We start from the raw sequence: 57,149 nt of genomic DNA, 5'->3' as shown, positions 1-57,149 counted from the left end.
GGCGGGGCGGGTGCTTCACCAGCAGGCCGGCGAGATCTTCGCCCTGGCCCGGGAGGCGGAGGAGGGGATCCGCGCCCTGACCGAGGAGGACAGCGGCCGCCTGCGCTTCACCTGCCCGGTCAGCACGGGGGACCGCATGGTGAGCGAGCTGCTCGCCCGTTTTGCCGAGCTGTGCCCCGGCGTCCAGGTCGAGCTCAACTTCACCAATGCCATGATCGACATGAGCCAGGGGGAGAATGACATCGCCCTGCGGGCCATGGAGCTGATCCCCGACAACCTGGTGGCCCTGCCCCTCGGCAGGCTCAAGGATGTGGTGGTGGCAAGCCCCGCCCTGCTGGCCCGGGAGGGGATCCCTGCCACTCCCTATGAGCTGGGGGGGCGCTCCTGCCTGCTGCAGGGCCACAACCCGGACTGGGAGCAGTGGCACTTTCGCCAGGGGGAGGAGGAGGCGCACATCCTGGTGCAGGGGCGAGTGCGGGCCAACCACTACAGCACCCTGCTGCAACTGGCCCGGGCGGGCATGGGCTTTGCCAAGTGTCCACTGATGCTGGTGGAGGCCAGCCTGGCCCGAGGGGAGCTGGTGGCCGTGCTGACGGAGTGGCAGACCGGCCTGCACCCGATCCATGTGCTGCACGCCCAGCAGCGCCGGGTGCCGCGCAAGATCCGGCTGTTCAAGCAGGTGCTGGCCCAGTGGTTTGCCGAGCGGCCCCATTATCTGCTGGGGTGAGCCTGCATCCCGTTATTTTTCTGTCATCTGGGGCTGCTACCCTGCGCCCTTCATCGCGAAAGGAGAGTCAGGGAATGAAGCGTCATCAGGGTTGGGCAGGGGTTGCGCTGCTGTGCTGCGGCGGTGTGCAGGCCGAGGTCAGGGTCGAGGTGCCCCGGGATTTCCAGATCCTGGCGGTGAGCGCAGGCAAGGTGCAGGACGAGCAGCATGCCGTGCTGGCCGACGGAGAGCAGCAACTGCTGGTGCGCTACGAGGGGGTGATCCCGAGTCGCAACAGCAGCGACAACGATCGCCAGGTTCGCTCCGAGCCCCAGGTGCTTCGCTATGAGGCACGCGGGCAGTCGGTGCGCCTGCAGGCTCCCGTGCCTGCGGACGAGGCCGGGATGGAACGCTACGCCAGGGCCCCTGTCCTGGGCCTGGTGGCGGGGGGGCAGCCCCTCGAGGTGCGCCAGGATACGCTGGTGGTGCAGGGGATGCAGATCGGCATGGACTGGCATGCCAGGCTGATGGAGTACAACCGTGGCGAGGGGCCTGCCGTGCTCGCCGGTGCGGCGGATGTGGCTGCGGCCGCCGTAGCGACGCCCCGGGCCTCCTCCGTGCCTGCCAGCGCCCTGGAAGGGCAGTTGCAACAGCTTTTCCTGCAGGCGGACCCCGCGCTTCGCAAGCGCTTCATCGGTTGGGCCGTGCCGCGCCTTTAAGTTTGCTCCCCGTTGCAGTAACGTGGGCACATCTTTGATTCCCGATGTGCCCATGTTGATCAGCGAGGCCCCCATGTTTGAATTGCACCCCCGCCTTCAGGCGGATACCCGGATACTCGGGGATCTGCCCCTGTGCCGCGTCCTGCTGGCCAAAGACAGCCAGTATCCCTGGCTGATTCTGGTGCCCCGGGTCGCCAACCTTCGGGAGATCCATCATCTGGCCCCCGAGCAGCAACAGCAGTTGATGCAGGAGTCCTGCGCCGTCGCCACCCTGATGGAGCGGGCACTCGGCCCGGACAAGATCAACGTGGCGGCCCTCGGCAATCTGGTGCCTCAGCTGCACCTGCACCACGTGGCCCGCTTCAGCTCGGATGCGGCCTGGCCCGGTCCCATCTGGGGTGCCTGTCCCGCCATTCCCTATGAGGAGCAGGCCTTGCAAGGGGCGGCTGCCAGTTGGCAAACCCGTCTGGCTACCCTGGATGGATTTCAGCCATTTCTGACTGATAATCCAGTCAAGTGAGAGGTGGCTCGCGCTTTGGGCACCGGGATCACGCAATCTGTTAGCGTATCGCGTCGGTGCATGGTGACATGGGCGACACGAGTGACAGCCCCATTATTTCGATCAGCAGGAAGGTTCCATGATAGTGACAAGATCCGAGGATGATGCCGTATTGACCACAGAGGACGTACTGCTGAGCCTGTGCAATTCGGTGACGAGCGTATTGAGTGCGGCGACCCAGACCCAGGTGCGCTTCTCCGGCATGGTGCAGCGGATCAGCAAGACCTGCCTCAAGCCTGACATCGGCTGTTTCGTGCTGTTTGACGGCGGCTTCTCCGGGCTGGTGGTGATCAACTTCTCCGCCGCCGCGGCCATGGAGCTCTACCAGAGCTACATGCTGAGCATGGGGCTCTCCAAGGAGGATCTCGCCATCTCCCACACCTCGGACGAGGTGAGCAACGTCATGGGCGAGCTGATGAACCAGATCGTCGGCAGCTTCACCACCAAGGTGGGGCGCGAGCTGCAGACCCACATCACCCAGAACCAGCCCAAGATGCTGGCGCTCAACAAGCAGGTGATGCTGAGCGTCGACACCAACCTCGACAATCCCGAGACCCGCCGGGTGACCTTCTTCACCGCCAGCAACAACATCTTCTATCTGGAGCTGGCCATGGACAAGACGGAGTTTATCCGGATCCATGATGGCGGCGTGCAGGAGGAGGTGGATCCCGACGAGCTGATCGCTCAGGCCAAGCAGTCAGCCAAACCGGCACCGGCGGCCGCGCCGGCGAGCAACGAGCACGACGATCTGCTGGATTCCCTCGGCATCTGATGGTCGAGGGTTGTGCAAATGAAGAGGCCACCCCGGGGGTGGCCTCCTTGCTTGGGGCGGGTCAGAAGTTGTAAAGCAGCCCGGTACTGAAGCGAAGCGCCTCGGCATCGTAGAAGTCGATGTCGGAGTCGGCGCTGGAGTAGGCCGCGGTGAAGGTGGCGGCAAGGGGTTTGATGCCGAACAGGTTGTGCCAGAAGAAGGTGCCATTGAGGGCGAACTCGCTGGCATCGGCGCGCTGGCCGAACAGGGGATTCGCCTCGTCATACTTGCGCTTGCCGGCGTAGAGGTTGCTCACGATGGACCACTGGGAGGCACGCTTGGCATAGGTCAGCTGCAGACCGGTGTTCTTGAAGCTCTCCGCACTCCCGTCCAGGCGGGCCTCCTTGTAGAGGAAGGCGGGCTCCAGCAACTGGTCGCCGCCGAAGTGGTACTGGTAGGAGAGTGCCAGGTCGTGGATCTTGCCATTGCGGCTCAGCATGGAGGCGTAGTGGGTGCCGTGGGTCAGGTCATATTGCTGGCCACTGCGCTCCTCGTCGAGCTCCACTTCCCGGCTGGTCAGGGTGGCGTAGACGTTGCTGCCCCAGATCCTGTCCCAGGCAAAGCGCACCCCTTTCGAGGTGAGATCGGTGGCGCTGCGGTCCACGCCGGTGGCGAAGGGATCGCTCCACACTTCCACCGGCATGAGGTTGAACACCAGGGAGGTGGCGACGATACCCTTGTCACCCATCTCCTGGCGCAGACCGAGTTGCTGGGTAAAGTCGAAGCGCACCGCGTCCTGGATGAGGTTGCCGAGGAAGACCTGGGTGCGGGTATCGGCGAAGGTGTAGCGGATATCGGCATTGAGCAGCGGGCTCAGACCGCTTTCGCGGCCGGGGGAGCCCAGATCATCGATACGGCTGTTGCTGTCGTCACCGGCATAGAAGTTGGACTTGTGGCTGCCGGCATTGACTCCGCCCAGCAGAAAACCGGACCAGCCGGTCTGGCGGGGGATCTCCCCCAGATCGGCGTGGGCGGTGGTGGCGACCAGCAGGCCAAGGCTCAACAGAACATGATTTCGCATCGGGTATGCTCCTGACATAACGAATGAGAAGGGTGACAGTGCGCCCCGGTATCCCGGTGGAACCGGTGCTGACTGAGGCATGGCAGGCATGCTACCCCAGCCGGAGTGTGACGTTAATCAATAATTGAATACGCGACGGACAAGAGTTCATGGCGCCGTACTGGTATCCTGTTTGCGCAAGAAAAGGGGAGAAAACAACGAGATGAAGCAGATCAAATCCTGGGCGCAATATTACGTCGACCTGATGACCAAGCTGGGACTGGTGCGCTTCAGCATGTTCCTGGCCACCGCCATCATAGTGCTGGCCGTGTCGATCCAGATGGGGGTGACTCTGTTTTTGCGCGGCACCGTGGACATCGTCGACCTGGTGCGCTCTGTCTTCTTCGGCCTGCTGGTGACCCCCTGGGCCGTCTATTTTCTCTCCATCGTGGTGGATCAGCTGGAGGACTCCCGCCAACGGCTGACCCGGATGGTGCGCAAGTTGCAAGACATGCGCGAGCGGGATCTCGAGCTCAACAGCCAGTTGCAGGAGAACATCAGCCGGCTCAACGCCCAGATCGCCGAGACCAACCGGGCCGAGACCCTGCGCCAGCAAGCCATCGAGGATCTCGAGAACGAAGTGTTCCAGCGGGAGAAGGCCCAGCTGCATCTGGGGGAGCGTACCGCCCTCTTGCGCTCCTTCATCGACTGCTCCCCCGATCTGGTCTATTACCGCAACGAGGATGAGCAGTTCTCCGGTTGCAACCGCGCCATGGAGGAGCTCACCGGCAAGGTGGAAGCGGAACTCATCGGTCTGACCCCGTTCGATGTCTACAAGCACGACATCGCCAGCAAGGTGGTGGAGACCGACAAGCAGGTCTTCGCCCAGAACGAGCCGCTCACCTATGAGCAGTGGCTGGAGTATCCCGATGGCCGCAAGGCCTACTTCGAGCTGCGCAAGGTGCCTTTCTTCGACCGCTTCGGCAAGCGGCTCGGCCTGCTCGGCTTTGGTCGCGACATCACCGAGCGCAAGCAGTACCAGGACAAGCTGGAGAAGGCGAGTCGGGACAAGACCACCTTCATCTCCACCATCAGCCACGAGCTGCGCACCCCGCTCAATGGCATCGTGGGCCTGAGCCGGATGCTGATGGATACGCCCCTCGATGCCAGACAGCAGCAGCAGCTCAAGACCATCCACCTGAGCGCGGTGACGCTCGGCAACATCTTCAACGACATCATCGATCTGGACAAGCTCGACCGTCGTCGGCTGGAGATTGCGCCGGCTCCGCTGGATTTGCCCGCCTTCCTCGACGAGCTGGAGACGCTGTCGCGCATCCAGGCGGAGCAGAAGGGGCTCTACCTGCACTTCGACCGGGACGGCGACATGCCCCAGTTCGTGATGGCGGACGGCACCCGGCTGCGTCAGGTGCTGTGGAACCTGGTGGGCAATGCGGTCAAGTTCACCGATGAAGGGGGCGTCACCATACGCTGTCTCGCCCACGCCGCTGATGAACCGGGCAAGCTGGCGCTGCACTTCGAGGTGGAAGACACCGGGGTGGGCATTCCCCGTGCCCAGCAGGAGAAGATCTTCGCCATGTACTATCAGGTGCAGGGCAAGAAGCACGCCACCGGCACCGGCATCGGTCTTGCGGTCTCCCGCCAGCTGGTGCAGGCCATGGGCGGTCAACTCTATGTGGACAGCGACCCGGGCGAAGGCGCCTGCTTCACCGCCGAGCTGGAGGTGGACTGCGTCGAGCCCAAGGCCGCGGCCCCGGAGCCCGAGATGCCCTCCCTCGACATCCTGCTGGTGGAGGATGTGGAGCTCAACGTGACTGTGGCCTGCGCCCTGCTGAACAAGCTCGGCCATCAGGTCAAGGTGGCGCGGGATGGTGCAGAGGCGCTGGCCATGGCCAACCCGGATGATTTCGACTTGATCCTGCTCGACATCCAGCTGCCGGACATGACGGGGTTCGATGTGGCGGAGCAACTGCTCGCGCGCTACGGCGACAGCCTGCCCCCCATGGTGGCGCTCACCGCCAATGCCACCGGCGATCGCCAGTACTACCGGGATCACGGCATGCAGGATGTGATCAACAAGCCGCTGGGCTCCAAGGCGGTGCGGGAGGTGATAGGCCACCTGTTTGCGGATCTTGCCGGGGACGAGGCGGACGAGCAGGACGATGTCCACCATCAGGATGCCCTGCTGGATCTGCCTTTCCTCACCGATTACGCCAGCACGGTCGGCAAGCCGGTGCTGCTCTCCAGCGTCGAGCTGTTCGAGAAGATGATGCCGGACTACATGGCGGTGCTCGACTCCAACATGATTGCCAGGGATCAGGCCGGTGTGGTGGAGGAGGCCCACAAGATCAAGGGGGCGGCGGGCTCCATCGGCCTGCGCCGGTTGCAGCAGACGGCCCAGCTTATCCAGAGCCCGGATCACCCCGCCTGGTGGGAGAACGTGGAAGACTGGATTGAAACCCTGCGCCGGGAATACCCGGGTGACATCGCCCGCCTGCGGCGCTGGCTGCTCTCGTAGACACGACGCCTCAGGCAAGGAGCCACGACATGTATGACCGTTTGATCCCCCCCGAGCGCATTCACCCCTGGGGAGACGAAGACCTGCTGGAGGCGACGGAGCAGGACCGCACCCGCATCGTGCAGGCGGCGCCGGTGCGTCGGTTGCAGCAGAAGACCCAGGTCTTCCCGCTCGATGTGAAAGCCTCGGTGCGCAGCCGTCTCACCCATTCGCTGGAGGTGCAGGAGACCGGTCGCCAGATCAGTCGCCGCATCCTGGCGGCGCTGCCGGCCGGAGTGGTGTGCGAGGGGGCCTTCATCAATCTGGTGGAGATGTCCTGCCTGTTGCACGATGTCGGCAACCCGCCGTTTGGCCATTTCGGCGAGCAGGTGATGAGTCAGTGGCTTGCCCAGGAGCTGGACGGCCTCTTCGCCCGTGCCCACGACCAGTTGCCGAGCCCCCAGTGGGCAACCCTTCGCCAGGATCTGCTGGTGTTTGACGGCAATGCCCAGAGCCTGCGACTGGTGCACAGCCTCCATGAGCTGAACCTCACCCTGGGGCAGTTGGCGGCGCTGTGCAAATACCCGCAGCAGCCCCTGCCGGGATTGCACCATCCCCAGGGCTATGGTCAGCACCACGGCTGGACCAGCAAGCGCGGCATCTTCTTCAGCGAACAACCCCTCTATCGTGCCCTCGGCCAGAGCCTGGGGCTGGCCGAGGGGTGCCGTCATCCGCTGGTCTACATCATGGAGGCGGCGGACGACATCTCTTACTGCATCGCCGATCTCGAGGATGCGGTGGACAGGCGCATCCTCACCCAGAGCGAGCTGCTGGCAGCCCTGCGCGAGGCGGACGAGGGCGGTTACATGGCCGACCTGCTCGATGAGGCGCTTGCCTCCGGTCGGGGGTTCTTCCCCCATTTTCGCCAGCATCTGACCCGGGATCTGGTGGCGCTGGCCGCCCATACCTATGTGGCCGAGCACGATCAGATCCTGAGCGGGGCCTATCCCCAGGCGCTACTGCACGGCCAGGCTCCGGCAGCCCGGGTACTCGATACCCTCAAGCGGGTGGCTCGCGAGCTGGTGTTCATGCGCCCGGAGGTGGAGGCGCTGGAGCTGGAAGGCTATGCCGCCCTGCGCGGAGTGCTCTCCACCTACGCCTGCCTGCTGGCCCTGCCCGCCAGCCAGTTCGAGCGGCTGCTCGCAGGCAACGGCGGGAGCGAGCTCTTCTTTGCCCGGCGGCTGTTCCACCGCCTCTCTGCCCGCCACCTCAAGGCGTACCGGCTGGCGGTGGCGAGCCGGGATCCCCGTTTCGAAAAGGAGAGCGAGCAGGAGTGGTACTACCGGGTGCGGCTGCTGCTCGATTATGTGAGCGGCATGACGGATACCTATGCGCTGGAGGAGTTCCGGCTGTTGTCAGGGATTTGACTGAACCTCTTTTTGGCCGCATTCCACCCATATGGGTGGGAGAGATATTGCGTAAAATTCGGTGTTTTTTTACACTGCGGCAACTTGTTCAACTTTCACACGGTAAGGAGACGACCATGCAACATTCCATGTTCAACGTTGCGTTCGATCGCTGCTCTGGCAGCGCGAAGACTCGTGCTCTTTATTTGCCGCGTGGAGGGGACAGGTAACACCTGCTTTTTTCATCACCCGCGGTTGTCCCGCAGGGTGATCACCTCTCTCCGGGGGAACCGCACGTTCAACTGGAGAATATTATGTCTATCGAACTCGCCCTGCTGCGCCACGTAGAGACCCTGGTTCAAAAAAGGATCACCCGGCTGGAGCGTCGCGTCAGCTACCTGCACCTTTCGCCAGCCCTGCTCAAAGACATCGGGCTGGAAGGGCAAAATGTGCAGATCGCCCACATCCGTGAGCGGGAGTTTCAAACCGGTTTCCGGCTCGGGAACCGAATAACCTGATGGGAGGGGGCATGGCCCCCGACCTGGTGGATGGCAGGCCTGGGCCTGCCATTTTTCTTTCCTGATGAGCATTGTCTCAATTTAGTTGTCGCACATTGCGCCAAACACTCTATGATCCCCCTCCGTTTCGTATGGGAGTTGATAATGTTCCGCCGCTGCTGTCGTCTCATCCTGCTATGTGGTCTGGCTTTCTGGAGCCTGATGGTTGCGGCTGCGCCGGCGCAACTGGACCAGAGCAACTTCACCCTGGACGAACTGCACTGGCTTGCCACCCATGATGAACTGGTCGTCGGCATGCCTTCGGCGGCCTGGCCACCCTATGTCTATACCGATGGGCGCGGCAACTTCACCGGCCCCCTGGATGAGTTCGCCTCCCAGATTGCAGCCAGGCTGGGGGTGAGCCTTCGCTACCGTGCCTATGCCAACAATGCGGCGGTCCAGCAGGCCTTGCTGGATGGCAAGGTCGACATGTTGATCGGGGTGGCTCCGAGCCCGACCCGCACCCTGCAGATGCAATTTACCTCCGAGCTGATGGCACTGCCCCGGGCCGTGCTGCTGACGGGGGGGAGGGAGAGCCTCTCCCTGGAGGAGGCCTATGGGGTGCGCTGGGTCTGCGTCTTCGGTGTCAGCGCCTGCGATGAGCTGCTGCGCCTTGGGATCTCGAACCTGATCACGGCCGACAGCCGTGACGAGGCGATCTTCATGCTCAAGGAGGGCAAGGCGGATGCCTACCTGGCCGAGCTGCCCATGCTGAACAGGCTGCAAGCCATGGCGGGCATGGCGCTGGCCAGGATCGACTGGATGAGGGATACCTCCCTCGCCATGGCCGTGGCGCCCAGGAATGATGTCTTGCAGGGATTGCTGGAGCGGGCCCTCGAGGATATCTCTCCCCTCGAGCGTCGCGCCATTCTGGAGGCGGGGGATATCCTCGACTATGCCCTGGTGAAAAGGAGCAGGGAGATCGTCTTCAATCCGCAGGAGCAGGCGTGGTTGCAAGCACATCCGGTCATCCGCTACGGGGTTGCCCCGGATTGGCCCGGGATGAGCGAGGTGGACGACAGGGGGCGGCTCAAGGGGCTCATTGCCGATCTGCTGACACTGATGAGCCAGCGTGCCGGGCTCCAGTTCACCCTGGTGCCGACCCGGAGCTGGGCCCAGAGCATGGCGCTCTTCCAGGATCGCAAGCTGGATCTCATCCCGGCCATGACTCCCACCGCGGAGCGTCAGCAGTTTGCCCGGTTTACCCCCAACTACGCGTCGATCAACCGGGTGGTCGTGGCGAGGCAGGGGATGGCCGAGCTCACCGCCGCCAGGGCCCTGAAAGGGCACAGGGTGGGCATGGTGGGGGGCTCGGTGGAGCAGGTCTTGCTGAACGAGGTAGGGGCCATCGCCGTGCCGGTGGCCAGCGATGCCGAATTGCTGCCCCTGCTGGACCAGCAGAAGGTCGACTATGTGCTGATGAGCACCACCACCCTGGAGCAGTCGCTGCAAAAGGGATTCAGCGACCGCTACCAGGTGGTCTTCTCCGGCAGCGACCTGCGGGTACCCATCGCCATGGCGACCCAGTTGCAGGACCCCATGCTGCAGCAGATCCTCACCAAGGTGCTGATCGCCATTCCCCCCGACGAGCTCTCCGCCCTGGAGAAAAAGTGGCTCTCCCTGACCATACAGACGGGACTGGATCCGAAGACGGTGCTGCTCTGGTCCTCCCTCGGTGGCGGCATCTTCCTGCTCTGCCTCTTGCTGTTCATGGGCTGGAACCGGACGTTGCGCCGCCAGATCAGCCAGCGGCGGGAGGCCGAGCGGCGGCTCGAGGAGCAGCTGGTGTTTGTCCAGATGATGCTGGATGCCCTGCCCAACCAGGTGGTGCTGACCAACGAGCGCTATGAAGTGGCAATGACGAACCGGGCGTATCGGCAGATGTTCCTCGGCGGGGAGAACCTGACGGGCTCCTATGAGCGGTTGCTCCAGGATCGATTGCCCGAGTCGATCCGTGCCAGGGTGATGGAGGAGGATGCCAGCGTCTGGGAGAGCGGAGAGGAGCTTCATGGACGGGGCGAGATCCGGTTTGATGACGATCGCCTGCACCAGATGATCTACACCAAGCGGCTCTTTGCGGGGCCCGATGACAAGCGGCTCGGGATCCTGACCGTGCTGACCGACGTGACCGAGCTGGAGCAGGCGCGGTTTGCGGCCCAGGAGGCGCAGACCCGGCTGACCCAGATCACCGACAGCATGCCGGGTCTGGTCTATCAGTATCACTGGCTTGGGCCGGGCAAGGGGCACTTCCTCTACACCTCGCAAGGGGTCAGGGAGATGGTGGGGGTGGAAGAGGACCTGGTCGGCATGGCGGTCACCGGTGCCTCCATCCTGGGGCTGACAGGCAAGGCGCACCAGGACTTCGTGGCCACGGTGGATCGTCATGCCCTGAGCATGCAGCCGCTGGATCTCGAGGTGGAGATCCGGCGCCAGGGGGAGGCGGGCTATTTGCAGATCCGTGGTCATTTCGTTCACCAGGAGGGGCTTGAAGGGGTCATATTGAACGGCGTGGTGCAGGACATCACCAAGCTCAAGCGCCAGGAGCTGGAGCTGCGCCAGGCCAGGCGGGTGGCGGAGGAGGCGACCCAGGCGCGCAGCCGCTTCCTCGCCACCATGAGTCATGAGCTTCGCACTCCCATCTCCGGCATGCACGGCATGCTGGAGCTGCTGCAAATGAGCCCGCTGGATGACGATCAGCGCTACATGTTGCGCAATATCTCGACCTCCACCAACCACCTGCTCTATCTGGTGAACGACATCCTGGACTTCTCCAAGATGGAAGCCGGGCAGTTGCAACTGCACCCCCATCACTGCCGCCTGACCTCGGTGATTTGCGATGTCATCCGGGGACATGCGGCCCTGGCCTATGGCAAAGGGCTCAACGTGACGCTGCGGTGGGGAAAGACGGTGCCGGATCTGGCCTGCATCGACGGGATAAGGGTGGGGCAGGTGATCTCCAATTTGTTGAACAACGCGGTGAAGTTCACCGAGGCGGGGGCGATCGCCATCCAGGTGGATTATGAAGACGACCGGCTGGCCTTCCGGGTCCGGGATACCGGGATCGGCATCGCCCTGGAGCAGCAGCGCACCCTCTTCATCCCGTTCAAGCAGGTGGAGTCCGACACCAACCGCCGATTTGGCGGCACCGGGCTTGGGCTTGCCATCTGTCATCAACTCACCCAGAAAATGGGGGGGAGCCTGACCCTGGAGAGTACCCCCGGAATGGGCACCTGCGTGACTTTCATGCTGACCCTGGCCGAGTGCCAGTGGGAAGCGCCCCCCCTGACCGGCCAGGTATGGTGGTGGTTTGGGGAGGATGAGGGGCTGGAATCGGTGATGGCCAGGCTGGGCGCCAGACTGGTACGCATGGAGGCACACCATTGGCAGCAGCCCCTCGAGGGGCATCTGCTGGCGCAGGAGAATCACCTGGAGCAGGCCCTTGGCAGTGACTGGCTGGCCTGTTTGCAGCGTTCGAACCTCAAGGGCATAGTACTCTCTCCCCATGAGGCCCTGCGGGGGCGCATGGGTGGCGACGCCTGGTGGCGACTGGGACAATCGCCTCTCTACCCGGATCTGTTGCTGGAAACCTGCCAGTCACTGTTCAACCAGCAGGCGAGCCAGTCGAAGGGGATGGAGGGGGAGAAGCTCAAGGGGCGGGTGCTGGTGGCCGATGATCACCCCGTCAACCGGGCATTGCTGACGAGACAGCTCGCTATCCTGGGGCTCGAGTCCGAGGTGGTGGAAGATGGCGAGGAGGCGCTGCGCGCCTGGCAGGGGCAGGACTTCGCCCTGCTGCTGACCGACTGCCACATGCCGGTGATGGATGGCTATGCCCTCACGCGAGCCTTGCGGGATGCCGGGGACAGTGCTCCCATTATCGGGGTGACGGCCGATACCTCTGAGGAGGCGAGCCAACAGATGCGTGATGCCGGCATGAACGACATGCTGTTCAAGCCCTACAGCCTGGATGCCCTGAGCCAGACCCTGGGACGCTGGTTGCCGACTCAGGAAGAACAGCTCGCCTCGGAGGCGCCCCGGCAAGCCAGGGTTCAGCTGCCAGGCATAAGCTGGTTGACCCTGTTCGGGGATGAGGCGGTGGCACGCAGCATGGCCAGCGAATACCTGGAAGCCAACGAGCAGGATGGCGAGGACATGAGGCTGGCGCTGGCCAGCCAGGATACCCAGGCGCTGGTGGAGACGGCACATCGCATCAAGGGGGCCGCGCGCATGGTAGGACAGCAGGCATTGGCAGAGGAGGCGGCCCGGCTGGAGGCGGCGGCCAGATTGAAACAACTGGACAAGCTCGATGACCTGGCCAGGGCGGTACAGGCATTGATGGACTCTATCAGAGGTGAAACGGGGTTATGGCTCGATGAATAGCGCACGGCATGAGTTGGCGATCATGGTGGTGGAGGATCACAACTTCCAGCGCAAGGCCCTGATGCACCAGATCCGCGGACTGGGCTACGGCAACCTGCTGGAGGCGCAGGACGGGGAGGAGGCGCTTGCACAGTGCCAGCACCACAGGGTCGACATCCTGTTCTGTGATCTGCGCATGCCGGGCATGGATGGCATGGCGCTGCTGCGCCGCCTCTCCCTTGGCGGGTTCCGCGGCGGCATTGTGCTGTGCAGCGCCCTGGAGGATGACGTGGTCGATGCCGTGCTGCGCATGAGCCGGGCCTATGGCCTGCAGGTGCTGGGGCGCATCGAGAAACCCGCGTCTCCCCAGCAGATCGCGCAGCTCATCGGTGCCTGGCGGCCCCAGCAGGTACGCAGCCAGGAGGAGGATGGTTATCACCTGACCCTGGATGAGCTGCGCCGGGCGCTGGATCAGGACCAGTTGCTGCCCTGGTATCAACCCAAGGTGGGTTTTCACAACGGGGAGTGGCTCGGCATGGAGGCGCTTGCCCGCTGGCAGCACCCAGAATATGGCCTCATCTCGCCGGCCCGTTTCATCCCGCTGGCGGAGCACAACGGGCTCATCGACCCGCTCACCGAGGTGATCATCGGCAAGGCGCTGCGGGACGGCCACCTGTGGGAGAAGACAGGGCTCTCCCTGAACCTGTCGATGAACCTGTCCACCACTTCCCTCATTGAGGGGGATCTGTGCAACACCCTGCTCAGCCACTGCCAGCGCTGGAGCATCAACCCCGAGCTCATCACCCTCGAAGTAACCGAGAGCGCTTTCGTCAAGGATCTCGGCAAGTCGCTGGAGGTGCTGACCCGCTTGCGGATGCACGGTTTTGGTCTCTCCATCGATGATTTCGGGACCGGCTACTCCTCCATGCAGCAGCTCGCCCTGCTCCCCTTTACCGAGTTGAAACTGGACAGATCCTTCGTGGATCGCTGCTATGAAGATCCCTCTCGCCTAGCCATCATCGAGTCCAGCATCGAGCTGGCTCGCAAGTTGGGCTTGAAATCGGTGGCCGAGGGGGTCGAAGATGAGGCGACCTGGCAATTGCTGGCGAAGCTGGGGTGCGATCAATGCCAGGGCTTCTTCTCCGCCCGTCCCATGCCCCGCGAGGAGCTGCTGGGATGGCATCAGGGTTGGCAGGCTCGTTTGCCCGCGCTCATCAGACGCTAATCCCGGGCAGGATGCCCGACGAATTCCAAGGATGGCCATGAAAATATCAAGCAAGTTGTTGTTGAGCTTCTGTTTTATCAACCTGCTCATCATTCTCTCCTCCGCCCTTGTCTATCATCAGCTCGGCCGGATCGAAGGCTCGCAAGATGCCTTGCTGGCCCAGGCCCTGCCCGCCCTGCAGCGGGACGAGGCGAGCCAGAAAGCCCTGATTGCCACCGTCTCCTCCCTGCGGGCCTATCTCATACTCGGCAAGGATCCGGCACAGGGTGATCGCATCAAGCAGGAGTGGGAAGAGGCCTGGCACGCCATCGAACGCCAGCGTTTCACTCCCGACCTGACCCGGGCACTCAAGGATTTCAAGGGGGCACAGTCACAGGTGTGGGCCCTGGCTCACACCGAAGAGAACCTGCCCGCCCACACCCTGATGCTGCTGGAGGCCGGCCCCCTGGCGGAGTCGGCCCTCGATCAGTTGCAGTCTTTTGCCAATGAAGAGGTGGCGACGCCCCAGGCGACGTTGCCCGGTGACAGGCGCCTGCTGCTCAAGCAGGTGGGGGATGCCTACAACAGCCTGGGCAATGCGCTCTCCGCCCTGCGGGATTTCCTCATCTCGGGGGAGAAGGAGTACCTGGACAAGTACCGGGACTACTACCAGTTTCACCAGCAGCGGGTGGCCGAGCTGAAACAGCAGGAGGCCAACTTCACCGAGGCACAAAAGGGGCTCTGGACGCTCTTTGAAGAGATGTCAGCCCCCTTTGCCGAGCTGGTCGGTCAGGTGATCGAGAAGCGCCAGGCCCCGGACTGGGACAGGGCCAACCACCTGATGGCCACCGAGATAGAGCCCGCCCTGACCCGGCTGGCGGATCAGCTGGCGACCCAGGTGACCCATACCCGTGCCGAGGTGGACAAGATGGCGGGGGAGATGGCGGCCGCCAGTCAGGCCATCCACCGCACCCTGCTGCTGGCCACCACCAGCGTCATCCTGCTGGGCACCCTGGTGGCCCTGCTGTTCAGCCGGCGCCTGACCCGGGACATCGCCAGCCTGGTGAAACGGGCGGGCCTGGTGGCCGATGGCCGCCTCCCCGTCACCCCCTTGCCCGTGCTTCGTCAGGATGAGCTGGGAGGGCTCACGGGCTCCATCAACCGGATGTCGGCACAGTTGCGCGAGCTGGTGGGGGAGATCCAGGGGGCGGTCGGTCAGGTGGAAGGGGCTGGCCGCGAGGTGGGCCAGACCACCAATGCCATCGTGGATGATCTGGCAAGCCAGAATCAGCGGCTCGATGCGGTGGCAGCCGCCATCGAGCAGATGTCGGTCAGTACCCGGGATGTGGCGGGCAACATTGCGGACGCGGCGGGAGCGGCTCGCCAGACCGAGCAACAGGCAAGGGAGGGGGAGCAGGCCCTCGCCCGCATGGGGACCACCATGGCGCAGATTGGTGCCATGATTGCCCAGGCAAACCAGGCGATGACGCAGCTCAGCAGCCAGAGCGAGCAGGTGGGGAGGGTCACCGAAGTGATCGCCACCATCGCCGAGCAGACCAATCTGCTGGCACTCAATGCGGCCATCGAGGCGGCGCGGGCCGGTGAGCAGGGACGGGGATTTGCCGTGGTGGCCGATGAAGTGAGGCAGTTGGCCAGCCGCACCAGCGCATCGACCATGGAGATCAACCAGACCATTGCCAGCATCCAGCAGCAGACCCGGGAGACCGCGGATACCGTGGGCAGCGGTACCCTGCTGGTGGAGCAGGGGCGCGGTGCCGTGGCCTCGGTGACCGAGACCCTGGAGTCGATGGCGACGCTGGTGCAGGATCTCAGCGGCCAGCTTGCCGCCATCGCCACCGCCACCGAGCAGCAGTCAAGGGCGGCGCAGGAGGTGGCGGGCACGGTGGAGGAGATTGCCGGGCTCAGCCATCAGTCCAGCGAGCATGGCCAGCAGGGGGAGCAGATCGCCGCCCGCCTGACCCGGGAGACCGGGAGACTGACATCGGCCATCAGCCGCTTCGAACTGGATGCCTGACGCAAGTGAGAGAAAAACGGGGCAGACCTCTGGGTCTGCCCCGTTTTTTTCGGCCCGACAACCTGGTGGTGGAAGGATGCACGACGCAGGTGCGGTCCTGACCGTTAGGAAGCAGGGGGATGGTGTCTTGTGTACTGCCCTGTGGCTCTTTCTGCCGACAGGACGGGTCACTCCAGGCGGCGGAAGGCCTGGTTTTCGAAGCTGCTGCAGGTCTCCTGGTTGAGCAGGTTGACCAGCAGGATGGCCCGCTTTTCGCCATCCGGCTCCAGATAGATGGCTTCAAACCCGGCGAGGGGGCCGGATTCGATAAGTACCTTGTCTCCCTGGGTCGGCAGACGGGCATAGCTGGCGCGCGCCTCGTCGCTGTCGTCCCGGCTCATGAGCCGGTAGAGCAGCTGGCTGCTGACGGGGGTCCACTCCTTGCCGAAGTGGATGATGCGACTGATGCCCCGGGTCGATTTCAGGGTGACCGGGGTGACCTCTTCCAGATCCACGTAGATGAAGAGATAGTTGGGGAACATGGGCTCGCGCTGGGGCACGCGCTTGCCTCGCCGCAGTTTTTCAATCTCGACCATGGGGTAATAGGATTCAACGCCCTGGGCTGCCAGATGGGCGCGGGCGCGGGCCTCTTCCTTGGGTTTGCAGTAGGCCAGATACCATTTCTTCATTGTTGTTCTGTTTTTCGTGTTGCCGTGCTTCTGGCTATGATAACGGGGGTAAAAAAAAAGGCCACGCTTGACGTGGCCTTTTTTCCAGAGTGAGTGATTACCAACCTTTCACCAGACCGCCCTTGAACAGCTCGGTTCCCTTCTTGAAGACCTCGTCGGTCTGGAAGGACTGGACGAACTCCTTGACCTTCTCGTCGTCCTTGTTGTTCTCGCGAGCAACGATCAGGTTGACGTAGGGGGACTCCTTGTCTTCGACAAACAGGCCGTTCTCGGTCGGGGTCAGACCAATCTGACCGGCGAAGGTGTTGTTGATGATGGCCAGATCCACGTCTTCCAGGGAGCGCGGCAGTTGTGCGGCTTCCAGCTCGACGATCTTGAAGTTGCGCGGGTTGCTGGCGATGTCCAGTACGGTCGCTTCCAGACCGGCACCCTCTTTAAGCTTCAGCAGGCCCTGCTTCTCCAGCAGGATCAGGGAGCGACCCAGGTTGGTCGGATCGTTCGGCACCGCGATCTGGGCACCGTCTTTCAGCTCGGACAGGGCCTTGACCTTCTTGGAGTAACCGGCGATCGGGTAGACGAAGGTGTTGCCGACCGGCACCAGCTTGAAGCCGCGATCACGGATCTGGGCATCCAGGTAGGGCTTGTGCTGGAAGGCGTTGACGTCGACGCTGCCGTCGTTCAGGGCCACGTTCGGGGTGACGTAGTCGGAGAAGGTGACCACTTCGACGGTCAGGCCGTATTTTTCCTTGGCCACCTTGGCCGCGGTCTCAACCAGCTCGGTCTCGGGACCGGCGATGGCGCCCACCTTCAGGGTCTTGTTCTCTTCCTTCTGGCCGCAGCCGACCAGTACCAGGGTTGCCAGCAGCGCAGCTGCTGCGGATTTGATGCCCAATTTCATAAAAACCTCCTGTCAGAAATCGACGATTAACGATGATCACATTGTTTGACCAGGCGCTCACCCGCGCTCTGGATGAGTTGAACCAGCACCACCAGAATGACCACGGTGACCAGCATGACGGTGGGATCGAAACGCTGGTAGCCGTAGCGAATACCCACATCACCGAGACCACCGCCTCCGATGGCACCTGCCATGGCGGAGTAGTTCACCAGGGTGACGAGGGTGATGATGACGCTGTTGAGGATCCCCGGCAGGGCCTCGGGCAGCAACACCTTGGCGATGATTTGCAGGGGCTTGGCCCCCATGGCCTTGGCCGCTTCCAGCAGGCCGTCAGGCACCTCCATCAGGGCCCCTTCCACCAGGCGGGCGATGAAGGGAATGCAGCCCACGGTCAGCGGCACGATGGCGGCGATGGTGCCGATGCTGGTGCCGACGATGAAGCGGGTCAACGGAATGATGGCGACCAGCAGAATGATGAAGGGCACCGAGCGACCGACGTTGACGATGACGCCCAGGACCTTGTTGAGCAGCGGATTGGCCAGGATCTGGCCCGCCTTGGTCACGTGCAGCGCCACGCCGAGCGGCAGGCCGAGCAGGCAGCCGAACAGGGCGGAGGCAAACACCATGATGAGGGTGTCGCCCAGAGCCGAAATCAGCAGATTAATCATTGCTTCGGACATAACCCATTACCTCCAGCTGAATGTGGTTGTCGATGAGGAACTGCTGGGTGGCCTCGCACTGGGCCTCGTCCCCGAACAGTTCCGCCAGCAGGAAGCCGAACTTGACGCCACCGGCGTATTCGATGTCTGCGCTCAGGATGCTGATGTCGATGTTGAAACGGCGGCTCGCCTCGGAAATCAGCGGCGAATCCACCGTGGTCCCGGTAAAGCCGAGCTTCACCAGGGGATAGCTGCCGGGCACCCGGTCGCTACTCATCCGATCCTGATACTCCTGGGGCACTTCCAGGTGGATGGTGGAGTGGATGAAATCCCGGGCCAGCTGGGTCTTGGCATTGCTGAAGAACCAGGCCACTTCCCCCTGCTCAATGAGACGGCCGTCGCTGATGATGGCCACCTCGTCGCAGATCCCCTTCACCACGTCCATTTCGTGGGTGATGAGCAGTATGGTGAGCCCCAGCTTGACGTTGATCTCCTTGAGCAGGGTCAGGATCGAGCGGGTGGTCTGGGGGTCGAGGGCCGAGGTGGCCTCGTCACACAGCAGGACCTTGGGAGCCGGTGCCAGGGCACGGGCGATGGCGACGCGCTGCTTCTGGCCGCCGGAGAGCTCGGACGGATAAGCGTGGGCACGGGCTTCCAGCCCGACCAGGGCCAGCAGTTCGCTGACCCGGCTCTGGATCTTGTCCTTGCTCCAGCCCGCCAGCTCCAGCGGGAAGGCGATGTTGGCGGAGACGGTGCGAGAGGCCAGCAGGTTGAAGTGCTGGAAGATCATGCCGATCTGGCGGCGAGCCTGAGTCAGATCCCGCTCGCTCAGGGCGACCAGGTCCTGGCCATCGACGATGACCTGCCCCTCGGTGGGGCGCTCCAGCAGGTTGACGCAGCGGATGAGGGTACTCTTGCCGGCACCGGAGGCACCGATCACCCCGAAGATCTTGCCTTGGGGCACATGCAGGCTCACGTCACGCAGGGCGTGCACGGCATCACTGCCTTTACCGTAGACTTTGTTGAGACCGATCAACTTAATCATGGATTCTTCCGTGCTAACAGCCTTAAAGCACAGGGCGCTACAGGCGGGTAAATTGGGCAGAGGTTTCACTGGGTAGCTCTGTCATCATGGAGGATGATGCTAAGATGTCCGGATGGCTGTGTCAACGCATGTTTTTACGTCTAGACGTCTAAAAAATGGATAAGGATTCCCGCCATTTGACTATGGTGTGGAGGTATCACCACCAGTATCAATATTAGATTCCGATTTTATGAATCTAGTCCGAATATAAGCTGGTAAATATCTTTTATGTCGTCGATTTGATGCCTCCCTTCGGGCAAGGTGCCGGGTTGTCCGGGCAGCATCGCTGCCGGTTTCCCCTTCCTCCTGCTGTCTCTTTTTCTGCTTTCTTTTCCATCGCCTTGATGCAGAACAATAAATGACCAGTTCGTGGCCGTGTCGACATGCCAGCTCCCTATACTGGCTGCAGGTGGATGCCAGGAGGGAGGCGAGATGCGATTCCAACAGATCAAGGACCTGATGCTCTATCTCGAGGAGCTTCATCATCGGCAAGGGCGCATTTACGGGCGCCAGATCCCCCGGGTGGATGCTGAGCGCAGCAGGATGTTGCTGGCCTATCTGCAAGGGCGGGAGGATGCCGCGGCGGCCCATCTGCACGATTATCGCGAGCAGATGGGAAGCGCGGTGAAGGAGACCTGGCTGGATCAGGGATTTGGCGAGGATCTGCTGGCCGAGGGGGATCGTCTGGCGCTGCCCGCCACAACCCAGCCCGCGGAGATAGTGGCCCTGGTGTCACGCCAGGAGGAGAGGCTCATCGGCGAGCTGGAACGTCTGGCCCGGGAGTGCCCCACGCCCGACACGGCGGCGCTGCTGAAAGCCCTGGCCTCCATGGCCCAATCCCGCCTGACCCGTCTGGTACACGGTGCTCATCGCCTCGACGATCTCTGAGCCCGGATGAGAGAGACCCGGCACGGGCCGGGTCTTCTGATGTTGCTGGCGGTCAGCCCCCTTGCCGGGCCGCGCCATAGAGGGCGGCGCCTATGATGCCGGCCTGGTTGAGGTTCGCGGCCGCCACCAGGGGAGCCCGGGTCTCAATCTTGTCGATGAACTTGTCGAGCTTGGCGGCGCTGCCGCCCCCCAGGATGAAGAGGTCGGGGGAGAACAGAAACTCCAGGCGAGCCAGGTATTTGTTGAAACGTTTGCCCCAGCGGCCCCAGGAAAGATCCTCGCGCTTGCGTACCGCATCGGAGCAATAGTGTTCGGCCACCATGCCTTCCAGCATCAGGTGACCCAGCTCGGTATTGGGCAGCAACTGGCCATTGACGAAGACGGCGGTACCGATGCCGGTGCCGACGGTGATGAGAATGATGACCCCCTGGCGATCCTGCCCGGTGCCAAAGCGCATCTCCGCCAGACCGGCCGCATCGGCGTCGTTCAGCACGTGGCAGGGCAGGCCGGTCACATCGGCAAACAGGTGGGCGGCATCGGTCTCAATCCAGCTCTTGTCGATGTTGGAGGCATTCTTGGCGATGCCGTTGTGGATGGTGGCGGGAAAACCGCACCCCACGGGCCCCTTCCATTCGAAGTGCTCGACCAGCGCCTTGAGGGTGTGTGCCACGGCGGCCGGGGTTGCCGGTTGCGGTGTGGCGATGCGGTGGCGTTCGCCAATCAGCTCCCCGGTTTCGGTGTCGACCAGGCAGCCCTTGATCCCGGACCCCCCAATATCTACTCCCAGCATCTGCATCAGAATCTTCCTTTTATTGTGCCGATGTTCAATGGTCGGCAGAGCATGAAAAAATGGCTGCGATCCGGCAAGGGCCAGATCATTTATGCGTGATCCGGCAGACCTTTTTCGATGCAGCGGATCAGCAATCGCGTCTTTTTATTCTCTTCCTGTTGACGCCTGGCCAGGGTCGCCAGCGCCCACTCGATATGCTCGGCCACCATGGGCGCCGCATCAGGCAGCGCCTGTTGCAGGGCGGCCAGGACCTCGCTGCTGGCCGGCCCGTTGCCAAGGGCCACTGCCAGGTTGCGGCGCCAGCGCTGATAGCCGATGCGGCGGATGGGGCTGCCTTCCGTGTGCTTGAGAAATTCGGCCTCGTTCCAGCGCCACAAGGTCAAGAGGGGCGGGCGATGCAGGTCGGGGCGGGGGCTGAAATCGGGTTCGGGGCTGGCATCGGCATAGCGGTTCCAGGGGCAGATGAGCTGGCAGTCGTCACAGCCATAGATGCGATTGCCCATGAGCGGCCTGAACTCCTCGGGAATGGGGCCGTCATTCTCGATGGTGAGATAGGAGATGCAGCGCCGTCCGTCTACCACATAGGGGGCGATGATGGCACCGGTGGGGCAGATGTTGATGCAGGCCACGCACTTGCCACACAGCTCCTTCTCCACCGGGACATCCACGGGCAGCGGCAGGGCGATTAGCAATTCTCCCAGAAAGAAGAAGGAACCGGCAGACTCGTTGAGCAGCAGCGAGTGCTTGCCTACCCAGCCAAGGCCGGCCTTGGCCGCCAGCGGCCTTTCCAGAATAGGGGCCGAGTCGACGAAGGGGCGCCACTCGCCCAGGGTTTGTCCCGCCGCCCGCAACAGGGTGTCGCACCGCAGCTCTATGCGCTCCCCCAACTGCTTGAGCCGGTTGCGCAGCACCTTGTGGTAGTCGCGGCCGAGGGCATAGCGGCTGATGTAGCCGAGGGTGGGATCGCGCAGGGTGGCGGCAAAGCCCGCCTCGAACGGGAGGTAGTTCATCCGTACCGAGATGACCCGCAAGGTGCCCGGCAACAGCTCGTGGGGGCGGGCCCTCATCATGCCGTGGCGCGCCATGTAGTCCATGGTCCCGTGATAACCGGCATCCAGCCAGGCCTGCAACTTCGGCTCTTCCAGGGTGAGGTCGGTGTCGGCGATGCCGACCTGGTCAAATCCTAGCTCCCTTGCCCAGAGCTTGATATCGTGGGCCAGTTGCGCAAGTTCGGCAGCCGTCATGCAGCATCCCCCCTCTGCTTGCAGGAGTGTGGCAGGCGCAGGGCGGCAATATGGCGTGCCAGTTGCCGGGTCATGGGATGATGAAACGTGGGGGCCGTCATGGTAGAGGTGTTCGGGGACGCTATCCGCAAAAATGAGTGGGAGAGTCTAGCACAACCCCTGTGGCGGGCCGAGCAGATCCGCAGCATGGAACTGCGCTGGGCCGAGCAGGAGGGGTTGCCCCTCTATGTGCTGATGGAGCGGGCCGGGAGTGCGCTGTGCAACTATGCCTGTCACCACTGGCCCGACAGCCGCCAGTGGTGGATCTTCGTCGGCCCTGGCAACAACGGTGGGGATGGCTACGTGCTGGCCCGCCTTGCCCGGCGCATCGGCCTCGAGCCTTTGGTGATTGCCGCCCGGGCTCCCGGCCTGCTGAGGGGAGATGCCAGGCGGGCTGCCGAAGAGTGGCTCGCATCGGGGGGGAGCGTGACCATGGCCGAGGATCTGCTGCCCGCCACGCTGCCGCCGCCGGATCTGGTCATAGACGCACTGCTCGGTACCGGCGTCCAGCTTCCCCTCTCCTCGTCAATGACAAAGATCGTCGCAACAATCAATGGCTTGAACGCGCCCGTGCTGGCGGTGGATCTCCCCTCCGGTCTCAATGCCGACACCGGCCGCGCCATGGGCGCACTGGTGCGTGCCACCCGCACCCTCACCTTCATCGGCATCAAGCAGGGCATGCTCACCGCCGACGGGGTAGACGGAGTCGGCCACCTCGATCGGGATCCCCTGGGAGTGACGCCGGGGGAGGAACGGGTTCCCGCTGCCGAGCGGATCGATTATCCCAGCCTCAAGGGGTTGCTGACCCCGCGCAGGCGCTCGGCTCACAAGGGACACAGCGGCAAGGTACTGCTGACGGGGGGGAACCTCGGCATGCAGGGAGCAATCCTGCTGGCGGGTCAGGCCTGTCTGCGGGCGGGGGCGGGATTGGTACGCCTGCGCCAGCACCCGGATTGCCCGGCGGCCAGCCTGGTTCAACCCGAGCTGATGGGATGCCCGGCGGACATGGATGAAGGGTGGGCATCGGTGCAGGTACTAGGCCCCGGGCTCGGTCAGGATGGGTGGGGCCGGGCCCGGTTCGAACAGGGCATCGGAGCCGCCGTGCCACTGGTATTGGACGCCGATGGATTGAATTGGCTGGCGCAGGCCCCCCGTCATCAGGATAATTGGGTGCTCACGCCCCACCCCGGGGAGGCGGCTCGCCTGCTGGGTTGCTCCATCGCCGAGGTCGAGGGGGACAGGTTTGCGGCCGTCTCGCGACTGCAACAGCGCTACGGTGGTGTGGTGTTGCTCAAGGGGGCGGGGTCGCTCATCTGCGACGGCAGGCGCATTTCCCTGTGCGACGAGGGCAACCCCGGCATGGCCAGTGGCGGCATGGGTGACCTCTTGTCTGGTATAATCGCCGCCCTTCTGGCTCAGGGCTGGTGTGCGGGCATGGCCACCCGACTCGGGGCCGTGATCCACGCAGAGGCCGCCGATCTGGCCGCTGCCGAGGGTGAGAGGGGCATGCTGGCATCGGATCTGCTGCCCTGGATCCGTCGTCTGGTCAATCCGACACAGTAACAAGTAACAAGAAGAACATGGCAAAAACCTTGATGATGACACTGCCGGACGAGGCAGCAACAGTGGCGCTGGGTGGCCGTCTGGCAAAGGCGTGCCAACAGGCCACCACGGTATTTCTGCACGGTGCCCTCGGGGCCGGCAAAACCACTCTGACCCGAGGCTGGGTGCAGGGACTGGGTCATGAGGGCAAGGTCAAGAGCCCGACCTATACCCTGGTGGAGCCCTATGAGCTTGCCCAGTGGCAGGTCTATCACTTCGATCTCTATCGACTGGCGGATCCGGAAGAGCTGGAGTTCATGGGCATTCGCGACTATTTCGCCGCCGATACCCTCTGCCTGGTGGAGTGGCCAGAGAAGGGCGACGGCTGGCTGCCAGCCCCGGATCTCGAGATCACCCTGAGGTATGCAAACGAGCAGCGCGAGGTGCAGATTGATGCCCGCACTGCTATCGGCGAAGCCATTCTGGAACGGTTGTCATCTCAGTGCGCGTGATCCTTGTTTTTGTTCTCTCCCTGATGGCATTGCCCACCTGGGCCAATCAGCTCAAGAGTGTGCGGGTGTGGCCATCACCGGACAACACCCGGGTGGTGCTCGACATGAGCAGCGCCCCCAATTTCAACTACTTCACCCTGACCGGTCCGAACCGTCTGGTCATCGACCTGAAAGGGGCGAGCAACGCCACCAACCTGGCCCGCATCGAGAACAAGAGCGAGCTGGTGCGCAAGATCCGCGAGAGCACGCCGCTGGAGAAGGGCGGCCTGCGACTGGTGCTGGATCTCGGCTCTGCCATCAAGCCGGTGGTCTTCCCGCTGGCGCCGGCAGGTCCCTATGGCCACCGTCTGGTGATCGATCTTCCCTATGAAGAGAAGGGGAGCGCTGCGGCGCAGCCCGCTCCCGTCGGGGGGCACGGCAAGGCCATCGTCATCGCCATCGATCCTGGTCACGGTGGGGAAGACCCGGGCTCCATCGGCCCGCGCCGCACCTACGAGAAACGGGTGACCCTGGCGGTCTCCCAGAAGCTGGCGGCCCTCATCGACCGGGAGCCCGGCATGCGAGCCGTGCTGACCCGCCGTGGCGACTACTTCGTCGATCTCAACAAACGCTCCGAAATCGCCCGCAAGGCCAAGGCAGACCTGCTGGTGTCGGTGCATGCCGACAGCTTCCACAACTCGACTCCTCGCGGCGCCTCCGTCTGGGTGCTGTCGACCAATCGCGCCAACCGCGAGATGGGTAGCTGGCTCGAGAAGCAGGAGAAACAGGGGGAGCTGCTGGGGGGCGTTGGCAAGGTATTGGCCGAATCCGATCCCAACCCCTATCTGGCGCAGACCTTCCTGGATCTCTCCATGGACAAGTCCAGGGCCGAAGGCTATGACGTCAGCCGCCAGATCCTGCGCTCGCTCGGCCGGGTGGCCAGATTGCACAAGAAGGCGCCGGAACATGCGAGCCTGGCGGTGCTGAAGGCGCCGGACATCCCCTCGGTACTGGTGGAGACGGGCTTTATCTCGAACCACGCCGAGGAGAAGCTGCTGGCCACCGCCAGCTATCAGGATCAGCTGGCCCGGGCCATCTTCGAGGGGATCCGCAACTATTACCGCAGTCATCCGACCAAGGGGCCCATGCTCACCGGCAAGGGCCAGGTTGCCGCCCCGCCGCGTCAGGCGCCTGCCAGCAAGCCGGTCGCTGTCAGCAAGCCGGCTGCCCAGCCAACGCAGCAAGTCGTGACCAACCGGATGCCGGCGAGCGAGCCCTATCGCGTCGGTGAGGGCGGTGCCCCGGTCAGCAGTGTCGGCAGCGCCTCCGGTGCCGGCGTGATCAAACCTTACAAGGTCGCAGCCCAGGAGCCGAGTGCGCCGGTTGCCAGCGTGCAGAGCAACGACAAGTCCAACATGATCCGCCACGTGGTCACCCGTGGCCAGAGTCTCTCCCGTCTCGCCGAGAAACATGGGGTGAGTCAGGCGCGACTGGTGGAGATCAACAAGCTCAAGTCACGGGACATCCAGATAGGGCAGGTGCTCTATATTCCGCGAAAATAGCGCGGACTGAAGAACGCCGCCCTTCTCTGCCGATGGCAGGGAGGGGCGGTGAGCGTTGATGGCGCCAGGTCCACCTCTTCCCCTTTTTCATCTGCAGGAGCAAGCGATGCCAATCCGTATATTGCCGCCGATTCTGGCCAACCAGATTGCTGCCGGTGAGGTCGTGGAGCGGCCCTCCTCCGTGGTGAAGGAACTGGTGGAAAACAGCCTGGATGCGGGGGCTGACCGGGTCGAGATCGACATCGACAAGGGAGGCGCCAAGCTTATCCGCATTCGTGACAACGGCTGCGGTGTCGCCAGGGATGAGCTGGTGCTGGCGCTGTCGCGCCACGCCACCTCCAAGGTGGCGACCCTGGACGATCTGGAAGGGATCAACAGCCTGGGCTTTCGCGGGGAGGCGCTCGCCTCCATCAGCTCCGTCTCCCGCCTCACCTTCACCTCCCGTACGGCAGAGCAGAGCGAGGCCTGGCAGGCCCAGGCGGAAGGGCGTGAGATGAGCGTCACCGTCAAGCCGGCGGCCCACCCGGTGGGCACCACGGTGGAGGTGGTGGATCTCTTCTTCAACACCCCGGCGCGGCGCAAGTTCATGCGCAGCGAAAAGACCGAATTTGCCCACATCGACGAACTGGTGCGCCGCATCGCGCTTTCCCGCTTCGACGCTACCCTGATCCTGCGCCACAACGGCAAGGTGGTGCGCCAGTACAAGGCGGCCAACACGGTGGCGGAGCAGGAGCGCCGCCTCGCCGCCGTCTGCGGTTCCCCCTTCATGCACCATGCCCTGGCGGTATCGAGCGAACACAGCGACGTGCGGTTGTGGGGCTGGCTGGCCACCCCGGCAGGAGCCAGGCCGCAGAACGACCTGCAATACACCTATGTCAATGGCCGCATGATGCGGGACAAGCTCATCAATCACGCCATTCGCCAGGCCTATGACGAGCTGCTGCCCGCCGATCGCTTCGCGGCCTATGTGCTCTATATCGAGCTGGATCCCCGCCAGGTGGACGTCAACGTCCATCCGGCCAAGCACGAAGTGCGTTTCCATCAGGCGCGTCTCATCCACGATTTTATCTTCCAGGCGCTGTTTACCGCCCTGCGCCAGGACGGGGCAGGGAGCGCCACCGATGAACCCCTGGCCGAGACCCAGGTCGAGCTGCCGGGCAGCCCGGAGGTCACCTATCCGGGTCAGGCGCCGCGCACCGAGTGGTACGGTGCCGAACACGGCTATCGGGCTCCTGCCCCTGCGCGAGATGGCGACGGCGTGCGGGAAGGCGGTGGTGGCAGGGGAGGACACTACCAGCCTCCCGAACCCCCGAGCCGGGCCGCGATGCGAGGCATGGGCGCCTTGCTCACCACCCTGCCCGAGGTGGCGACGCCGGCATCCCGGCCCGGAGCCGAGAGCGGAGCCGTCGAGACGCCAGTCCGAACGGGGGAGTGGCGCGCCCTGAGCCTGGTCGAGCAGGCCTATCTGCTGATGGAGCGTCAGGGGCAGCTGGCGCTGCTCTCCCTGGTGCGTGCCGAGCGTCTGCTGTTGCGCCACTGGCTGCTGGATGCCTGGGGCCAGGGGCTGGCGGCCCAGCCTCTGTTGCTGCCGGTCTCCTTCAAGCTGCCGAAAAACCTGGTCGCCCTGGTGGAGGAGCGGGAACGCCTGCTCAAACGCATGGGGCTGGAGTTGAAAAGCGGGGGACGCGACACCATGATCCTGACTCGGGTGCCTGCCCTGCTGCGCCAGACCGATCTGGCCCGTCTCTTACCCGAATTGTTGCAGCTGGTCGAGAGTGGATCTGACAGTGATGCCGACGCGCAGGCTGGGGTACTATGCCAGTGGTTGGTGGAACAAGGCATAAGTGCCGAAAAAATATACGATTTTGCCACTGCCACCCGGTTGTTGACGGAACTTGTTGCCGATTTCAGTGACCAACTGGCAGACGTTCGCATGGTGCGCCCGTTGCCGCTGGCGAACGTGCTGGCCGAGTTTGCCGATGGCAACTGACGGCGTCTCGTCGTCTGTTGCATCCATATGACCAGTTTTATGCCGGCTCGCCCGTGAAGGGGCGGCCGAAGGGAGTGTTTAACGTGGCTGACTTGCCGACTGCAATTTTTCTGATGGGGCCGACGGCCTCCGGCAAGACGGATCTCGCCATTGAACTGTGCCAGGCCCTGCCCTGCGACATCATCAGCGTGGACTCCGCGCTCATCTATCGCGGCATGGACATAGGCACCGCCAAGCCGACGCCAGCCGAGCTGGCGCAGGCCCCGCACCGGCTCATCGACATCCTGGATCCCGCCATGAGCTATTCGGCGGCGGATTTTTGCAAGGATGCCCTGCGGGAGATGAAAGAGATCGCCGACCGTGGCCGCATTCCGCTGCTGGTGGGCGGCACCATGCTCTATTTCAAGGCGCTGCTGGAGGGGCTTTCTCCACTGCCTTCCGCCGATCCTGCCGTGCGGGCCGGCATCGAGGAAGAGGCTGCCCGCCTCGGCTGGCAGGCGCTGCACGACGAACTGGTGCGCATCGACCCGGTGGCCGGTGCCCGCATCCACCCCAACGATCCCCAGCGCCTGTGCCGGGCGCTCGAGGTTTACCGCATCAGCGGCAAGACCCTCACCGAGTTGACCCAGGTACAGGGAGAGGGGCTGCCCTACCGGGCGCTGCAGTTTGCCATCGCGCCGAGGGATCGGGCCGTGCTGCACCAGCGCATCGAACAGCGGTTTGACAAGATGCTGGGCAGCGGCTTCGAGCAGGAGGTCAGGGCGCTTTACGAGCGGGGGGATCTCACCCCGGATCTTCCCTCCATTCGCTGCGTGGGATACCGCCAAATGTGGGACTACCTGGCGGGGGAAGTGGAGTATGATGAGATGCGTTATCGCGGCATTGTTGCCACCCGCCAGTTGGCCAAGCGTCAGATGACCTGGTTGCGCGGTTGGCCTGATGTGACCTGGTTGGAATCTGGTGAGTCTGGCAATCTGGCCAGGGTCGTCGCCCAAGCTGGTCCGGCTTGACACTCCTGTATAATCAGGTTGTTATATTGAATATCCGGTGTTTAAAAACAACAAACTATAAGGAAAAGAAAGATGGCTAAGGGGCAATCTCTCCAAGACCCGTTTTTGAATGCGCTGCGCCGTGAGCGTATTCCTGTTTCTATCTATTTGGTGAACGGCATCAAACTGCAGGGTCAGATCGAATCGTTTGACCAGTTTGTCATTCTGCTGAAGAACACCGTGAGCCAGATGGTCTACAAGCACGCCATTTCCACCGTGGTGCCGGCCCGTGCCGTCAACCATCACCAGCACGCCCCGGGCGCCGCCGGTGAAGAGCAGGGTGAAGCCGAGGCGTGATATCCTGCGGCGAGTTCACTCGCCAACTCAGATCCATCATGATACCTGTCAAGGAGCAAGCGCTTGTTTGACCGTTACGAAGCTGGTGAACAGGCCGTTCTGGTACATGTCAACTTCAGCGATGAGGGCGAGCGGGAGGATCTGGACGAGCTCAAGATGCTGGTGAGCTCGGCCGGGGTCAATGCACTGGGGGTGATCACCACCAGTCGCAGCGCACCCAGCGCCAAATTTTTTGTCGGTAGCGGCAAGGCGGAAGAGATCGCGTCCCAGGTCCAGATGCTGGACGCTGACGTGGTCATCTTCAACCATGCCCTGACCCCCGCCCAGGAGCGCAACCTGGAGCGTCTGTTCCAGTGCCGGGTCGTGGACAGGACTGGCCTTATCCTCGATATCTTCGCCCAGCGCGCCCGCACTCACGAAGGCAAGTTGCAGGTCGAACTGGCCCAGTTGCGCCATCTTTCCACTCGTCTGGTGCGAGGCTGGACCCACCTTGAGCGACAAAAGGGGGGGATCGGTCTGCGCGGCCCGGGTGAAACCCAGCTTGAAACCGACCGACGCCTGCTGCGTGAGCGCATCAAGGCCATTTTGCGCCGCCTCGACAAGGTGGCCAAGCAGCGGGAGCAGGGGCGCCGTGCCCGCAACCGCAACGAAGTGCCGACCGTTTCTCTGGTGGGGTATACCAACGCCGGAAAATCCACTTTGTTCAACCAACTTACAGATGCCAGCGTGTATGCTGCCGACCAATTGTTCGCAACCCTGGACCCCACCCTGCGCAAATTGGTGATCCAGGATGTGGGTGATGTGATCCTGGCGGATACAGTTGGATTTATTCGGCACTTGCCCCATGATCTGGTCGCGGCCTTCAAGGCGACCCTGCAGGAGACTCGCGAAGCGGACCTGCTGCTGCACGTGGTGGACTGCGCCGATGAACAGATGCAGGAGAATATCGAGTCGGTCCAGCGTGTGCTGGCCGAGATCGAGGCGGATGACCGTCCCCAACTGATGATCTGCAACAAGATCGACAAGCTGGGGGATCGTCCGGCTGGTCTTGAACGGGATGAGGCTGGACGACCGGTGCGAGTCTGGTTGTCGGCCCAGACTGGCGAGGGCAGTGAATACCTGTTCCAGGCACTGACCGAACTGCTGGCCGGCTCCATGGTGCATCACACCCTGCAACTGCCCCCTTCCGCCGCCAGACTGCGCAGTGCGCTCTATCGGCTGAAAGGTATCGAGCAGGAAGGTTTCAGCGAGGAGGGGGACTTTGTGCTGGAAGTTCGCCTGCAACTGGCTGACTGGAACCGCCTCATGAAACAAGAAGGTGAGAGTTTACAACGCTTTATCAGGCATTGATGGGTCGATGAACATAACTGGTTTGCTGATTTCATCGCCCCTCTGTGGCCCGATAGAGATGATATCCATCCGCATGTATTAATGGAGACGCTGATGGCTTGGAATGAGCCTGGTAACAATGGCAAAGACCGTGACCCCTGGGGGAACAACGGCAAGAATCAGGGCCCCCCTGATCTGGACGAGATGCTTCGCAAGGTGAGCCGTCGTTTTGGCGGTCTGCTCGGTGGTGGCAAATCCGGTGGTGGTGACGTCGGCAAGTTCGGCCTCTCCATTGCCTTGGTGGTGGCCGTGGTGGTGTGGGTCGTCAGCGGCTTCTACACCATTCGCGAAGCCGAGCGGGGCGTGGTGCTGCGCTTTGGCGAATACTCCCACAACGTGGATCCCGGTCTGCGCTGGAAACCGACCTTCATCGACCGGGTGATCCCGGTGGACGTGGAATCGGTCCGTTCCCTGCCGGCGTCCGGTTTCATGCTGACCCAGGATGAGAACGTGGTGCGGGTCGAGATGGACGTGCAGTATCGCGTGGTCGATCCCGAGCAGTACCTGTTCAGCGTGACCAATGCAGACGAGAGCCTGAGCCAGGCCACCGACAGCGCCCTGCGCTACGTGGTGGGTCACACCCGGATGGACGATGTGCTGACCACGGGTCGTGAGAAGGTGCGTCAGGAAACCTGGCAGGTGATCGACAGCATCATCGAGCCCTATCAGATGGGTCTGCAGATCGTGGACGTCAACTTCCTGCCGGCGCGTCCGCCGGAAGAGGTGAAGGATGCGTTTGATGACGCCATCTCCGCCCAGGAAGATGAGCAGCGTTTCATCCGTGAAGCGGAAGCCTATGCCCGTGAAGTGGAGCCCAAGGCTCGTGGCCAGGTCAAACGTCTGGAGCAGGAGGCCGAAGCCTACAAGTCCCAGATCGTGTTGAAGGCCAAGGGTGAAGTCGCTCGCTTCAACGAGCTGCTGCCCCAGTATCAGGCCGCGCCCGAGCTGACCCGTGATCGTATCTACCTCGAAACCATGGAAGAGCTCTATCAGCAGGCCAACAAGGTGGTGGTCGACATGCCGGCCGGCAACAACAGCATGATCTACCTGCCGCTCGACAAGCTCTCTGGCAAGGCGAATGCCGTGCAACCGGCACGTCCTGCGGGCACCCCGGCAGTCGAGGCGGCCCAGCCGTCCAACGAAGGGGCCAACTCCACTCCGACCCCGCTGCGTGGCGGTGATCGTTTCAGCACAGGGAGAAACTGATAGATGAAAAAGCTAGCTATTGGTGTCATCGCTGTGGCCGCCATGGTCTGCTTCTCTTCCATCTTCATCGTCGATGAAGGACAAAAGGGGATCGTGGTGCAGTTTGGCAAGGTGAAACGGGTCGACTCCGGTGAACCGCGCCTGTACGAGCCGGGCCTGCACTTCAAGGTGCCGCTCATCGACCAGGTACGTAAGATGGATGCCCGCATCCAGACTCTGGAAGGCCAGGCGGATCGCTTCGTTACGTCCGAGAAGAAGGACCTCATCATCGACTCCTACGTGAAGTGGAAGATCGAGGACTTCTCCAAGTACTACCTGGCGACCGGTGGTGGCAACAAGATCCAGGCTGAAGACCTGCTCAAGCGCAAGATCAACAACGGCCTGCGTTCCGAGATCGGTAACCGCACCATCAAGGACATCGTCTCCGGCGAGCGCAGTACCGTGATGGAAGATGCCCTGATGAAGATGGCGCGCTCCTCCGAGCTCGGCATCAAGGTGGTGGATGTGCGCATCAAGCAGATCAACCTGCCGGTGGAAGTTTCCAGCTCCATCTATCAGCGGATGCGTGCCGAGCGGACCGCGGTTGCCCGTGAACACCGTTCACAGGGCCGCGAGCAGGCCGAGATCCTGCGTGCCGACATCGACCGCAAGGTGACCGTGATGATCGCCGACGCCGAGAGTAATGCCCGTCAGCTGCGTGGTGAAGGGGATGCCGAGGCCGCCAGGATCTATGCCGACAGCTACAAGAAAGACCCCGAGTTTTTCAGCTTCGTGCGCAGCATGGAGGCCTATCGCAAGAGCTTCGCCGGTGGCAACGACCTCATGGTCCTGAAACCGGACAGCGAGTTCTTCCGCTACCTCAAGTCGCCGCACGGCAACAAGCAGTAAACACGTGTTGATATGACCCAAGGGCCTGATGATTCAGGCCCTTTTGTTTGGCGGTCACAGACCGGCAGGGGAACAGGTATAAGGAGAGGTGATGCTGACATCCATGTTGATGGGGCTGGGGTTGCTGCTGCTCTTCGAAGGATTGGGGCCCTTGCTCGCTCCCAGGGCATGGCAGCAGATGCTGCGCCTGCTCGGGGAGTTGCCGCCGGAACAGCTGCGTCGCATCGGCGGCTGTCTGGTGGTGGCAGGTGGCGTCATCTTGTGGGCGTTGGCCCGTTAGAGCCTGTGTTGATACGGCAGTGGCACGGTGAATTCGGACAATAAAAAAGAGGCCCTCTGGCCTCTTTTTTATTGTCCGCCGGCTGGCATCAGGCGCTGCGCTGCACCGCCATGTGGGCCAGGGTCTCCAGCGCTTGCTTGTGCCGGGAGTCCGGCAGGATGGCGAGGGCGGCGATGGCCTTGTCAGCCTCTTCCCGAGCCCGCTGGCGGGAGTATTCGAGAGCTCCGGTGCGATCCAGGATGCCCAGAATACGCTCCAGGTGATCCATACCGTTGCGGTGCTCGATGGCATCGCGCACCAGTTGACGCTCTTCCGGGGTACCCACTTCCATGGCGCGCAACAGCGGCAGGGTCGGCTTGCCTTCAGCCAGATCGTCACCCACGTTCTTGCCCATCTCCTCGCTCTGGGAGCAGTAGTCCATCACGTCGTCGATGATCTGGAACGCGGTACCCAGGTACTTGCCGTAGTCGGTCATGGCCTGCTCGACGGGCTCGGGCTGATGGGTCAGCACGGCGGCGAGTCGGGTCGCGGCTTCAAACAGCTTGGCGGTCTTGCAGTAGATGACCGTCATGTAGCTCTCTTCCGTGGTATCCGGATCGTTGCAGTTCATCAGCTGCAGCACTTCGCCTTCGGCGATGGTGTTGGTGGCATCGGAGAGGATCTCCATCACCTTCAGGTTGGAGAGTTCGCTCATCATCTGGAAGGAGCGGCTGTAGAGGTAGTCACCCACCAGGACGCTGGCGGCGTTGCCAAACAGGGCGTTGGCGGTTTCCCGGCCGCGGCGCAGGTCGGATTCGTCGACCACGTCGTCGTGCAGCAGGGTGGAGGTGTGAATGAACTCGACGATGGCGGCCAGTTTCAGGTGATCTTCACCCTCATAGCCCAGTGCGCGTGCGGCCATCACGGTCAGCATGGGGCGCATCCGTTTTCCGCCTGCACTGACAATATAGAAACCCAGCTGGTTGATCAGGCTGACATCGGACTGGAGTCTCGCCAGGATCAGTTCATTGACCGCCGTCATGTCGGCGGCACAGAGCGCACGGATAGTCTGTTGGTCCATAAGTCTCGCAACGTGACGGCAGCATTTACTGCGTTTTTAGCAATGGCGGGGATTCTACACGATTTCACAATGGGTTACAGTTAGGCGTTTATTCACGGGGGCAGATATGCGCACAAAATAAACTTTTTGCTAAATTGGCCTTGCCTCGGCAAATCGTTCTGCGTAGAATGCCCGCCCATTGTTATAGGTTTTTGTGCGTGTCTGGCCTTGAGCAAAAGACACGCCTTTACGGAGTTAATCAAATGTACGCGGTATTCCAAAGCGGCGGAAAACAACACCGTGTGGCCGAAGGTCAAATCGTTCGTCTGGAAAAGCTGAACGTTGAGACTGGCGCTACCATCGACTTCAACGAAGTGCTGATGGTTGCTGCAGGCGACACTTTCAAAGTAGGTGCTCCTTTCGTTGAAGGTGGCAAGGTTGTGGCTGAAGTTGTGGCTCACGGCCGTGGCGAGAAAGTGACTATCGTCAAGTTCCGTCGTCGTAAGCACCACCGTAAGCAAGCGGGCCACCGTCAGTGGTTCACTGAAGTCAAAATCACTGGCATCAGCGCTTAATTAGAGGAGTCCGATAGATGGCACACAAAAAAGCTGGCGGTTCATCCCGCAACGGTCGCGATTCTGAAGCTAAACGCCTGGGCGTGAAGCGTTTCGGCGGCGAAACAGTTCTGGCTGGCAGCATCATCGTTCGTCAGCGCGGCACCAAGTTCCACGCTGGTGAGAACGTTGGTCTGGGCAAGGACCACACTCTGTTCGCTACCGCGAACGGTAAAGTGCAGTTCGAAGTTAAAGGTCCGCAGAATCGTAAGTACGTCAGCATCGTTGCTGAGTAATTACGGACCGCAAGGATCCGAAGCCCCGCCAACCTGGCGGGGCTTTTGTTTTTCTGATGAGTTTGACGAAAAAACGGCACGCGGATGAGCCGGCGCAGACAGCCCTCATCGGCCAGATGCGCCTCGCCCGAAGGGGCCCGTATCACTATAATTGCGTATCGGTTTTTCGAATTAAGGTGACGGTTACCTATGAAGTTTGTTGATGAAGTCCAGATTCGAGTCGATGCCGGTGACGGTGGTAACGGTTGTGTGAGCTTCCGCCGCGAGAAGTACATCCCGAACGGCGGCCCGGACGGCGGTGACGGCGGTGATGGTGGCGACGTGTATCTGGTGGCCGATGAAAACCTGAACACCCTGATCGACTACCGTTTCGAGCGCTTCCACGCCGCCGAGCGTGGCGAGAACGGCCAGAGTGCCAACTGTACCGGTCGTCGCGGCAAGGACAAGATCCTGCGCGTGCCGGTGGGAACCCGTGCCACCGATGAAGACACCGGCGAACTGCTGGGGGATTTGACCAGTCACGATCAGAAGCTGCTGGTTGCCAAGGGTGGCTTCCACGGCCTTGGCAACACCCGCTTCAAGAGCTCGGTCAACCGGGCGCCGCGCCAGAAGAGCAACGGCACCCCGGGTGAAGTGCGTACCCTGAGGCTGGAGCTGCTGCTGCTGGCGGATGTCGGCATGCTGGGTCTGCCCAACGCAGGCAAGTCCACCTTCATTCGCGCCGTTTCTGCGGCCCGTCCGAAAGTGGCAGACTACCCCTTCACCACCCTGGTACCGAACCTGGGTGTGGTACGCGGTGAAAACTCCCGTTCCTTCGTCATTGCCGACATTCCTGGCCTCATCGAAGGGGCTGCCGAGGGGGCAGGCCTGGGTATCCGCTTCCTCAAGCACCTGGAGCGTTGCCGCGTCCTGATCCACCTGGTGGACATCTGCCCGGTGGATGGCTCCGATCCTGCCGAGAACGCCGTGACCATCGTCCGGGAGCTGGAAAAATACAGCCCCGAGCTTGCGGGCAAGCCGCGCTGGCTGGTGTTCAACAAGATGGACCTGATCCTGGAAGAAGAGGCTCAGGAAGTGATGGACAGAGTCAAGGCAGCCCTCAACCACGAAGGTCCGGTCTACGCCATCACCGCCATCAGCAAGGAAGGCACCAAGAAGGTGTGCTACGACATCCTGGATCTGCTGGACACCATGCCTCGTCAGCTGGCGGAAGATGCCAGAGACGCCATCGAGAAGGTGGAGTTCAAGTGGGACGACTACCACAAGAACCAGCTTGCCAAGGCGGAAGCCGATGCCCTGGCGGCGTCCAAGGCCTTCGATGATGGCCTGGACGATGACGACTGGGACGATGAGGACGACGACGGCGTCGAAGTCATTTACGTTCGCGATTGAGCATCATGTTCGTGACAAGACCGGAGCCAGACAGGCTCCGGTTTTTTTTATGGGAGGATCGACGGGATCACCCTATAGATATATTTTTCATGTCTCTTATTGCCTGACAGTGGCTGCGGATTATACTGCGCACCTGAATGTAACCTGCATGAAACATTATGCTAACCATTCAAATTGAATCGATATGCATGACTGTTTTGGTTTGTTCTTATGGATGGTTCGCCTGATAAAATATTTATGCTTGAAATGATCAATTAACGGCTTGTTTGTGCAGTTTTTTGGGTTATTCTTGCGCCCGTTTTCCGGGCGAGGGCATGAGTATGCAGGTGGCCCGGCTGAAGGAAAAGTCACATTTAAGGCTGTTTATATGTTGGAAAAGACCCTGGAAGCACCGGCAATCCGTACTCGCCGCAACGTGCTGATGTTTTTGATCCCGTCACTGATCGGGATCCTGCTGTTCATGACCCCGGTCATCTATGACGGCAATGTCACCATTCCCGTCGCCGTGTTGGCGAAGCTGGTTCAAACGGTGTTTGCCGATCATCTGGTGGCCATGGTCAGCGCCATCATCACCACCACCATGCTGATGACCCTGATCGCCTGGCTGTTCAAACCGGCGATCCTGGTGAAACGCCCCTTCCTCAACAGCCTGTTCAACGTCTCCCCCTTCTGGGCGTGCGTGCGGGTGCTGGGCGGGGTCTTCGTGCTGTTGACCTTCTTTGAAGCCGGTCCCGAGGTGCTGCGCTCAGGGGCGACCGGCGGCCTGGTGTTGCACGATCTGCTGCCGGTACTGTTCTCCGTCTTCATCTTTGCGGGCCTGCTGCTGCCCTTGCTGCTGGATTTTGGTCTGCTGGAGTTTGTCGGTACCATGATGACCCGCATCATGCGCCCGGTGTTCCGTCTGCCGGGGCGTTCTGCGGTGGACTGCTTCGCCTCCTGGCTCGGTGATGGCAGCGTCGGGATCCTGCTGACCAGCAAGCAGTATGAAGGCAAGTTTTACACCCAGCGGGAAGCGGCCGTCATCGGTACCACCTTCTCCGCCGTCTCCATCACCTTCTGCCTGGTGGTGATCTCCCAGGTGAAGCTGGAGCACATGTTCGTCCCCTTCTACCTGACCGTCTGCCTGGCCGGTGTGGTGGCCGCCATCGTGGTACCGCGCCTGCCGCCGCTCTCCTGGAAGAAGGATGTCTACAGCGACGGTACTCCCCTGTGCCGCAAGCAGGAGGCAATCCCCCATCAGCACAGCGTTCTGAGCTACGGCTACCATCGTGCCCTGACCAAGGCCGACAGCATGACGGATCTCGGCGCCGTGGCGCGTGAAGGGGTGAAAAACGCCCTGGACATGGTGTTTGGCGTGCTGCCGGTGGTGATGGCCATCGGCACCTGCGCCCTGATGCTGGCCGAGCACACCTCCATCTTCAATTGGCTGGGGGCCCCCTTCGTACCCTTGCTGGAGCTGCTGCAACTGCCGGAGGCGGAAGCTGCTTCCAAGACCATCATGGTGGGCTTCGCCGACATGTTCATCCCGGCGGTGCTGGCCTCCACTATCGAGAGCGACATCACCCGCTTCGTGATCGCCGCCATGTCGGTCACCCAGCTCATCTACATGTCGGAAGTGGGCGCTCTGTTGCTGGGCAGCAAGATCCCGGTCAAGTTGTGGGAGCTGTTTGTCATCTTCCTGCTGCGCACCCTGGTCACCCTGCCGGTGATTGCCGGTGTGGCGCACCTGCTGTTCTAAGGGGCGAAGTGGAACGAAAAACGGTCAACCTGGGTTGACCGTTTTTTTATGGGCGAGTGTCAGCGGAAGGTCAGTGTGATCCTGCCAGCAGGGCCTGGCATTCGACCTCGTCCAACTGCTCGGGGGCGAGGAAGCGTATGGCGTAGTCCCGCCAGATGCCGCTCTCGATGAAGAGGGCAAACAGGGCCGGGTCTATGTGCTGTTCCTGCACCATCTTCACCATGATGGCCAGGGACTGGGAGACCGTCTTGCCAGACTTGTAGGGGCGATCGCTCGCCGTCAGCGCCTCGAAGATGTCTGCAATGGCCATGATGCGGGCGGGAATGCTCATCTGCCCCCCTTGCAACTGGCGCGGATAGCCCGTGCCGTCCATCCGCTCGTGATGGCCCCCCGCAATCTCCGGCACCTTGCGCAAATGGCGGGGGAAGGGAAGCTTCTCCAGCATGCGTATGGTCTGGATGATGTGATCGTTGATCTTGTAGCGCTCCTCTTCGGTGAGGGTGCCACGGCCGATGGCGAGATTGTAACGTTCCCCCCGGTTGTAGAGGTGGGTGGGCACCCGCACCTTGAAGCCCCATGGGTTGTGTCGGGCGAGATTGTCATGCTCGGGGCGAGGGATGAGATGGACCGCCTTGTCGGCGAGCAGCGACTCTCGGCAGGGGAGGGGAGAGGGTGCCTCCTGGTGGCGCTTGCGCTCCTCCTGACTGATGCCGAGCCGATCGTCCAGAGTGCGCAACCAGGTGCGGCTGGCGATGGCATCCAGCCTGGCGAGTTTCTCCGGCGCCATCCACTCGCCCCCCAGATTGCACTCGGCCACGAAGGCGAACTCCTGATCCAGGGTGTGCCAGAGGGGGGTTACAGCCTCGAGGGCGGCCTGCTGCCCGGATGGAGGCAGCAGGGCGCAGAGCGCCTCGATGTGAGCATCCCGCTTGAGCACCTCGAAGCGGGTGCGGATCTCGTGGATCCTGTCGTAAATGGTCTCGAGTTTGGTCGCCTTGTCCACCACGAACTCCGGGGTGGTGACCTTGCCGCAGTCGTGCAGCCAGCTCGCGATATGGATGGCCTCCCACTCCTCTTCGTTGAGCCGGAAATCGGCAAAGGGCCCCGTCTGCTGTGCGCAGGCAGCCTGGGTCAGCATCCTGGCCAGTTCCGGCACCCGCTGGCAGTGGCCGCCGGTGTAGGGGCTCTTGGCATCGATGGCACCGGCGATGAGCTCGATGAAGGCTTCCAGCAGTTGCTTCTGCTCCTCCAGCAGGCGCTGGTTTTCGATGGCGGAGGAGGAGGTGCCCGCCAGCGCCTCGATGAGGCTGATGCGCGAGGCCAGTTCGCGGGCCGAGCAGTCTGGCAGGATCAGCAGCAGGCAGCCGATCAGCTCCTGACGGTGGTTGTGAAGGGGTTCGACCAGCAGTTGGCAGGCGCCGGGGAAGGGGCCCCAGTCGCTGAGGTAGCGGGCCCACTGTGCCTCGTCGAGGGGCAGGCAGAGGCGCTCCGTGTGGTAGAGACCGCCGAGCAGCGCCGCCTGCCACTGTACCTGTTCGCACGCCAGCGGCTGCCCCTGCCAGATGGCGTGAACGGCCTGCATCTCGCTCTCCTGGGCCAGGAAGAGGCAGCCGCCCTCGGCCTGGGCAGCCGCCACCGTCTCGTGCAGGATGCGGCTGAGCAATGAATCGAAGCGATGCTCTGCCGCCAGTGCCCGGCCCATGTTCATGAAATTGCCGAGGGTCAGGCGCATGCTGGACATGGCGCGGGCGAGGTCGTCAATTTCGCGGATTGCCGAATCCGGCCCCGGGCTTTCGCCAAAGTCGAAGTGCTGGATCCGCTCAGCCTCCCCGGTCAATACCAGCAAGGGGGCGGCAGTGCGCCGGGCAGCCAGCCAGATGACCGGCAGCAGGAGCAGCAGACCGGCAAGGGCCCAGGCGAGATTGTGCAGCGCATCCTGGCGCGCCGGGGCGGTGAGCACCTCGGTGGGCACCAGGAGGGCGAGATAAAACGGGGACTCTTCCCCGAGGGAGGAGAGGTTGACCAGCCACTCCTGACCCTGAACCGTTGCCAGGGTCAGCTCGGCGGGGTGATGCAGCAGGGCAGGCCGCGCAGCCATCTCCTGTTGCAGCCTGGTGAGAATGGGGTGATTGAGGGCCGACAGCATGGGCAGGCGGCTCAGTTGCTCGAAGCTTGGAAGGCGCTCGGGATCCGTGGCCAGCAGGGTCCCGACCTCGTCAAACAGCACCAGCTGGCTGTGACCGGGCAGGGGCAACTCGCCGATGAGGGAAGAGAGTCCCTCCACGCCCGCATCGAGCCCGATCACCGCCCGGCGATCGTCGCTCTCCACCGCCAGTGTCATGCCTGGCTCCCGGGTAGTGAAGAAGAGGTAGGGGTGGGTCACTATGATGCCCGTGCTCCAGCGCGCCTCCTTGTACCAGCCCCGATCTCGCGGATCGAAACGGTAGTCCGGCATGGGGCGCCGCTCCAGCAGCCGCAGCCGCTGGTCGAAATAGAGGAACTCTCCCTGTCCCTGATGCAGGCTCTGGACCAGCAGGCGGCTCTCGGGCGGAGGCGCCTCCAGCGCCCCTCTCGCCCGTTCGGTCAGCTTGCGTACCAGAAAGAAATCGCCGTCCTCGTAACCGGCATAGATGGCGCCGTAACTGGTACTGTTGGCCAGCACTTCCGCCAGCTGGGGCAGGAAAGCGAGCCGCGTCTCGAGGTCTGTCATGGCGGACAGCTGGCCGCTGCGCAGCAGATTCAGGGACATGCGGGCCGGTCGCTGGTTCAGCTTGATGGCGAGGGCAAGCTGCTCCCGGTATTGCTGGAAGCTCTGACGTTCGTGCTCCAGCCCCTGCTGCATGCCCTGCTGGAACTGCAGCACGATGAGGGCGCCCCCCAGCAAGGAGAAGAGCAGGATGAAAAGGGTGGCAATGTGTACGTAAAAGGGTCTGCGACTGAGACTTGCGTTTGTCATGGACGGATCCTTGTCCCCTGGCGATCGCCGTATTGGTCACCTAACAGTGTGCTTGCTGGATGACAAAAAGCCTAGGACTCGATCTTGCGCTCTTCAGCCCCAAATCAACAGCCAGCCTTCGCGCTGCGTCCTTGCCCTGTGGTGAGATGATTCGTCCAGATATCTCGTGCTACATTGCTCCCCTGATAAACGCCCTGTGAACCAATGGAGTGTCCCATGTCTGTCGTCCCCTATTCCGTGCTGGATCTGGTGCCCGTTCCCGAAGGTGGTCTGCCGGCCGAGTCGTTTCGCCACTCGCTGGATCTGGCTCGCCATGCGGAGCGCTGGGGTTACCATCGCTACTGGCTGGCGGAGCACCACAACATGCCGGGCATTGCCAGCGCAGCCACAGCGGTGCTGATTGGCCACCTGGCCGGGGGCACCACGACGTTGCGGCTCGGGGCTGGCGGCATCATGTTGCCGAACCACTCCCCCCTGGTCATTGCGGAGCAGTTCGGCACGCTGAGTTCTCTCTATCCGGATCGCATCGATCTCGGCCTGGGCCGCGCCCCTGGCAGTGATCAGCGCACCATGCAGGCGCTGCGCCGCCAGCGCAGCGGCGAGGTGGATGACTTCCCGGCGGATGTGCGCGAGCTGATGAGTTATTTCGGCGACGAGGTCGGTGCCGTGCAGGCGGTGCCGGGTCAGGGACTCCATGTGCCCATCTGGCTGCTGGGCTCCAGCCTCTACAGTGCCCAACTGGCCGCGGCCATGGGGTTGCCGTTCGGCTTTGCCTCCCACTTCGCTCCCGCCATGTTGCTGCAGGCGCTGGAGATCTACCATACCCAATACCGCCCCTCTGCTCGCTGGCCCAAACCCCATGCGGTGGTGTGCGTCAACCTGATCGCCGCCGACACCGACCGTGAGGCCCGCTTCCTGTTCACCACCCTGCAGCAGCAGTTCCTGCGTCTCTACCGGGGGGATGCCGGCAAGCTGCCACTGCCGGTGCAGACGCTGGGGGATGAGTGGTCTCCCCGCGAATTGATGGCGATGGAGCAGACCCTGGCTCGCTCCCTGGTGGGGGAGCCGGATCGGGTACGCCACGGCCTCAAGGCTCTGCTGGCAGAGACCGGAGCGGACGAGCTGATGTTCAACGGTCCCATCGTCGATCATCAGGCGCGCCTGCGCTCCTTCGAGATTGGTGCCGAGCTGATGCAGGGGTTGTAACCCCCCGTGACGTCTGGCTGCCAGCGGCACGCCAAGCCTGGCTGCTCGGGGCGCAAAAGCCACGATTGCGTGGTAGTAAGATTTTGATTTTTAAAGGAAGTCAGGTGAGTGTCGGCCATCTGTCGTGTCGCCTCTCATCCCCTTTCCCTATGCTGGCCCTGTCAATCACCACAAGGAGCGCAAGATGATCGTCAGGAAGTTGAGATTGCAACGGGGATGGTCCCAGGAACAGCTGGCGACCCTCACTGGCCTGAGCGTTCGCACCATTCAGCGAATAGAGCAGGGCCAGCAACCCGGACTGGAATCCCTCAAGGCCCTGGCCGCCGTCTTCGAGCTCGATGTGACCCAACTGCAGGAGAGCGAGATGAAAGGGAATGAGGGCGAAGATCGGGGACGCGTGCAGGTGGCGCGAGATGAGCAGGAGGCGATGAAGTTCGTGGAGGGGCTCAGGGGCTTCTATGGCCACCTCATGAGCTATGTGCTGGTGATAGGGGGGCTGTTTGTCATCAACTACCTGAGCAACCCGGATTATATCTGGGCCTGGTGGCCCATGCTGGGCTGGGGGTTGGGGCTGGCTTCTCACGCCATCAACCTGTTCCAGCCCTTCAAGCTGTTTGGCCCGGAATGGGAGCGACGCCAGGTCGAGAAACGGCTGGGGCGCAGGCTCTGATCCGCTCATCATGAAAAAACGGGCCCGGCATTGCCGGGCCCGCTCTGTTTTCAGCTCCATTTCGCAGGAGAGGGCATTGCTCTCCTCTCAACGGCGGATCATTCCCTTGTTCCGCAGAGAGCCGATCTACTTGGCATAGGCCGGGCAGGGGGTGGCGATCAGGGCGTCGTCCTCGTAGCGCCACAGGGTGAGGCTGTTGCCCCAGACGCACCCGGTGTCGAGTCCCTTGATATCGGATTTGCCGGTGTTGCCCATCAGGGCCGCCCAGTGGCCGAAGACCAGGATGGGGTCATCCACATGGTGCTCGCGCTGCTCGAACCAGGGGCGCAGGCCCGGGGTCGATTCGGTGGGGCCCTTCTTGCATTTGAAGTCGAGGCGCCCGTCGAAGTAGCAAAAGCGCATCCGGGTGAAGCTGTTGATGATGTAGCGGTAACGCTCTATGCCCAGCAGGTTGTCGCTCCAGCTGTCGGGCTGATCGCCATACATGTTGTGCAGCAGCCAGCTGTACTGATCCCCGCGCAGCAGGCTCTCCACCTCCCGGGCACAACTGCGGGCGGTGTGGGCGTCCCAGGCGGGGGAGAGGCCCGCATGCACCATCATGATGGGCAGGTCGGGGTGTTCTGCCAGCAGGGGACGGTGACGCAGCCACTCCAGCAGCTCGTCCCGATCCGGCGCCTCCATCAGCGCCTGCAGCTTGTCTTTCTTCTTGAGCGGGGCGACCCCGTGGGCCACCGCCAGCAGGTGCAGGTCGTGGTTGCCGAGCACGGTGACGGCCTGCTGCCCCAGTGATTTGACGAAACGCAGGGTGTTGAGGGAGTCCGGCCCCCGGGCGACGAGATCGCCGCACAGCCAGAGCGTGTCGTTATCGAAGTCGAACTCGGCAAGATCCAGCAGACGGCGCAAATCGTCGTAGCAGCCCTGGATATCACCGACGAAACAGTTCGCCATGAAACCTCAGTTGATTATGTTGGGGACGGCCAGCGTGAAGGGGGCGATGGGGGCTTCGAATTGTTGCCCCGATTCATCCTGCAGGATGTAGCTGCCTTCCATCACGCCAAGCGGTGTGGCGAGGGGAACGCCACTCTGGTAGGAAAAGGTCTCGCCGGGGGCGATGAAGGGTTGCTCGCCGACCACGCCGGGACCTTCCACTTCCAGCATCTTGCCATTGGCATCCGTAATGAGCCAGCGTCGATGCAGCAGTTGCACCGTGCCCGGACCCAGGTTCTCAATCTCGATGCGATAGAGAAAATGGTAGGGATCTGCGGTTCCCGCCACATAGCTTGGGTGGGGGCGGACCACTATCCGGGCTTGGGTCATGGGATCAGGCCTGTTGCTGGTCGGCCAGCCAGTTGGCGATCGTGACGAACTGCTCGAGGGAGAGATTCTCCGGGCGCAGGTTGCCATCGATGCCAAGCTCGGTCAGCTGGGCGTCGGTGATGAAGTTGGAGAAGCTGTTGCGAATGGTCTTGCGACGCTGGCCGAAGCCTTCGGTGCAGACCCGGTTCAGGCAACGAATGTCTTTCGCGACGATAGTCGGGTTCTTGTGCGGGATCAGACGCACCACGGCGGAATCCACCTTCGGCGCCGGCTTGAAGGCGCCCGGACCCACTTCCAGCACCGGCACTACCTGACAGTAGTACTGGGTCATCACGCTCAGACGGCCATAGGCCTTGCTGCCCGGGCCGGCGGCCAGACGCAGTACCACTTCCTTTTGCAGCATGAAGTGCATGTCCTCCACCCGGTCGGCAAATTCGCACAGGTGGAAGATGAGGGGGGTGGAGATGTTGTAGGGCAGGTTGCCGAAGATGCGCAGCGGCCCCTTGCCTTCCCCCATCAGGGTGCTGAAGTCAAAGCGCATGGCATCGGCTTCGATGACGGTCAGCTTCTCTTTCAGGGTGGGGTGTTCGCGCAGACGTGCGGCAAGATCCCGGTCCAGCTCGACCACGGTCATCTTGTCCATCTGGGCGGCGACCGGCTCGGTGAGCGCGGCCAGACCCGGGCCTATCTCCACCAGATTCTGACCCGGTTGCGGGTTGATGGCGGCCACTATCTGGTCGATCACATACCGGTCGTGCAAGAAGTTCTGACCGAAACGCTTACGGGCCGTGTGGCCCATGTGCACCTTACTGCTCATATCTTTTTTTCTCTACCATCTGGATGGCGTGGTTGATCGCGGTGGTGAGGCTGCCGGGGTCTGCCAGGTTCTTGCCTGCCAGATCCAGCGCGGTGCCGTGGTCCACCGAGGTACGGATGAAGGGAAGTCCGAGGGTGATGTTGACCGAGTTGCCAAAGCCCTTGTACTTGAGCACGGGCAGCCCCTGATCGTGGTACATGGCGAGTACCGCATCCGCATCCTTGAGGTATTTGTCCTGGAACAGGGTATCGGCCGGCAGCGGGCCGACCAGATCGATCCCTTCCTGGCGCAGGGCGACCAGGGCGGGTTCGATGACATCGATCTCTTCACGGCCCAGATGACCCCCTTCCCCGGCATGGGGATTGAGGCCGCAGACATAGATCCGGGGCTGTTCGATGCCGAATTTGCGCTTGAGATCCGCATCCAGGATGCGGATCACCTTGCCAAGGCGATCCTCGGTGATGGCCTTGGCCACATAGGCAAGGGGAATATGGGTGGTCGCGAGGGCCACTCTCAGCCCTTCGGTGGCCAGCAGCATCACCACATCGGCGGTGTCGGACTGCTGGGCGAAGAACTCGGTGTGCCCGCTGAACGAGACGCCCGCCTGGTTGATGATCCCCTTGTGCACCGGCCCGGTCACCACGGCGGCAAATTCGCCGCTCAGGTTGCCGTCGCAGGCGCGCTGCAAGGTAGCCAGCACATAGGCGCCGTTGCCCTCATCCAGCTTGCCTGGCACCACGGGGGCGCCGAGCGGCACGGGGCAGACGGTCAGAGTCCCCGCCCGCTGCGGACGGGTGGGGGCGCTTTCGTCATAGGGTTCAAGCTCGACGGACAGCCCCAGCAGGGCGGCCCGTTCGCGCAACAGGGCGGGATCGGCGATCACCACCAGCTGATGGGGCCAGGCCCGCTGGGCAATCTGCAGTACCAGATCCGGGCCTATGCCAGCCGGTTCACCCGGGGTGATGGCAAGCCGGTGGCAGCTCAGCTGTGCCTCGGCGTGCCCTGGATGTGCCTTGTTCATCTGCTTGTCGCCCATCAATTGGGTTCGATCTGGATGTAGGCTTCGTCGCGCAGCTCATCCAGCCAGGCCTGGGACTCTTCGGCGAAGCGGCGGTTGAAGATGAGCTGGTAGGCGCGTTGCTCCTGGGCCTTGCCGGTGGCGTCCTGGCTGCGGCGATCCTCGAGCTGCACGATGTGCCAGCCGTGGCTGGTGCGGAAGGGTTCGCTGATCTGGCCCGGTTGCAGGCGCCCCAGCATGTCGCGGAATTCCGGCACATAGACGTTGGGATCAGACCAGCCCAGCTCACCACCCTGCACCGCAGAGCCCGGATCCTCGGAGTATTTCTCCGCCATGCTGGCAAAGCTGGCCTTGCCGCTCTTGATGTCGTGCAGGATGCCGTCCAGGGTGCCCTTGGCCTTCTCCTCGCTCAGGATGATGGAGGGCTTGATCAGGATGTGGCGCGCCTTGACCTCGGTCTGCATGACCTGTTGCTGACCCTTGGTGTCGAAGATCTTGATGATGTGCAGACCGGCGCCGGAGCGCAGCGGGCCGACGATGTCACCCTTGCCGGCCCCTTGCACGGCTTCCGCCATCAGGGTGGGCATCTCCTGCGGGCTCAACCAGCCCCAGTCACCCCCTTCCAGCGCCTTGGGACCGTTACTCTCGGCAATGGCCAGCTTGCGGAAGTCGGCCCCCTCTTTCAGGGACGCCAGAATGCGCTCGATCTTGGCCTTGGCAGCGTTGAGCTGCTCGGCATTCGGGTTGTCCGGCAGCGCGACCTGGATATGGCCGATATGATATGACGTCTGTTGCTGGCCCTGTTTGCTCAGGGCCTCGACCACCTGCTTGACCTCCTGATCGGAGATGTTGATGCGACGGCGGACCTGGCTGCGGCGCACCTCGTTCATCAGGATCTCGCGGCGCACCTCCTCACGGTACTGGGCGTAGGTCAGGCCTTCCCGCTCCAGCTGGGCGCGCAGTTGCTCCAGGTTCATCTTGTTGTCGGCGGCGATGCTCTGAATGGCCTGTTCCAGCTGGGTGTCACTGATCTTGAGCCCCTGGCGCTCCGCCAGTTGCAGTTGCAGGCTCTCCTGGATCAGGCGATCCAGCGCCTGCTTGCGCAGGGTGACGTCATCGGGCAGGGACTGGCCGCTCTCCTGGGCGGAGGCCTTGACCTTTTGCACCAGGGCCTCCTGCTGACTGGCCAGCACCACATCCTTGTTGACCACGGCAAGCACCTTGTCCATCAGCTCGGGGGCGGCGAGGGCACCCTGGCTCATGACTCCGAACAGGCCTGCGGTCAGCAGGGAAATCAACGTCTTCTTCATATCCATCTCTCAAGGCGTTTGCCAGACCGATTACTGGTCTCGCAGGTTAAACGGACGAATGTAAGGCAGTGCTTCGGTGTCCAGGGAAGTGCCCTTGGAGCCGGTACCCACGCTACCCAATCCTTTCATTTCAAATTGAATGCCGAGGCTGCGCTCGGACGTCGGGGTCAGGTTCACGTTGTCTGGCGTGTTGACCCATTCCAGGTTGAAGTTGATGCTCCAGCAGCAGGAGTCGTATTTCAGACCCACCTTGCGGTCCACTTTGACGTTCTGGTTGAGCTCCTGATAGTAGCCGCCATAAAGGTGCCAGCGATCGTCCAGCGGGGTGGTCAGCAGCAGGCCGATCTGGTTGAGATCCGTCACCTGCCCCTTGTGGTCGAGGTCGTAGTTGGCATCCCGCACGAAGCGGTGGTTCAACTGGCTGATCAACTTCTCGTGACGGTACTCCAGGGCGCTGTTGGCAGAGCTTATCTGGCGCTGTTCCATATCATATTGTGCCCCCGCATGGGCATACCACTGCTCGTTGATCTTGGCGTCACCCTCGAACGACAGCGGGGAGCGGGTATTGGTACTCAGCTCATCGCTGCTGTAAAGCTTGACCCTGGGCGCCACGAAGTCGAAGGCTTGGGCAACGGCCAACCGGATTCGTTCATCCCCGGCCGGATCATAAATGCGGGTGGTGACCCCCAAGGAGAGCCGGTTGGAGTCGCTGATGCGGTCCAGACCGGCGAAGCGGCGATCGCTGAAGAGGCTGTAGTAGTCCTGGCGCATGGTGGTGGAGTCATAGACACCGATGTTGTCCTGATCCTTGTAGGGCACATAGAGGTACTGGAATTCAGGCTCCAGGGTCTGGTTGGCACCCTCGCCAAACCACTGCTGATCCCGCTCGAAGGTCATGCCGCCCTTGAGACGGAACGAGGGCAGTACCCGGGTGATGGTCCCCTCTTCCAGGGTGACGTCGCCGCCCTCTCTCGGGGTGAAACGATTGGTGAAGGTGCTGCTCATCTGGTCAGGCACCGTCTGGTCGTAACGGGTGTACATCAGCTTGTACTGGCTGTCGAGGAAGTAACCCGCCTCGTCAACGAGGGGGATGGTCAGGGTGGGGGCCGTGTAGACCCGGGTGCCGGTGTAGGCTTCACCCTTGTTCTGCTCGATGGCCTGATCGTTGTTGTAGCCGAAGTTGGTCAGCTCGGTATTCCAGGCCAGATCGTACCAGCTGCCCTGCTGGTAGTAGTTGTGGTTGATGCGCGGCATCAGCTCGTGGGGCTGCTGGGCGCTGGCCAGCAGGATCTGGTAGGTCCGTACCTCGGCATCGAGGTTCCAGTTCTGCTGGTAGTAACCCGCCTTCAGGGATTGCTGCAACTGGTTGTCGACCTGGGTCCCCACCTTGGGGGTGAAGTCGTTGAAGTAGTTGTAGTCCTGGTCCCGTACCTTGGTGTAGTCCACTGACACCCGCATGGCGTTGTCCATGAACATGGAGGTGTGGCGGGCACTGAGCAGGTAACGGTGACCATCAGAGAGATGCTGATTGAGGCTGGCCGTCTCGTCGTACTGCTTGTCGTCTGCCAGGTTCTCGAAGTAGAGGCTCCCCACGTGGGCCGGGTCCGGCATGTAGCGGAACTCGACCTGTTCCATCAGGCCCCGTCTGTCCATGAAGCGGGAGGTGATGGTGGCATCGTAGTTGGGGGCGATGTTCCAGTAGAACGGCTGGGTGATGTCCATGCCGTTCTTAGAGCTTTGGGTATAGCCCGGGTAGAGCAGACCGGTCTTGCGCTCATCCTTGATGGGGAAGTTGATATAAGGGAAGTAGAAGACCGGATAGTCATAGAGCCAGAGGCTGGCGTTCCAGGCTTCCCCGAATACCTCGGACTGATCGATGTCGATGCTGCCGGCCTTCAGGGTCCAGGCCTCCTGGCCCGGTGGGCAGGTGGTGTACTGGGCCCCTTCCAGAGTGATGTTCTGGTTGTTGTTGGTCATGGTCACCTTTTCGGCGAAGCCGCGCACCGGTGAGCCATGGACCTGATATTTGCCCTCTTCCAGCTCGGAGTTCTTGGTGTCCAGGTTGGACTTGAGGGTCTTGTCGCTGGTGACCGTGATCTGGCCATCGTTGTAATAGATGTTGCCGATGGCGATGACATCCCGGCTCTTCTGGTCGAGCTGGGCATAGTCGGAGTCGAACTTGCGCACGCCCTGGCGCACCCTGACGTCACCCTCGTAGACGGCGGTACCGCCCTGCTTGGCCTCCAGGCGATCGGCATCCACCTCGACGGGCTGGGCATTGGCGTCCTGGCCCGCACTGGGCTTCTCTATCTTGGGAACATAGTCATAGCAGAGGCTGTCGAGGATCCCGGTAGCGGGTGGCGCATTGAGTGGCGCTGCCTGGGCCATGAGCGGACTCAGGGCAGGAACAAGGCTGATGGTCAGGGCGATGGGACAGGAGTATCCCAGTGTCCATTTTGTCATGTGAAAGGCTCGCGCAATCCGTAGTAAAAACGGTGGATTCAGGGCATGCATTTTATGTCAGGATCCATCGAGTTGACATTGCATGTCATTGCTTTATGTTAGCCGGCAATGATAAAGCATTATTGCGGCCAGGGCTAACAGCCAAGTGCTGCTTTCCAATTTGGTTCCCGACTCATGCACGATCGCGCTTCCCTGCTTTTGCAATGGGCTCGCCGGATTTCCGGTGACGCCAACCTCTCGTTGACGCTTATTTCCGGTGACGCCAGTTTCCGCCGCTACTTCCGGGGGGGCGGTCTGGTGTGGGTGGATGCTAATCCGAAAACCGAAAAAAATCATGAATTCGTTCGCAATGCGGCCGCCCTGCACGATGCGGGGCTGCTGGCCCCCGAGGTAAAGGGGGTCGACTACGAGCAGGGATTGCTGGCGGTGACGGATCTGGGGGATACCCAGCTTATCGGCTGCCTGAACGAAGCGAGCGTACTGGCCTGGTATGGCAAGGCCATCGCCCTGCTGCCAGGGCTCGGCGCCGTGGCGCTAGAGCTCGAGCCCTTTGATGAGGCCTTCATGGCCCGCGAAAATGCCATCTTCCCCGAGTGGTTGCTGGGACATCACTTGCAACTGGCCCTGAGTGATGAAGAGCAGCAGTTGCTGGCGGAGACCTTCGCCTGCCTCACGGCGAGCAACCTGGCCCAGCCACAAGGAGTGATGCACCGGGACTTCCACAGCCGCAACCTGATGGTGTGCGGCGGGACGAACCCGAAGGAGAGCGACCTCGCCCTTATCGACTTCCAGGACATGGTCATCGGGCCGCTGAGCTATGACCTGGTCTCCCTGCTCAAAGATTGCTACGTGCGCTGGCCGGACGTGGTGATCGAGCAGGGCATGCGACTTGGCTTCGACACCCTGCAAGGGGCCGGTCTGCTCGGCAATCTGGACTATGCCGCGTTTCGTCGCGCAGCCGATCTCACCGGCATGCAGCGCCACCTCAAGGCGGCGGGGATCTTCACCCGCCTCTATCACCGCGATGGCAAGGCCGGCTACCTCAAGGACATTCCCCGTACCCTGGGCTACGTGGTCGATGTCTGTCGCAGCCATGGCGCCGCCTATCCGGTGCTGGCCCGCTTCGGCCAGTGGCTGGAGCAGGTGGTGCTGCCCGGATTGGCGCGCACCGGGGTGACACCATGAAGGCGATGATCCTGGCCGCCGGGCGCGGCGAGCGGATGCGTCCGCTCACCGATCTGCTGCCCAAGCCGCTGCTGGCGGCGGGGGGCAAGCCGCTCATCGTGCACCATATCGAAAAACTCAAGGCAGCCGGCGTGACCACACTTGTCATCAACCACGCCTGGCTCGGACACAAGCTGGTGGCGGCCCTCGGCGATGGCAGTGCGCTCGGGGTCTCCATCCACTGGTCGGCCGAAGAGAGCGCGCTCGAGACCGCCGGCGGCATCGTGCAGGCGCTGCCCCTGCTGGGCAGCGAACCCTTTCTGGTGATCAACGGCGATACCTGGCTCGACCTGGATTATCGCGCTCTGGTGAACCAGCCGCTTGGGGAGGATCTCGCCCACCTCTGGCTGGTGCCCAACCCTCCCCAGCATCCGCAAGGGGACTTCTCCCTGCAAGCGGGTCGGGTGCTGGACACCCCGGCCCTCACCTTCAGCGGCGTCGGCCTCTATCAGCCCGCCGCCTTTGCCGGCTTGCCCTGCGGGGCGCGCAAGCTGGCCCCCCTGCTGCGCGACTGGATGGTGCAGGGACGGGTGGGTGGCAGCCTGCTGGCAGGCGAGTGGCGCGACATCGGCACAGTGGATCGGCTGCGCGAGCTGGACGAGCAACTGCTCGCCGGCACCCATTAACTTCACGAGGTCTTGAACCATGCGTATTTGGGGCAAGGTGCTTGGCACCTTCTTCGGTTTTCTGCTCGGCAACATCTTCGGTGCCCTGCTGGGCCTGTGGATCGGCCATCGCTTCGATCGGGGCATGGGGATCCGCGGGGCCTTCCAGCGGGCACCCAGCCAGCAGCAGCAGGCCGTTTTCTTCCATGCCACCTTCGCCGTCATGGGCCACATCGCCAAGGCGAGCGGCCAGGTCACCGAGCACGAAATACGGGTCGCGTCCAACCTGATGGACAGGATGCGGCTGGCCGGAGAGCAGCGGGTACGGGCCCAGGAGTCATTCCGCCAGGGCAAGGAGGCGGACTTCCCCCTGCGCGAGACCCTGGCGGAGTTTCGCCAGGCGAGCCTGGGGCAGCGCGACATCCTGCGCTTCTTCCTCGAGGTCCAGCTGCAGGCCGCCTTCGCCGACGGTCAGGTGGAGGCGAACGAGCGGGCCATCCTGCAAACCATCGCCGACGAGCTGGGGTTCAGTCGCATCGAGCTTGCCCGCATTCTGGCCATGGCCGAGGCCCAGATGAACTTCTTCCACCGTCAGCAACAGCAGGGCGGTGGCCAGGGGCAGCAATACCGTCAGGAGCCCCCCTCCCGGGATCGCCTCAAGGATGCCTATCAGTTGCTCGGGGTGAACGAGAGCGACAGCGATCAGGAGATCAAGCGCGCCTATCGCAAGGAGATGAGCAAGCATCACCCTGACAAGCTGGCCGCCAAGGGATTGCCCCCCGAGATGATGGAGATGGCCAAGGAGAAGACCCAGGAGATCCAGCAGGCCTGGGAGTGGATCCGCGAGGCCCGCGGTATTCGCTGAGCCCTGTGCCCGCCATAAAAAAATGCCCGTCGATGACGGGCATTTTTGTTTTCAGAGTCTGGTTTTTCTTTTCATGGAAGAAAAATCAGTGGGCATCGACCCAGACAAACTTGAGGACGAAGAGCAGGGCCACCACCAGCACGCAGGGGTTGATCTCGCGCCAGCGGCCGGTGCCCGCCTTCATCACGCAGTAGGAGATGAAGCCGACGGCGATCCCCTCGGTGATGGAGAAGCTGAACGGCATCATCACCGCGGTCATGAAGGCCGGCACCGCTTCGGTCAGGTCTTCCCACTTCACCCGGGTCAGCTCGGAGCACATCAGCACGCCCACGTAGATGAGGGCCCCCGCTGCGGCATACGCCGGCACCATGGCGGCGACCGGAGAGAAGAAGATGGCCAGCAGGAACAGGATGCCCACCACGATGGCGGTCAGACCGGTGCGACCGCCGACGGCGACGCCGGAGCTGCTCTCGATGTAGGCCGTCACGGACGAGGTCCCCATGAAGGCGCCGCCGACGGAGCTGACGCTGTCTACTACCAGGGCCTGCTTCATGCGCGGGAAGTGCCCCTTGTCATCCGCCAGCTTGGCACGGTTGGTCACGCCGATCAGGGTGCCGGAAGAGTCGAACAGGTTGACCAGCATGAAGGAGAAGATGATCCCGGCGAGGCTGATGTCCAGCGATCCCATCAGATCCAGCTGGCCGAAGACCGGGGCAATGCTCGGCGGCACGGAGACGAAGCCCTTGAAGGTGACATCGCCGAACAGCCAGCCCAGGGTGGTGGTGACGACAATGGCGATGAGCACGGCGGAGTGGACGCCGCGGGCGGAGAAGATGCAGATGAGGAAGAATCCCAACAATCCCAGCAGGCAGGGCAGGGAGGTGAGGTTGCCCACGGTCACCATGGTGGCGGGGCTCGCGACCACGATGCCGGCATTGTGCAGGCCGAGCAGGGCGATGAGCAGACCGATGCCGGCGGTGATGCCGACCCGAAGTGTCAGGGGAATGTTGGCGATGAGCCAGTAGCGTACCCGCAGCAGGGTCAGGATCAGCAGGCCCAGCGCACCCCAGAAGATGGTGCCCATGCCGACCTGCCAGGAGTAGCCCATGCCAGCCACCACCACGAAGGCGAAGAAGGCGTTGAGGCCCATGGCGGGAGCCAGGGCGATGGGTAGGTTCGCCAGCAGACCCATCAGGATGCTGCCGACACCGGCGATGAGGCAGGTGGTAACGAACACGGCCTGGGTGTCCATGCCTGCCGCAGAGAGGATCTGCGGGTTGACGAAGACGATGTAGACCATGGTCAGGAAGGTGGTGATGCCGGCGATCACCTCGGTGCGGGCCGTGGTGCCATGACCGCGCAGGGCAAACAGGCGCTCGAGCAATCCCTGCCCGGCAGCCGGGCTGGCGGTCTGCCCGGTAGCGTGATGTGGTTGATTCATGTTGGATTCCAATGGGTGACGTGAAATAGGCAGCAGGGGGCCCGGCCCATCCATGCGGGGCGACGGACCCTGATTCTGGCGGTGAAGTGACCAGACTCGTCCTGATACCGTGACAGCGCGCACATTTTCACACAGGCGGCCAGGTTTACAAACCCCGGATGTGCGAGGCGGATCAATGAATAGAGTAAAAATTCAAACGTTTTCCTCCGGAGGCAGGAAAAAGGGGACCAATAGAGCCCCGTTTCCACATCGGGATCAACGGTTTTTCTGGTAGCGTTCGATAAGCTGGCTCAGCACGGCATCGCTCTGCTCCAGCAAGGGATCGAGGGCCAACCCCATGCGTTGGAGCAGCAGGGTGGCCTGGGTTTCGCTCAAGGGACGGCCATCGAGGAAGTAGGCCTGCTCGGCCAGTTGCTTGTCATGGCGGGGCAGCAGCACCCAGTGCACCCGTCGGGGTTCGATGGCGGCGAGGATCCGGTTGGCGGCCGCGCAGAAGGTATCGATGTGCTGCTTGCCATCCGGCCCCAGGCAGCCGGGTTCGAGCCGGATCTGGATGGTGAGTCTGGTGGTGGAGGCTTGGGTCATGGGTCGCTATCGCTGGGGTAGAGGTGGAGATTGTAAGTCAGAAGAGGCAAAAAAGGGGAGCCCCGGCTCCCCTTGTGACGTCATGCCTGGCGGCGCGGCTGTTGCCTCGCCTTACTTGGCAATGCGCTTGTACTTGGCGCGGCGCGGCTGGATAGCCTCGGCACCGTAGGTCTTCTTCTTCCACTCTTCGTATTCGGTGAAGTTGCCTTCAAAGAATTCGATCTTGCCCTCGTCCTGGTAGTCCAGGATGTGGGTGGCGATGCGGTCGAGGAACCAGCGGTCGTGGGAGATGACCATGGCGCAACCCGGGAACTCCAGCAGGGCGTTCTCGAGGGCGCGCAGGGTTTCGATGTCCAGATCGTTGGTCGGTTCATCCAGCAGCAGCACGTTGCCGCCGGTCTGCAGCAGCTTGGCCAGGTGCAGACGGCCACGTTCACCACCGGAGAGCTCGCCGACCCGCTTCTGCTGGTCGGAACCCTTGAAGTTGAAGCGGCCGATGTAGGCGCGGCTCGGGAACTCGTAGTTGCCGATGCGCAGGATGTCCTGGCCGTCGGCGACTTCCTCGAACACCGTCTTCTTGTCGTTCATCTGGTCGCGGAACTGATCCACGGAAGCCAGCACCACGGTGTCACCCAGGGTGATGGAACCGGAATCCGGCTGCTCCTGACCCGACATCATGCGGAACAGGGTCGATTTACCGGCACCGTTCGGACCGATGATGCCGACGATGGCACCCTTCGGAATGGAGAAAGAGAGATCGTCGATCAGCTGGCGGTCGCCATAGGACTTGCAGAGGTTGGCCACCTCCACCACCTTGTCGCCCAGGCGCGGTCCGGGCGGAATGAACAGCTCGTTGGTCTCGTTGCGCTTCTGGTAGTCGTTGGTGTTGAGCTCTTCGAAGCGAGCCATACGAGCCTTGGATTTGGCCTGACGGCCTTTCGGGTTCTGACGAACCCACTCCAGTTCCTTCTCGATGGACTTGCGACGGGCGGCTTCGGAACTGGCTTCCTGGGCCAGACGGGCATCTTTTTGCTCCAGCCAGGAGGAGTAGTTGCCCTCCCAGGGGATGCCTTCGCCGCGGTCCAGCTCCAGGATCCAGCCCGCCACGTTGTCGAGGAAGTAGCGGTCGTGGGTGATGGCCACGACGGTGCCTTCGTAGTCGTGCAGGAAGCGCTCCAGCCAGGCCACGGATTCCGCATCCAGGTGGTTGGTCGGTTCGTCCAGCAGCAGCATGTCCGGTTTTTCCAGCAGCAGGCGGCACAGGGCCACGCGGCGGCGCTCACCACCGGAGAGGTGCTTGATCTGGGCATCCCAGGCCGGCAGGCGCAGGGCATCGGCCGCGCGCTCCAGCTGGTTTTCCATGTTGTGGCCGCCCTGGGCGGCGATGATGGCTTCCAGCTCGCCCTGTTCGCGGGCCAGCTTGTCAAAATCCGCATCCGGGTCGGCGTAGGCTGCATAGACCTCGTCGAGGCGCGCCATGGCGCGTTTGACGTCGCCGACCGCCTCTTCGACCGCTTCGCGTACGGTCTGCTCCGGATCCAGCTTCGGCTCCTGGGGCAGGTAGCCGATCTTGATGCCGGGCTGCGGACGGGCTTCCCCTTCGATCTCGGTGTCGATACCCGCCATGATGCGCAGCAGGGTCGATTTCCCGGCGCCGTTCAGACCCAGCACGCCTATCTTGGCCCCCGGGAAGAAGGAGAGGGAGATGTTCTTGAGAATATGACGCTTGGGCGGCACGACCTTGCCAACCCTGTTCATGGTGTAAATAAATTGAGCCATTGGCTAATTCTCTTCCTTTCAGCAGTTTAATGTCTTGGCATTAACAAACTGATGTCGTGGTGGGGCCGGGTCGACGGGCCGTCAACCCGGTTCCAAAAAACCCGTCGATTGTAAACCAATGGGAGAGGGGCGGCAAAGCCGGGCGCCGCAGGCCGGGACGGCCGACAGGCGCGAGGGAAGAGGGGCAACCGGGCAAGATCAGCGCGGTGAGCTGCGGCGGGCAGGTTTGTCAGGATCCTGCCCCGAGTAATAGAGCACCCGCTGCACATACTCCTGGGTTTCCTGATAGGGCGGCACACCGCCGTGGCGCAGCACGGCCTGCTCCCCGGCGTTGTAGGCGGCGCTGATCCTCACCCAGTCCGGACCGAACTGCTTCTCCAGCCACTTCAAGTAGATCATGGCGCCACGGATGTTCTGCTGGGCATCGAACGGCCGGGTCACGCCGAAGCGGGCCTGAGTTTCGGGAATGAGCTGCATGACGCCCTGTGCCTGCTTGGGGGAGACGGCGGTGCTGTTCAGATTGGATTCGGCGATGGCGATGGCCAGGGCGAGCTGGGGGTCCACTTTGTGACGCTGGGCGGCCTGGCGGATCATGACAGCCAGCTTTTGCTTGGCTTGTGACTGTCTGGCCAGGTAGCGCTCCTGATCGAAGGGGGTACTGGGGCGCACCCAGGGGGCTTCGCCACCGCCTCCAATGCCGCAGGTACCCAGGGGCGCATTGCCGACCCGCTCGTTGTAGTAACGGGCGGCTTGCTGGTTGCCAAGGCGCATGGCCATGGCCAGGTAGGCGTTGGCGCTGCGGGCATTGCGGATCCCCTGGGGGCCGCGGGCCAGCAGGCGGCCGATGCGGTAATAGGCTTCCGGGTTGCCAAGGTTGGCGGCGGTGCAGTAGTGGGCGATGGCCTGCCGCGGATTGCCCTGTTCCATGGCGGCGCCCTGGCGCAGTGCGCTCATGGCCTTGGGGGCCTGACGAAAGGGATCTGCGTGGGAGGTGGTGGCGAGCAGTATCAGGAGTCCCCAGCCCCAGAGTCGTTTTTTC

49 protein-coding genes (1 of these 49 cut by a window edge) are annotated in these 57,149 nt (G+C 62.6%); 30 read left to right on the top strand and 19 right to left on the bottom strand.

The window, feature by feature from the left end:
- From AB5Y51_RS12200 to AB5Y51_RS12185, 4 genes are all read left to right on the top strand, one after another.
- Positions 1-727 carry the 3' portion of a LysR family transcriptional regulator gene (locus tag AB5Y51_RS12200; RefSeq protein WP_042016837.1) on the top strand. It extends 176 nt beyond the left edge of the window, so 727 of the gene's 903 nt are visible here — the last part of the coding sequence; the start codon falls outside the window, past its left edge; the stop codon is at positions 725-727.
- A 74-nt stretch (positions 728-801) separates the two neighbouring features.
- Positions 802-1,425, top strand: coding sequence for a DUF2057 domain-containing protein (locus tag AB5Y51_RS12195; RefSeq protein ID WP_128296945.1), 624 nt, complete (start codon positions 802-804; stop codon positions 1,423-1,425).
- A 73-nt stretch (positions 1,426-1,498) separates the two neighbouring features.
- Positions 1,499-1,945 (top strand): HIT domain-containing protein, encoded by a 447-nt coding sequence (locus AB5Y51_RS12190; RefSeq protein WP_039040966.1) that lies wholly within the window; start codon positions 1,499-1,501, stop codon positions 1,943-1,945.
- 118 nt (positions 1,946-2,063) lie between these two features.
- Positions 2,064-2,756: a DUF3334 family protein gene (locus tag AB5Y51_RS12185; protein WP_029313837.1), complete on the top strand. Its 693-nt coding sequence runs from the start codon at positions 2,064-2,066 to the stop codon at positions 2,754-2,756.
- Positions 2,757-2,817: 61 nt separating this feature from the next.
- Here the strand turns inward: AB5Y51_RS12185 and AB5Y51_RS12180 are convergent, their stop codons facing one another.
- Entirely contained in the window at positions 2,818-3,816 is a 999-nt protein-coding gene (locus AB5Y51_RS12180) for a DUF2860 family protein (protein WP_368178506.1), read from the bottom strand.
- 202 nt (positions 3,817-4,018) lie between these two features.
- On the opposite strand from AB5Y51_RS12180, the gene arcB reads away from it, so the two are divergent.
- The 6 genes from arcB (at position 4,019) to AB5Y51_RS12150 (ending at position 15,871) form a co-directional block, all read left to right on the top strand.
- The gene (gene arcB / locus AB5Y51_RS12175; RefSeq protein WP_039040952.1) at positions 4,019-6,331 is read left to right on the top strand and encodes an aerobic respiration two-component sensor histidine kinase ArcB; all 2,313 of its coding nucleotides are present in this window, start codon (positions 4,019-4,021) and stop codon (positions 6,329-6,331) included.
- Positions 6,332-6,360: 29 nt separating this feature from the next.
- On the top strand, positions 6,361-7,737 hold the full coding sequence (gene dgt, locus AB5Y51_RS12170) for a dGTPase (protein ID WP_043152541.1): 1,377 nt from the start codon (positions 6,361-6,363) through the stop codon (positions 7,735-7,737).
- Between the two features lie 293 nt (positions 7,738-8,030).
- On the top strand, positions 8,031-8,234 hold the full coding sequence (locus AB5Y51_RS12165; protein WP_080768051.1) for a hypothetical protein: 204 nt from the start codon (positions 8,031-8,033) through the stop codon (positions 8,232-8,234).
- 144 nt (positions 8,235-8,378) lie between these two features.
- Positions 8,379-12,653, top strand: a complete 4,275-nt coding sequence (locus AB5Y51_RS12160) for a transporter substrate-binding domain-containing protein (protein WP_368178505.1) — start codon at positions 8,379-8,381, stop codon at positions 12,651-12,653.
- Entirely contained in the window at positions 12,646-13,857 is a 1,212-nt protein-coding gene (locus tag AB5Y51_RS12155; protein WP_029313841.1) for an EAL domain-containing protein, read from the top strand. Before AB5Y51_RS12160 ends, AB5Y51_RS12155 begins: the two co-directional genes overlap by 8 nt.
- A gap of 37 nt (positions 13,858-13,894) precedes the next feature.
- Complete coding sequence (locus tag AB5Y51_RS12150; RefSeq protein ID WP_201901558.1) at positions 13,895-15,871, top strand: methyl-accepting chemotaxis protein; 1,977 nt, start codon at positions 13,895-13,897, stop codon at positions 15,869-15,871.
- Positions 15,872-16,038: 167 nt separating this feature from the next.
- On the opposite strand, the gene rfaH is transcribed toward AB5Y51_RS12150, so the two are convergent.
- From rfaH to metN, 4 genes are all read right to left on the bottom strand, one after another.
- Positions 16,039-16,539: a transcription/translation regulatory transformer protein RfaH gene (gene rfaH, locus AB5Y51_RS12145; RefSeq protein WP_368178504.1), complete on the bottom strand. Its 501-nt coding sequence runs from the start codon at positions 16,537-16,539 to the stop codon at positions 16,039-16,041.
- A gap of 97 nt (positions 16,540-16,636) precedes the next feature.
- Positions 16,637-17,437, bottom strand: coding sequence for a methionine ABC transporter substrate-binding lipoprotein MetQ (metQ, locus tag AB5Y51_RS12140; RefSeq protein ID WP_010673183.1), 801 nt, complete (start codon positions 17,435-17,437; stop codon positions 16,637-16,639).
- 26 nt (positions 17,438-17,463) lie between these two features.
- Positions 17,464-18,117 (bottom strand): methionine ABC transporter permease, encoded by a 654-nt coding sequence (locus AB5Y51_RS12135; RefSeq protein WP_029313844.1) that lies wholly within the window; start codon positions 18,115-18,117, stop codon positions 17,464-17,466.
- Entirely contained in the window at positions 18,098-19,141 is a 1,044-nt protein-coding gene (metN, locus tag AB5Y51_RS12130) for a methionine ABC transporter ATP-binding protein MetN (RefSeq protein WP_039040957.1), read from the bottom strand. Before metN ends, AB5Y51_RS12135 begins: the two co-directional genes overlap by 20 nt.
- Positions 19,142-19,612: 471 nt before the next feature.
- Here metN and AB5Y51_RS12125 point away from each other — a divergent pair, with 471 nt between their 5' ends.
- On the top strand, positions 19,613-20,068 hold the full coding sequence (locus AB5Y51_RS12125; protein ID WP_039040959.1) for a hypothetical protein: 456 nt from the start codon (positions 19,613-19,615) through the stop codon (positions 20,066-20,068).
- A gap of 52 nt (positions 20,069-20,120) precedes the next feature.
- Here AB5Y51_RS12125 and ppgK read toward each other — a convergent pair whose 3' ends face one another.
- Together ppgK and queG are read right to left on the bottom strand one after the other, a co-directional pair.
- The gene (gene ppgK, locus AB5Y51_RS12120) at positions 20,121-20,864 is read right to left on the bottom strand and encodes a polyphosphate--glucose phosphotransferase (RefSeq protein WP_151028723.1); all 744 of its coding nucleotides are present in this window, start codon (positions 20,862-20,864) and stop codon (positions 20,121-20,123) included.
- Positions 20,865-20,947: 83 nt separating this feature from the next.
- Positions 20,948-22,102, bottom strand: a complete 1,155-nt coding sequence (gene queG / locus AB5Y51_RS12115; protein WP_336573950.1) for a tRNA epoxyqueuosine(34) reductase QueG — start codon at positions 22,100-22,102, stop codon at positions 20,948-20,950.
- A 99-nt stretch (positions 22,103-22,201) separates the two neighbouring features.
- Between queG and AB5Y51_RS12110 the strand changes: the two genes are divergently transcribed.
- From AB5Y51_RS12110 to AB5Y51_RS12065, 10 genes are all read left to right on the top strand, one after another.
- Entirely contained in the window at positions 22,202-23,704 is a 1,503-nt protein-coding gene (locus AB5Y51_RS12110; RefSeq protein WP_368178503.1) for an NAD(P)H-hydrate dehydratase, read from the top strand.
- Positions 23,705-23,721: 17 nt separating this feature from the next.
- A complete protein-coding gene (gene tsaE / locus AB5Y51_RS12105; RefSeq protein WP_201925414.1) occupies positions 23,722-24,195 on the top strand; it encodes a tRNA (adenosine(37)-N6)-threonylcarbamoyltransferase complex ATPase subunit type 1 TsaE in 474 nt (157 codons plus the stop codon).
- 23 nt (positions 24,196-24,218) lie between these two features.
- Complete coding sequence (locus tag AB5Y51_RS12100) at positions 24,219-25,736, top strand: N-acetylmuramoyl-L-alanine amidase (RefSeq protein ID WP_202607998.1); 1,518 nt, start codon at positions 24,219-24,221, stop codon at positions 25,734-25,736.
- 106 nt (positions 25,737-25,842) lie between these two features.
- Entirely contained in the window at positions 25,843-27,726 is a 1,884-nt protein-coding gene (gene mutL, locus AB5Y51_RS12095) for a DNA mismatch repair endonuclease MutL (RefSeq protein ID WP_368178502.1), read from the top strand.
- A 92-nt stretch (positions 27,727-27,818) separates the two neighbouring features.
- The gene (gene miaA / locus AB5Y51_RS12090; RefSeq protein ID WP_080990034.1) at positions 27,819-28,736 is read left to right on the top strand and encodes a tRNA (adenosine(37)-N6)-dimethylallyltransferase MiaA; all 918 of its coding nucleotides are present in this window, start codon (positions 27,819-27,821) and stop codon (positions 28,734-28,736) included.
- A 72-nt stretch (positions 28,737-28,808) separates the two neighbouring features.
- Complete coding sequence (hfq, locus tag AB5Y51_RS12085; RefSeq protein WP_011704864.1) at positions 28,809-29,072, top strand: RNA chaperone Hfq; 264 nt, start codon at positions 28,809-28,811, stop codon at positions 29,070-29,072.
- Between the two features lie 63 nt (positions 29,073-29,135).
- On the top strand, positions 29,136-30,422 hold the full coding sequence (gene hflX / locus AB5Y51_RS12080) for a ribosome rescue GTPase HflX (protein ID WP_010673194.1): 1,287 nt from the start codon (positions 29,136-29,138) through the stop codon (positions 30,420-30,422).
- A gap of 93 nt (positions 30,423-30,515) precedes the next feature.
- Positions 30,516-31,667: an FtsH protease activity modulator HflK gene (gene hflK / locus AB5Y51_RS12075; protein WP_010673195.1), complete on the top strand. Its 1,152-nt coding sequence runs from the start codon at positions 30,516-30,518 to the stop codon at positions 31,665-31,667.
- A 3-nt stretch (positions 31,668-31,670) separates the two neighbouring features.
- Positions 31,671-32,555: a protease modulator HflC gene (hflC, locus tag AB5Y51_RS12070; protein ID WP_010673196.1), complete on the top strand. Its 885-nt coding sequence runs from the start codon at positions 31,671-31,673 to the stop codon at positions 32,553-32,555.
- A gap of 91 nt (positions 32,556-32,646) precedes the next feature.
- Complete coding sequence (locus AB5Y51_RS12065) at positions 32,647-32,835, top strand: DUF2065 family protein (RefSeq protein WP_010673197.1); 189 nt, start codon at positions 32,647-32,649, stop codon at positions 32,833-32,835.
- Between the two features lie 88 nt (positions 32,836-32,923).
- Here the strand turns inward: AB5Y51_RS12065 and ispB are convergent, their stop codons facing one another.
- On the bottom strand, positions 32,924-33,895 hold the full coding sequence (gene ispB, locus AB5Y51_RS12060) for an octaprenyl diphosphate synthase (RefSeq protein WP_042864355.1): 972 nt from the start codon (positions 33,893-33,895) through the stop codon (positions 32,924-32,926).
- A gap of 242 nt (positions 33,896-34,137) precedes the next feature.
- Here ispB and rplU point away from each other — a divergent pair, with 242 nt between their 5' ends.
- The 4 genes from rplU (at position 34,138) to AB5Y51_RS12040 (ending at position 37,854) form a co-directional block, all read left to right on the top strand.
- Positions 34,138-34,449 carry a 50S ribosomal protein L21 gene (gene rplU, locus AB5Y51_RS12055; protein ID WP_005304210.1) on the top strand — a complete coding sequence of 104 codons (312 nt, stop codon included), beginning with the start codon at positions 34,138-34,140 and terminating at the stop codon, positions 34,447-34,449.
- A 17-nt stretch (positions 34,450-34,466) separates the two neighbouring features.
- A complete protein-coding gene (gene rpmA, locus AB5Y51_RS12050; RefSeq protein ID WP_010673199.1) occupies positions 34,467-34,724 on the top strand; it encodes a 50S ribosomal protein L27 in 258 nt (85 codons plus the stop codon).
- Between the two features lie 189 nt (positions 34,725-34,913).
- Positions 34,914-36,116 carry an Obg family GTPase CgtA gene (gene cgtA / locus AB5Y51_RS12045; RefSeq protein ID WP_010673200.1) on the top strand — a complete coding sequence of 401 codons (1,203 nt, stop codon included), beginning with the start codon at positions 34,914-34,916 and terminating at the stop codon, positions 36,114-36,116.
- A gap of 367 nt (positions 36,117-36,483) precedes the next feature.
- Positions 36,484-37,854, top strand: coding sequence for a YjiH family protein (locus AB5Y51_RS12040; RefSeq protein WP_200164554.1), 1,371 nt, complete (start codon positions 36,484-36,486; stop codon positions 37,852-37,854).
- 70 nt (positions 37,855-37,924) lie between these two features.
- On the opposite strand, the gene AB5Y51_RS12035 is transcribed toward AB5Y51_RS12040, so the two are convergent.
- Positions 37,925-40,810, bottom strand: coding sequence for an HD domain-containing phosphohydrolase (locus tag AB5Y51_RS12035; RefSeq protein WP_368178501.1), 2,886 nt, complete (start codon positions 40,808-40,810; stop codon positions 37,925-37,927).
- Between the two features lie 216 nt (positions 40,811-41,026).
- Between AB5Y51_RS12035 and AB5Y51_RS12030 the strand changes: the two genes are divergently transcribed.
- Both AB5Y51_RS12030 and AB5Y51_RS12025 read left to right on the top strand, forming a co-directional pair.
- The gene (locus tag AB5Y51_RS12030; RefSeq protein ID WP_368178500.1) at positions 41,027-42,016 is read left to right on the top strand and encodes a luciferase-like monooxygenase; all 990 of its coding nucleotides are present in this window, start codon (positions 41,027-41,029) and stop codon (positions 42,014-42,016) included.
- A gap of 184 nt (positions 42,017-42,200) precedes the next feature.
- Positions 42,201-42,686 (top strand): 2TM domain-containing protein, encoded by a 486-nt coding sequence (locus AB5Y51_RS12025; protein ID WP_010673204.1) that lies wholly within the window; start codon positions 42,201-42,203, stop codon positions 42,684-42,686.
- 126 nt (positions 42,687-42,812) lie between these two features.
- Here the strand turns inward: AB5Y51_RS12025 and AB5Y51_RS12020 are convergent, their stop codons facing one another.
- Genes AB5Y51_RS12020 through lptD form a run of 6 tightly spaced genes read right to left on the bottom strand, consistent with a single transcriptional unit; the run spans position 42,813 to position 49,611 of the window.
- Entirely contained in the window at positions 42,813-43,634 is an 822-nt protein-coding gene (locus tag AB5Y51_RS12020) for a symmetrical bis(5'-nucleosyl)-tetraphosphatase (RefSeq protein ID WP_201894540.1), read from the bottom strand.
- 6 nt (positions 43,635-43,640) lie between these two features.
- Complete coding sequence (gene apaG, locus AB5Y51_RS12015; RefSeq protein WP_266136721.1) at positions 43,641-44,003, bottom strand: Co2+/Mg2+ efflux protein ApaG; 363 nt, start codon at positions 44,001-44,003, stop codon at positions 43,641-43,643.
- Between the two features lie 4 nt (positions 44,004-44,007).
- Complete coding sequence (gene rsmA, locus AB5Y51_RS12010) at positions 44,008-44,820, bottom strand: 16S rRNA (adenine(1518)-N(6)/adenine(1519)-N(6))-dimethyltransferase RsmA (RefSeq protein ID WP_010673207.1); 813 nt, start codon at positions 44,818-44,820, stop codon at positions 44,008-44,010.
- A complete protein-coding gene (gene pdxA / locus AB5Y51_RS12005; RefSeq protein ID WP_042881321.1) occupies positions 44,810-45,805 on the bottom strand; it encodes a 4-hydroxythreonine-4-phosphate dehydrogenase PdxA in 996 nt (331 codons plus the stop codon). Before pdxA ends, rsmA begins: the two co-directional genes overlap by 11 nt.
- Before the next feature lie 50 nt (positions 45,806-45,855).
- Entirely contained in the window at positions 45,856-47,148 is a 1,293-nt protein-coding gene (surA, locus tag AB5Y51_RS12000) for a peptidylprolyl isomerase SurA (RefSeq protein WP_010673209.1), read from the bottom strand.
- 30 nt (positions 47,149-47,178) lie between these two features.
- On the bottom strand, positions 47,179-49,611 hold the full coding sequence (gene lptD / locus AB5Y51_RS11995; RefSeq protein WP_368178499.1) for an LPS assembly protein LptD: 2,433 nt from the start codon (positions 49,609-49,611) through the stop codon (positions 47,179-47,181).
- 174 nt (positions 49,612-49,785) lie between these two features.
- Here lptD and AB5Y51_RS11990 point away from each other — a divergent pair, with 174 nt between their 5' ends.
- From AB5Y51_RS11990 to djlA, 3 genes are read left to right on the top strand one after another with little or no spacing between them, the layout of a single operon-like run.
- Positions 49,786-50,796 carry an aminoglycoside phosphotransferase family protein gene (locus AB5Y51_RS11990; protein ID WP_041214603.1) on the top strand — a complete coding sequence of 337 codons (1,011 nt, stop codon included), beginning with the start codon at positions 49,786-49,788 and terminating at the stop codon, positions 50,794-50,796.
- Positions 50,793-51,461 (top strand): N-acetylmuramate alpha-1-phosphate uridylyltransferase MurU, encoded by a 669-nt coding sequence (murU, locus tag AB5Y51_RS11985; protein ID WP_219603969.1) that lies wholly within the window; start codon positions 50,793-50,795, stop codon positions 51,459-51,461. Before AB5Y51_RS11990 ends, murU begins: the two co-directional genes overlap by 4 nt.
- A gap of 19 nt (positions 51,462-51,480) precedes the next feature.
- Positions 51,481-52,305, top strand: a complete 825-nt coding sequence (djlA, locus tag AB5Y51_RS11980) for a co-chaperone DjlA (protein ID WP_125117508.1) — start codon at positions 51,481-51,483, stop codon at positions 52,303-52,305.
- Positions 52,306-52,390: 85 nt separating this feature from the next.
- Here djlA and AB5Y51_RS11975 read toward each other — a convergent pair whose 3' ends face one another.
- The 4 genes from AB5Y51_RS11975 to AB5Y51_RS11960 all read right to left on the bottom strand — a co-directional run bounded on the left by AB5Y51_RS11975 (position 52,391) and on the right by AB5Y51_RS11960 (position 57,121).
- Positions 52,391-53,746: an NCS2 family permease gene (locus tag AB5Y51_RS11975; protein WP_010673214.1), complete on the bottom strand. Its 1,356-nt coding sequence runs from the start codon at positions 53,744-53,746 to the stop codon at positions 52,391-52,393.
- Between the two features lie 255 nt (positions 53,747-54,001).
- Positions 54,002-54,331 carry a hypothetical protein gene (locus AB5Y51_RS11970; protein ID WP_039040029.1) on the bottom strand — a complete coding sequence of 110 codons (330 nt, stop codon included), beginning with the start codon at positions 54,329-54,331 and terminating at the stop codon, positions 54,002-54,004.
- A 111-nt stretch (positions 54,332-54,442) separates the two neighbouring features.
- The gene (gene ettA / locus AB5Y51_RS11965; protein ID WP_039040030.1) at positions 54,443-56,110 is read right to left on the bottom strand and encodes an energy-dependent translational throttle protein EttA; all 1,668 of its coding nucleotides are present in this window, start codon (positions 56,108-56,110) and stop codon (positions 54,443-54,445) included.
- A gap of 198 nt (positions 56,111-56,308) precedes the next feature.
- Positions 56,309-57,121, bottom strand: coding sequence for a lytic transglycosylase domain-containing protein (locus AB5Y51_RS11960; protein ID WP_368178513.1), 813 nt, complete (start codon positions 57,119-57,121; stop codon positions 56,309-56,311).
- Between the last annotated feature and the right edge of the window lie 28 nt (positions 57,122-57,149).

Origin of the sequence: Aeromonas sp. R7-1 (assembly GCF_040908115.1) — a bacterium.
GTDB classification, from domain to species: Bacteria; Pseudomonadota; Gammaproteobacteria; order Enterobacterales; family Aeromonadaceae; genus Aeromonas; species Aeromonas caviae.
The sequence above is the reverse complement of the archived record's forward strand: the minus strand, read 5'-3'. Positions and strand labels throughout refer to the sequence as shown.

Excerpts from the sequence above, each read along its gene's own strand:
- AB5Y51_RS12195 (WP_128296945.1), top strand. The coding sequence starts at position 802 with ATGAAGCGTCATCAGGGTTGGGCAGGGGTTGCGCTGCTGTGCTGCGGC.
- AB5Y51_RS12190 (WP_039040966.1), top strand. The coding sequence starts at position 1,499 with ATGTTTGAATTGCACCCCCGCCTTCAGGCGGATACCCGGATACTCGGG.
- AB5Y51_RS12185 (WP_029313837.1), top strand. The coding sequence starts at position 2,064 with ATGATAGTGACAAGATCCGAGGATGATGCCGTATTGACCACAGAGGAC.
- AB5Y51_RS12180 (WP_368178506.1), bottom strand. The coding sequence starts at position 3,816 with ATGCGAAATCATGTTCTGTTGAGCCTTGGCCTGCTGGTCGCCACCACC.
- arcB (WP_039040952.1), top strand. The coding sequence starts at position 4,019 with ATGAAGCAGATCAAATCCTGGGCGCAATATTACGTCGACCTGATGACC.
- dgt (WP_043152541.1), top strand. The coding sequence starts at position 6,361 with ATGTATGACCGTTTGATCCCCCCCGAGCGCATTCACCCCTGGGGAGAC.
- AB5Y51_RS12165 (WP_080768051.1), top strand. The coding sequence starts at position 8,031 with ATGTCTATCGAACTCGCCCTGCTGCGCCACGTAGAGACCCTGGTTCAA.
- AB5Y51_RS12160 (WP_368178505.1), top strand. The coding sequence starts at position 8,379 with ATGTTCCGCCGCTGCTGTCGTCTCATCCTGCTATGTGGTCTGGCTTTC.
- AB5Y51_RS12155 (WP_029313841.1), top strand. The coding sequence starts at position 12,646 with ATGAATAGCGCACGGCATGAGTTGGCGATCATGGTGGTGGAGGATCAC.
- AB5Y51_RS12150 (WP_201901558.1), top strand. The coding sequence starts at position 13,895 with ATGAAAATATCAAGCAAGTTGTTGTTGAGCTTCTGTTTTATCAACCTG.
- rfaH (WP_368178504.1), bottom strand. The coding sequence starts at position 16,539 with ATGAAGAAATGGTATCTGGCCTACTGCAAACCCAAGGAAGAGGCCCGC.
- metQ (WP_010673183.1), bottom strand. The coding sequence starts at position 17,437 with ATGAAATTGGGCATCAAATCCGCAGCAGCTGCGCTGCTGGCAACCCTG.
- AB5Y51_RS12135 (WP_029313844.1), bottom strand. The coding sequence starts at position 18,117 with ATGTCCGAAGCAATGATTAATCTGCTGATTTCGGCTCTGGGCGACACC.
- metN (WP_039040957.1), bottom strand. The coding sequence starts at position 19,141 with ATGATTAAGTTGATCGGTCTCAACAAAGTCTACGGTAAAGGCAGTGAT.
- AB5Y51_RS12125 (WP_039040959.1), top strand. The coding sequence starts at position 19,613 with ATGCGATTCCAACAGATCAAGGACCTGATGCTCTATCTCGAGGAGCTT.
- ppgK (WP_151028723.1), bottom strand. The coding sequence starts at position 20,864 with ATGCAGATGCTGGGAGTAGATATTGGGGGGTCCGGGATCAAGGGCTGC.
- queG (WP_336573950.1), bottom strand. The coding sequence starts at position 22,102 with ATGACGGCTGCCGAACTTGCGCAACTGGCCCACGATATCAAGCTCTGG.
- AB5Y51_RS12110 (WP_368178503.1), top strand. The coding sequence starts at position 22,202 with ATGGTAGAGGTGTTCGGGGACGCTATCCGCAAAAATGAGTGGGAGAGT.
- tsaE (WP_201925414.1), top strand. The coding sequence starts at position 23,722 with ATGGCAAAAACCTTGATGATGACACTGCCGGACGAGGCAGCAACAGTG.
- AB5Y51_RS12100 (WP_202607998.1), top strand. The coding sequence starts at position 24,219 with ATGGCATTGCCCACCTGGGCCAATCAGCTCAAGAGTGTGCGGGTGTGG.
- mutL (WP_368178502.1), top strand. The coding sequence starts at position 25,843 with ATGCCAATCCGTATATTGCCGCCGATTCTGGCCAACCAGATTGCTGCC.
- hfq (WP_011704864.1), top strand. The coding sequence starts at position 28,809 with ATGGCTAAGGGGCAATCTCTCCAAGACCCGTTTTTGAATGCGCTGCGC.
- hflK (WP_010673195.1), top strand. The coding sequence starts at position 30,516 with ATGGCTTGGAATGAGCCTGGTAACAATGGCAAAGACCGTGACCCCTGG.
- hflC (WP_010673196.1), top strand. The coding sequence starts at position 31,671 with ATGAAAAAGCTAGCTATTGGTGTCATCGCTGTGGCCGCCATGGTCTGC.
- AB5Y51_RS12065 (WP_010673197.1), top strand. The coding sequence starts at position 32,647 with ATGCTGACATCCATGTTGATGGGGCTGGGGTTGCTGCTGCTCTTCGAA.
- ispB (WP_042864355.1), bottom strand. The coding sequence starts at position 33,895 with ATGGACCAACAGACTATCCGTGCGCTCTGTGCCGCCGACATGACGGCG.
- rplU (WP_005304210.1), top strand. The coding sequence starts at position 34,138 with ATGTACGCGGTATTCCAAAGCGGCGGAAAACAACACCGTGTGGCCGAA.
- rpmA (WP_010673199.1), top strand. The coding sequence starts at position 34,467 with ATGGCACACAAAAAAGCTGGCGGTTCATCCCGCAACGGTCGCGATTCT.
- cgtA (WP_010673200.1), top strand. The coding sequence starts at position 34,914 with ATGAAGTTTGTTGATGAAGTCCAGATTCGAGTCGATGCCGGTGACGGT.
- AB5Y51_RS12040 (WP_200164554.1), top strand. The coding sequence starts at position 36,484 with ATGTTGGAAAAGACCCTGGAAGCACCGGCAATCCGTACTCGCCGCAAC.
- AB5Y51_RS12035 (WP_368178501.1), bottom strand. The coding sequence starts at position 40,810 with ATGACAAACGCAAGTCTCAGTCGCAGACCCTTTTACGTACACATTGCC.
- AB5Y51_RS12030 (WP_368178500.1), top strand. The coding sequence starts at position 41,027 with ATGTCTGTCGTCCCCTATTCCGTGCTGGATCTGGTGCCCGTTCCCGAA.
- AB5Y51_RS12025 (WP_010673204.1), top strand. The coding sequence starts at position 42,201 with ATGATCGTCAGGAAGTTGAGATTGCAACGGGGATGGTCCCAGGAACAG.
- AB5Y51_RS12020 (WP_201894540.1), bottom strand. The coding sequence starts at position 43,634 with ATGGCGAACTGTTTCGTCGGTGATATCCAGGGCTGCTACGACGATTTG.
- apaG (WP_266136721.1), bottom strand. The coding sequence starts at position 44,003 with ATGACCCAAGCCCGGATAGTGGTCCGCCCCCACCCAAGCTATGTGGCG.
- rsmA (WP_010673207.1), bottom strand. The coding sequence starts at position 44,820 with ATGAGCAGTAAGGTGCACATGGGCCACACGGCCCGTAAGCGTTTCGGT.
- surA (WP_010673209.1), bottom strand. The coding sequence starts at position 47,148 with ATGAAGAAGACGTTGATTTCCCTGCTGACCGCAGGCCTGTTCGGAGTC.
- lptD (WP_368178499.1), bottom strand. The coding sequence starts at position 49,611 with ATGACAAAATGGACACTGGGATACTCCTGTCCCATCGCCCTGACCATC.
- AB5Y51_RS11990 (WP_041214603.1), top strand. The coding sequence starts at position 49,786 with ATGCACGATCGCGCTTCCCTGCTTTTGCAATGGGCTCGCCGGATTTCC.
- murU (WP_219603969.1), top strand. The coding sequence starts at position 50,793 with ATGAAGGCGATGATCCTGGCCGCCGGGCGCGGCGAGCGGATGCGTCCG.
- djlA (WP_125117508.1), top strand. The coding sequence starts at position 51,481 with ATGCGTATTTGGGGCAAGGTGCTTGGCACCTTCTTCGGTTTTCTGCTC.
- AB5Y51_RS11975 (WP_010673214.1), bottom strand. The coding sequence starts at position 53,746 with ATGAATCAACCACATCACGCTACCGGGCAGACCGCCAGCCCGGCTGCC.
- AB5Y51_RS11970 (WP_039040029.1), bottom strand. The coding sequence starts at position 54,331 with ATGACCCAAGCCTCCACCACCAGACTCACCATCCAGATCCGGCTCGAA.
- ettA (WP_039040030.1), bottom strand. The coding sequence starts at position 56,110 with ATGGCTCAATTTATTTACACCATGAACAGGGTTGGCAAGGTCGTGCCG.